This is a genomic window from Streptomyces sp. NPDC048002 (assembly GCF_040653275.1).
Classification (GTDB): domain Bacteria; phylum Actinomycetota; class Actinomycetes; order Streptomycetales; family Streptomycetaceae; genus Streptomyces.
In genome coordinates this window covers 284,860-325,806 of record NZ_JBEZNL010000005.1, presented here as the reverse complement: position 1 = coordinate 325,806, position 40,947 = coordinate 284,860, and the positions used below count along the sequence as shown (strand labels likewise).

General features: G+C 70.2%; 36 protein-coding genes and 2 pseudogenes (1 of these 38 only partly in view). 17 read left to right on the top strand and 21 right to left on the bottom strand.

Annotated elements, in window-relative coordinates:
• Positions 1-92 precede the first annotated feature (92 nt).
• From AB0E07_RS10600 to AB0E07_RS10560, 9 genes are all read right to left on the bottom strand, one after another.
• Complete coding sequence (locus AB0E07_RS10600) at positions 93-293, bottom strand: hypothetical protein (protein ID WP_362248304.1); 201 nt, start codon at positions 291-293, stop codon at positions 93-95.
• 367 nt (positions 294-660) lie between these two features.
• Positions 661-2,415 carry an ABC transporter ATP-binding protein gene (locus AB0E07_RS10595; RefSeq protein ID WP_362248302.1) on the bottom strand — a complete coding sequence of 585 codons (1,755 nt, stop codon included), beginning with the start codon at positions 2,413-2,415 and terminating at the stop codon, positions 661-663.
• On the bottom strand, positions 2,412-4,160 hold the full coding sequence (locus tag AB0E07_RS10590) for an ABC transporter ATP-binding protein (RefSeq protein ID WP_362248300.1): 1,749 nt from the start codon (positions 4,158-4,160) through the stop codon (positions 2,412-2,414). Before AB0E07_RS10590 ends, AB0E07_RS10595 begins: the two co-directional genes overlap by 4 nt.
• Before the next feature lie 8 nt (positions 4,161-4,168).
• Positions 4,169-5,365 (bottom strand): alpha/beta hydrolase-fold protein, encoded by a 1,197-nt coding sequence (locus AB0E07_RS10585; RefSeq protein ID WP_362248298.1) that lies wholly within the window; start codon positions 5,363-5,365, stop codon positions 4,169-4,171.
• Positions 5,358-6,212, bottom strand: coding sequence for an ABC transporter ATP-binding protein (locus AB0E07_RS10580; protein WP_362248296.1), 855 nt, complete (start codon positions 6,210-6,212; stop codon positions 5,358-5,360). Before AB0E07_RS10580 ends, AB0E07_RS10585 begins: the two co-directional genes overlap by 8 nt.
• Positions 6,209-7,267 (bottom strand): iron chelate uptake ABC transporter family permease subunit, encoded by a 1,059-nt coding sequence (locus AB0E07_RS10575; RefSeq protein ID WP_362248294.1) that lies wholly within the window; start codon positions 7,265-7,267, stop codon positions 6,209-6,211. The genes AB0E07_RS10580 and AB0E07_RS10575 overlap by 4 nt, the downstream gene beginning before the upstream one ends.
• Positions 7,264-8,307 carry an iron chelate uptake ABC transporter family permease subunit gene (locus AB0E07_RS10570; protein ID WP_362248292.1) on the bottom strand — a complete coding sequence of 348 codons (1,044 nt, stop codon included), beginning with the start codon at positions 8,305-8,307 and terminating at the stop codon, positions 7,264-7,266. Before AB0E07_RS10570 ends, AB0E07_RS10575 begins: the two co-directional genes overlap by 4 nt.
• Positions 8,304-9,317, bottom strand: coding sequence for an ABC transporter substrate-binding protein (locus AB0E07_RS10565; protein ID WP_362248291.1), 1,014 nt, complete (start codon positions 9,315-9,317; stop codon positions 8,304-8,306). Before AB0E07_RS10565 ends, AB0E07_RS10570 begins: the two co-directional genes overlap by 4 nt.
• Positions 9,318-9,376: 59 nt before the next feature.
• Positions 9,377-11,266 carry a siderophore-interacting protein gene (locus tag AB0E07_RS10560; protein ID WP_362248289.1) on the bottom strand — a complete coding sequence of 630 codons (1,890 nt, stop codon included), beginning with the start codon at positions 11,264-11,266 and terminating at the stop codon, positions 9,377-9,379.
• Between the two features lie 126 nt (positions 11,267-11,392).
• Between AB0E07_RS10560 and AB0E07_RS10555 the strand changes: the two genes are divergently transcribed.
• Entirely contained in the window at positions 11,393-13,000 is a 1,608-nt protein-coding gene (locus AB0E07_RS10555; protein WP_362248287.1) for an AraC family transcriptional regulator, read from the top strand.
• A 34-nt stretch (positions 13,001-13,034) separates the two neighbouring features.
• Here the strand turns inward: AB0E07_RS10555 and AB0E07_RS10550 are convergent, their stop codons facing one another.
• From AB0E07_RS10550 to AB0E07_RS10530, 5 genes are all read right to left on the bottom strand, one after another.
• Positions 13,035-14,099 carry a serine hydrolase domain-containing protein gene (locus AB0E07_RS10550; RefSeq protein WP_362248285.1) on the bottom strand — a complete coding sequence of 355 codons (1,065 nt, stop codon included), beginning with the start codon at positions 14,097-14,099 and terminating at the stop codon, positions 13,035-13,037.
• Positions 14,100-14,546: 447 nt separating this feature from the next.
• The gene (locus AB0E07_RS10545) at positions 14,547-14,747 is read right to left on the bottom strand and encodes a hypothetical protein (RefSeq protein WP_362248283.1); all 201 of its coding nucleotides are present in this window, start codon (positions 14,745-14,747) and stop codon (positions 14,547-14,549) included.
• 469 nt (positions 14,748-15,216) lie between these two features.
• A complete protein-coding gene (locus tag AB0E07_RS10540) occupies positions 15,217-15,843 on the bottom strand; it encodes an NAD(P)-binding oxidoreductase (RefSeq protein ID WP_362248282.1) in 627 nt (208 codons plus the stop codon).
• 85 nt (positions 15,844-15,928) lie between these two features.
• Entirely contained in the window at positions 15,929-17,446 is a 1,518-nt protein-coding gene (locus AB0E07_RS10535; RefSeq protein ID WP_362248331.1) for a DHA2 family efflux MFS transporter permease subunit, read from the bottom strand.
• 89 nt (positions 17,447-17,535) lie between these two features.
• Positions 17,536-18,417: an SDR family NAD(P)-dependent oxidoreductase gene (locus AB0E07_RS10530; protein WP_362248280.1), complete on the bottom strand. Its 882-nt coding sequence runs from the start codon at positions 18,415-18,417 to the stop codon at positions 17,536-17,538.
• Positions 18,418-18,606: 189 nt separating this feature from the next.
• On the opposite strand from AB0E07_RS10530, the gene AB0E07_RS10525 reads away from it, so the two are divergent.
• The 6 genes from AB0E07_RS10525 to AB0E07_RS10500 all read left to right on the top strand — a co-directional run bounded on the left by AB0E07_RS10525 (position 18,607) and on the right by AB0E07_RS10500 (position 25,503).
• Entirely contained in the window at positions 18,607-19,119 is a 513-nt protein-coding gene (locus AB0E07_RS10525) for a MarR family transcriptional regulator (RefSeq protein WP_362248279.1), read from the top strand.
• Between the two features lie 36 nt (positions 19,120-19,155).
• Positions 19,156-20,343 (top strand): histidine kinase, encoded by a 1,188-nt coding sequence (locus AB0E07_RS10520; RefSeq protein ID WP_362248277.1) that lies wholly within the window; start codon positions 19,156-19,158, stop codon positions 20,341-20,343.
• The gene (locus AB0E07_RS10515) at positions 20,340-21,008 is read left to right on the top strand and encodes a response regulator transcription factor (protein WP_362248276.1); all 669 of its coding nucleotides are present in this window, start codon (positions 20,340-20,342) and stop codon (positions 21,006-21,008) included. The genes AB0E07_RS10520 and AB0E07_RS10515 overlap by 4 nt, the downstream gene beginning before the upstream one ends.
• Positions 21,009-21,119: 111 nt before the next feature.
• On the top strand, positions 21,120-23,297 hold the full coding sequence (locus AB0E07_RS10510; RefSeq protein ID WP_362248274.1) for an MMPL family transporter: 2,178 nt from the start codon (positions 21,120-21,122) through the stop codon (positions 23,295-23,297).
• A 138-nt stretch (positions 23,298-23,435) separates the two neighbouring features.
• The gene (locus AB0E07_RS10505) at positions 23,436-24,137 is read left to right on the top strand and encodes a siderophore-interacting protein (protein WP_362248273.1); all 702 of its coding nucleotides are present in this window, start codon (positions 23,436-23,438) and stop codon (positions 24,135-24,137) included.
• An 85-nt stretch (positions 24,138-24,222) separates the two neighbouring features.
• Entirely contained in the window at positions 24,223-25,503 is a 1,281-nt protein-coding gene (locus tag AB0E07_RS10500) for a metallophosphoesterase (RefSeq protein ID WP_362248271.1), read from the top strand.
• Here AB0E07_RS10500 and AB0E07_RS10495 read toward each other — a convergent pair.
• Positions 25,489-26,499 carry an alcohol dehydrogenase catalytic domain-containing protein gene (locus tag AB0E07_RS10495; protein ID WP_362248270.1) on the bottom strand — a complete coding sequence of 337 codons (1,011 nt, stop codon included), beginning with the start codon at positions 26,497-26,499 and terminating at the stop codon, positions 25,489-25,491. The genes AB0E07_RS10500 and AB0E07_RS10495 overlap by 15 nt on opposite strands.
• Entirely contained in the window at positions 26,499-26,924 is a 426-nt protein-coding gene (locus tag AB0E07_RS10490) for a tautomerase family protein (protein WP_362248268.1), read from the bottom strand. Before AB0E07_RS10490 ends, AB0E07_RS10495 begins: the two co-directional genes overlap by 1 nt.
• A 100-nt stretch (positions 26,925-27,024) precedes the next feature.
• On the opposite strand from AB0E07_RS10490, the gene AB0E07_RS10485 reads away from it, so the two are divergent.
• The gene (locus AB0E07_RS10485) at positions 27,025-27,615 is read left to right on the top strand and encodes a TetR/AcrR family transcriptional regulator (protein WP_362248266.1); all 591 of its coding nucleotides are present in this window, start codon (positions 27,025-27,027) and stop codon (positions 27,613-27,615) included.
• 687 nt (positions 27,616-28,302) lie between these two features.
• Here AB0E07_RS10485 and AB0E07_RS10480 read toward each other — a convergent pair.
• Positions 28,303-29,487 carry an MFS transporter gene (locus AB0E07_RS10480; protein WP_362248329.1) on the bottom strand — a complete coding sequence of 395 codons (1,185 nt, stop codon included), beginning with the start codon at positions 29,485-29,487 and terminating at the stop codon, positions 28,303-28,305.
• 330 nt (positions 29,488-29,817) lie between these two features.
• On the bottom strand, positions 29,818-30,270 hold the full coding sequence (locus tag AB0E07_RS10475; RefSeq protein WP_362248264.1) for a hypothetical protein: 453 nt from the start codon (positions 30,268-30,270) through the stop codon (positions 29,818-29,820).
• 421 nt (positions 30,271-30,691) lie between these two features.
• On the opposite strand from AB0E07_RS10475, the gene AB0E07_RS10470 reads away from it, so the two are divergent.
• The 3 genes from AB0E07_RS10470 to AB0E07_RS10460 are packed head-to-tail and all read left to right on the top strand — an operon-like array spanning position 30,692 to position 34,578.
• Complete coding sequence (locus AB0E07_RS10470) at positions 30,692-31,132, top strand: Lrp/AsnC family transcriptional regulator (protein ID WP_362248262.1); 441 nt, start codon at positions 30,692-30,694, stop codon at positions 31,130-31,132.
• Positions 31,133-31,182: 50 nt separating this feature from the next.
• A complete protein-coding gene (locus AB0E07_RS10465) occupies positions 31,183-34,146 on the top strand; it encodes an aminotransferase (protein ID WP_362248260.1) in 2,964 nt (987 codons plus the stop codon).
• An 18-nt stretch (positions 34,147-34,164) separates the two neighbouring features.
• Positions 34,165-34,578: a hypothetical protein gene (locus AB0E07_RS10460; protein WP_362248258.1), complete on the top strand. Its 414-nt coding sequence runs from the start codon at positions 34,165-34,167 to the stop codon at positions 34,576-34,578.
• Positions 34,579-34,652: 74 nt separating this feature from the next.
• Here AB0E07_RS10460 and AB0E07_RS10455 read toward each other — a convergent pair.
• Positions 34,653-35,198: pseudogene (locus AB0E07_RS10455) on the bottom strand (LysR substrate-binding domain-containing protein); the annotation flags it as partial.
• Here AB0E07_RS10455 and AB0E07_RS10450 point away from each other — a divergent pair.
• Positions 35,196-35,363, top strand: a pseudogene (locus tag AB0E07_RS10450) (snapalysin family zinc-dependent metalloprotease); the annotation flags it as partial. The pseudogenes AB0E07_RS10455 and AB0E07_RS10450 sit on opposite strands and share 3 nt — an antisense overlap.
• Positions 35,364-35,673: 310 nt before the next feature.
• On the top strand, positions 35,674-36,846 hold the full coding sequence (locus tag AB0E07_RS10445; protein WP_362248256.1) for an esterase-like activity of phytase family protein: 1,173 nt from the start codon (positions 35,674-35,676) through the stop codon (positions 36,844-36,846).
• Positions 36,847-37,396: 550 nt separating this feature from the next.
• Here the strand turns inward: AB0E07_RS10445 and AB0E07_RS10440 are convergent.
• Positions 37,397-38,473: a hypothetical protein gene (locus tag AB0E07_RS10440; RefSeq protein ID WP_362248254.1), complete on the bottom strand. Its 1,077-nt coding sequence runs from the start codon at positions 38,471-38,473 to the stop codon at positions 37,397-37,399.
• A 759-nt stretch (positions 38,474-39,232) separates the two neighbouring features.
• Between AB0E07_RS10440 and AB0E07_RS10435 the strand changes: the two genes are divergently transcribed.
• Together AB0E07_RS10435 and AB0E07_RS10430 are read left to right on the top strand one after the other, a co-directional pair.
• A complete protein-coding gene (locus tag AB0E07_RS10435) occupies positions 39,233-39,589 on the top strand; it encodes an STAS domain-containing protein (protein ID WP_362248253.1) in 357 nt (118 codons plus the stop codon).
• 76 nt (positions 39,590-39,665) lie between these two features.
• Positions 39,666-39,863, top strand: coding sequence for a hypothetical protein (locus AB0E07_RS10430; RefSeq protein WP_362248251.1), 198 nt, complete (start codon positions 39,666-39,668; stop codon positions 39,861-39,863).
• An 83-nt stretch (positions 39,864-39,946) separates the two neighbouring features.
• On the opposite strand, the gene AB0E07_RS10425 is transcribed toward AB0E07_RS10430, so the two are convergent.
• Positions 39,947-40,291 carry an alpha-amylase gene (locus AB0E07_RS10425; protein WP_362248250.1) on the bottom strand — a complete coding sequence of 115 codons (345 nt, stop codon included), beginning with the start codon at positions 40,289-40,291 and terminating at the stop codon, positions 39,947-39,949.
• A 171-nt stretch (positions 40,292-40,462) separates the two neighbouring features.
• Here AB0E07_RS10425 and AB0E07_RS10420 point away from each other — a divergent pair, with 171 nt between their 5' ends.
• Both AB0E07_RS10420 and AB0E07_RS10415 read left to right on the top strand, forming a co-directional pair.
• The gene (locus AB0E07_RS10420) at positions 40,463-40,714 is read left to right on the top strand and encodes a DUF6479 family protein (protein ID WP_362248248.1); all 252 of its coding nucleotides are present in this window, start codon (positions 40,463-40,465) and stop codon (positions 40,712-40,714) included.
• 154 nt (positions 40,715-40,868) lie between these two features.
• On the top strand, positions 40,869-40,947 hold the 5' portion of the coding sequence (locus AB0E07_RS10415) for a YihY/virulence factor BrkB family protein (protein ID WP_362248246.1). The gene runs 887 nt beyond the window's last position; only the first 79 of its 966 coding nucleotides appear in the window; its start codon is at positions 40,869-40,871; the stop codon falls past the right edge of the window.

The following is a 40,947-nucleotide window of genomic DNA, read 5'->3' as shown; positions in this document are numbered from 1 at the left end:
CAACGTCAGGCGACGCTGCCAACAGCCAGGTACCCAGTTGTGCTGGGCAACTCAAGCACAGCACTCCGGGCTAGGCCGCCTCATAGCGGTCATTAAGACTCGCGCTGCGAGCGCCGCGCCGCTGGGAAAGTGACACCGAGGACCCCGCCTGCGCCACTGCCGAGCACCAGGCCGATCGCCATGTTGTCGAAGACAGCCAGCCCGAGCACGAGCCCGACTGCGATGCCGATCAGCATGCCTACAACAAGCCCTGCGCTGATGGACGGTACTCCGACACCCTCGTTGTTCGTCACACGATCATTGTGCCGAACGAGCCTTCGGAGACGAGATCCGATACGGCCAACCTTTGAAGTAGGCCAGACCTTAAAGAACAAGCTGAGTCCCCCCTGGCAGCCCTCCCGGCGGACTGCCCCGTGCGGTCGTGCTGACGCCGCAGTGGGAACACCACCAGAACAGCACGGCCTCCCATACGGGACTCACCCCGCTCCTCTCGGATGGCATGCCTGGAGTGACCGCCGAAGGTGAGGCGTGCCGTCAGGCCACCGTCTGGCTGACCCCGGTCACCCCGGCCGACTCACCCCGGCCGACACACCCCGGCCGACTCACCGCGGACGACACGCTGTTGACACTGCGGCGAGGCCTGGCCCGGTCACGCTGTTCTCACCGGGCGGTCTCCCAGGCCGTCCACAACCCCGCGTACACACCGCCGGCTTCGACCAGTTCTCCGTGCGTTCCGGTCTCGACGATCCGGCCGTGCTCCATCACCACGATCCGGTCGCAGGCGGCGGCCTGGGAGAGACGGTGCGCGACAACGACCGCGGTCCGTCCGGCGAGGATGGCATCGGCTGCGCGGTCGAGTTGTCCGGCGTAGGCGGAGCCGGCCTCGGCGGTCGCTTCGTCGAGGATCACCAGGTCGGCGTCGGTGAGGAGCAGGCGGGCCAGGGCGAGTTGCTGCGCCTGTGCGTCGGTCAGCGGGTGTCCGCCGGCACCCAGCAGGGTGTCCAATCCGTCGGGGAGGGCGTCGAGGAGAGATGCGGCACCGGTGGCTTCCAGGGCTGCGTGGAGATCGAGGTCGGTGGCGCCGGGGGCGGCGAGGGTGAGGTTGTCGCGCAGGGTGCCCGCGAAGACGTGGACCTCCTGGGTGATCATCGCGGTGCGGACGGGGCGCCTGACCCGCCCGGCCTGGGGCAGGTGGGTACCGGCGACCACACCGGCGAGCGTGGTCTTGCCCGCCCCGGACACGCCGACGACGGCCACATGCTCACCCGGCGGGATGTCGAGGGTGATGTCGTCGAGCACGCGCGGCTCTTGGCCGTAGGCGAAGGTGACCCCCTCAAGCCGTAGGGCTGCGCTGGCGGCGGCCTGCGCCGGGACGTCCGGCGGGCCGGGCGGAATCGTGACGACCCCGATCATGCGGCTCAGTGAGGCGAGGGCGGACTGGAGGGTGTCGATGACCATCAGCAGCTGGTTGACCGGCCCGAGCAGGCGCAGCACGAGGAGCATGGCGGTGGTGGCGCCGCCGACGGTCGATGCCTGGTGGTCGATGAGGACGAAGCCGACGACGAGGACGGCGGCCAGGCTCAGGCACTCCCCCAGGTTGAGGCGGGCGTTGAGCATGCTCAGCACGGTCCGTGCGCGCAGCGACTGCCGCGCGACGCGCCAGGAATCTGTCATCACGGCCCTGTGCCGTTGCTCGGCGAGGCCGAAGCCGAGGACGGTGGCGTGGCCGCGCTGGGACTCAAGGATCTGCTGGGCGCGCGCGCTCATCGCCGTGCGTTCGGCGCGGTAGACCCCCAGTCCGATGCGCAGGTACCAGCGCACGGCCAGAACGTAGACGGGCAGGACGACGGCGAAGGCGGCGGCGTAGGGCCATTCCAGGGCCGCGAGCCCGCCCAGCGACACGACGATGGTGAAGGCGCTGACGGTGAGCACCGGGATCACGGCAGGGGCGGCGTCGGCGACCGCGGTGACGTCGTCGCTGGACCGCGAGATCAGGTCGCCGGTGCCTACGCGTTCGACGAGGTGCTGCGGGAGCGTCATCGCGCGGCCCACGAGCTTCTCCCGAAGCTCGGCGAGGACGCAGTGGTAAACGCGGGTGGCGAGCACGATCGTCAACGCGGTGCCCGCAGCGCCGAGGACCGCCGAGAGCACCATGACGGCCGTGACCGCCAGCACGGTGGCGACGTCCGCGGTGCCGGCCTGCACACGGTCGACGAGCCACCCGATCGCCACGGCAACGGTCAGGTCGACTCCGGTGCTGAGGATGCCCAGCAGCCCGGTCGCGGCGAGCCTCAGCCGGTACCCGCGGCTGAGCCGCCACACCTCCCTGGCCGTCTCGCTGCCGCTCGCGACCGGCAGCCCGGCCGGCCCGGCGTCGCAAGCCGCGGTCCCGCCCGCAGCCCAAGTGTCTTTCACAGTGCAGTCCTTGAGAATGCGGGGATGTCGTCAGGCAGCTCGACGACTCGGTCGCAGGCAGCGAGCAGAGCCGGGGCCGACGTGATCAGCAGCGTCGAGCGGCCTGCCCGCACAGCACGCAGGCGGCCCGCGATCGTGTGCTCGGTGACCGAGTCGACCGCGGTGGTCGGGTCGTGCAGTACGAGCACCGGCGCGTCGCTCGCCAGGGCGCGGGCGAGCGCGACCCGCTGGCGCTGGCCGCCGGAGAGCCGGTTGCCGCCCTCTCCGAGCGGGACGTCGAGGTCGGCCGCGAAGTCGTCGCAGGCGGCGGCACGTACGGCGGCGTCCATCCGCTCGGGCGCGCACGCGTTCCCGGCGATGTTGTCGCGGAGGGTGCCGCTGAACAGGGTGGCGCGGTGCGGCGCGACGGTGACCCGGGAGCGGTAGACGACCGGAGGCAGTTCCCGCGCCGCGTTCCCGTCGAGGCGCGCCTCGACCTCTCCCCCGGCCCACGGGTCCAGCAGCGCCTCGACGACGCGGGCGGCCGTCCGGTCATCGGCGCGCACACCCACGAGTTCACCGGGCGCAACCCGGATCGTCACGTCCGGCCCGCCAAGTCCCGTCACGGCAACGGCCAGTTCAGGCAGCACGGCGATCTCCCGCCCAATCGGGTCTTCGGGCGCAGGCATCGGCGTGGTGTTGGCCTGGAGCGCGTCGAGGACCCGTACGGACGCGGCGCGGGCGCCGGCGAGGTTGGGGACGGAGGTGCTCGCGATCGCCTGGATCTGCGGCAGCAGTGCCTGGGCGAGGCCGACGGCGGTGATCAGCCCGCCGATGCTGAGCTGTCCGTCCACGGCGAACCAGCCCGCCAGCCCCACCACCACGGCGACGAACGTGCCGCTGACCACGCCCGAGCCCACCAGGAACCTGCCCAGCAGACCCGCGTTGCGCCTGGCACCGGCAAGGGATTCCTGGCTGGCCCGCCGGTATCGGCGGGTCGCCTCGGCCTCGGCGCGCATCCCCTTGACCACCCGGTAGCCGGCGACCAGGTCGGTGGCCTGTCCGACCGTGGAGGCCAGCAGTTCCTGGTACTCGCGGGTGTCCCGGGACAGCCGCTCGCTGAGCACACCCATCAACCAGACCGCGACCGGCGCCCCGAACAGCACCACGAGTCCGAGCAACCAATGCGTCGCCAGCAGGGAGACCGCGATGAATCCGATGGCCGTGACCCGCGAGACCGGGATGATGGTGAGGATCACGGCGTTGGACAGGCGGGCGACGTCGCTGGTCATCACCGAGACCACACTGCCGCCCGGCGCACGGCCGGTGCCGGCCACCGGGTGCAGCACGCCCGCGGAGAGGGTGCCGCGCAGGCGGTGTTGGAGTACCTGCACCGAGTGGGCGGTCAGCCGCAGCGACAGCCGTGCCGACGACGTCAGCGCGGCGTAGAGGGCCACCAGCACCCCGAGCCACAGGGCCAGCTGTCCCTCGTCCCCGGTCGCGACGGCCCGGTCGATCGCGAGTCCCATCACCACCGGGACCGCGGACTCACCCACCTGCCACACGATCGCCAGCAGCATCGCGGGAACGCTGACCCGCCGTACCGAGAAGATCACGCGCAGCAGGAACCGGCCCGGTGCGGTCTCCGGCCCGTGCTCGAACGGGCGGGCTGCGGGCGGCTCGGCGGGGTCGAGCAGGAGCACGGGCAGTCTGCGTGTCAGCGGCCCCCGCCCCAGTCCCGCGGGGTCGGCGCCCGGGGAACGCATGGAGGTCCTCACACGTGGCTCCGATCCGTGCCCGTGAGCGGGAAGCACCACAGCAGGGCGTCGGCGAGGAGTCCCCGCCACCACGCGTAGTCGTGCCCGCCGGCGAACTCCCGGTAGAGGGTGTCGTAGCCCTTTGCGGTGAGTACGTGGTCCAGCCAGCGGCTGTGCGTGATCGAGCTCTCCAGCTCGCCGACGTCGTGGAAGATGCGGACCGGTGCCGTTTCCGTGGCCAGGAAGTCGTCGATCAGTGTCGGTACGGGGGTGCGGCGCAACAGTTCGGCCGGCCCGGTGCCCCAGGTGAGGTCGGGGTGGTATCCGCAGGACGGGGACTGGAGGATGGCGTTGCCGAACGCCTGCGGGTGGTGGAGTGCTGTCCAGGCGGCGCACAGACCGCCGAAGCTCTCGCCGGCCAGCGCGATGTCACCGGGGTTGCGCGAGAGCGGATACCGGTCGTCGAGCCACGGCAGCAGTTCCTCCACCAGCATCCGGGAGAACGCCGGGTTGCAGAGCAGTTCAATGTCGCGCTGCGGTGCGGGCTGGTCGACGAGGACCACGACGCAGGGGCGGATCAGTCCCGCGCGGACCAGGGCGTCGCGGACGCTCGGCGCGCTGTGCTCCGGCGTCCCGTCCAGATGGATCACGACGGGCAGGGCAGCCCCTTCCGGGAACTCCCCGGGCGGCATCGAGACCCGGATGCGGCGCTCGTCGCCCAGGAGTTCGCTCGCCAGCACGGCGGTGTCCACTGCCGGGGCCGGCCCGGCTTCGGCCCGGTCGAGCCAGGGCAACGGCACCGCGTCGGGCAGCACGGCCACCGAGGCCCCCGAGAAGCGTTCCACCGAGCAGTCAGAGAACCTCGGTGGCGGGTTGAACGGGTCCGGAACCCGTTGCGCCTCACCGGTCGGCCCACGTCGTACGAATACATACGAGAAGCGCAGGTCGGACCGCATGCGCAGGGTGCGGACGCGGAACGGTGTCCCCGGCACCGGGGCGAACTCCCCCTCGATCGGGTTGAAGCCGATCCTGGGGCCCATCACCACCGCAAGGGTGACCGACGTGTCGTCGCCGGGCTCGTCGACGAACGTCACCTCCACCTCGTCCGCGGAGACCCGCTCCACCAGCGGCGCTCCCCTGTCCTGAAGGTGCCGCCTGAACTCTTCCGGGCTCCACTGACCGGTCGACAGTTTCTCGACCCAGGGATCAGCCATGTTTCGCGCACTCCACGTCGGTGTTGTCGGCGTGCCTCCGCCGGGTTCGTTCGCGGCCGAGCGGCACCACCTGGGGGCTGCCGGCCACCGGATCGGGGACCACCAGGCAGCGCAGACCGAACACTTCCTCGACCAGTTCGGCCGTGACGACCTCGTCCGGGGTGCCCTCGGCGACCACGGCGCCGTCCTTCATGGCGATCAGGTGGGTGCCGTAGCGGGCGGCGTGGTTCAGGTCGTGCAGGACGGCGACCAGGGTGTGGCCGACGTCATGCAGGTCGGTGAACAGCTCCATCAACTCGATCTGGTGGGTGATGTCGAGGAAGGTGGTCGGTTCGTCGAGCAGCAGGATGTCGGTGTGCTGCGCGAGCGCCATCGCCACCCACACACGTTGGCGCTGCCCGCCCGACAGCTCGTCCACCAGACGCCCGGCCAGATCGGCGACCGAGGTCTGGCGCATCGCCCTGAGCACGGCCTGCTCGTCGTCCTCGGTCCACTGCCGGAAAAAGCCCTGGTGAGGGTAGCGTCCTCGGGCCACGAGGTCGGCGACGGTCATCCCGTCCGGGGCGGTCGAGGTCTGCGGCAGCAGTCCGACCCGCCGCGCCACCTCCTTGGTCCGGTAGGAGTTGATGTCGGCGCCGTCGAGGACGACCTGACCGGCCGACGGCTTCCGCAGGCGGGACAGGCAGCGCAGCAGGGTGGACTTGCCGCAGGCGTTCGGGCCGACGATGACCGTGAACGACTCGTGGGGGATCTCCACCGAGAGGTGCTCGGAGATGATCCGCTTGTCGTAGCCGATCGTCGCCGACTCCACCCGCAGGCGCGCGGTCTCGGGAGGGGGTGCGCTCACAGGCGTCTCCTGGCTTCGGTGAACAGCAGGTATCCGAGGTAGCCGCCGCCGAGCACGACGGTGATGATGCCGACCGGCAGCGGGGTGGGGGCGACGTGCTGGGCCAGGTAGTCCGACGCCAGACACAGCAGCGCTCCGACGAAGGCGGCGGGGGCGAGGGTGATCCCGGCGGTGCGGGCGAGGCGGCGTCCGATCTGCGGGGACACCAGGGAGATGAACGCGATCGGTCCCGACGCGGCCGTGACCGTCGCTGTCAGAGCCACTCCCACCAGGATCAGGCCGAGGCGTACGGGCGCGACCCGTACCCCTTGTGCGGCGGCCGCGTCGTCGCCCAGTTCCATCTGCCGCATCGGCCGGCCGAGCAGCCCGGCCAGCAGCAGCAGTCCGGCGATGCAGGCGCCGCCGACGGCGACCTGGTCCCAGGTCACGCCGTTGAGGGACCCCGCACCCCAGGCCGCCGCGGACATCGCCTGGTCCAGGTCTGCCTTGAGCATCAGCCACGTGTTGAGCGACCCGAGCATCGCCGACACGGCGATACCGACGACGATCAGCCGGAACCCCTGCACCCCTCGCCGGTGGGCGAGCAGGTACACGGCCACGGCGGTGGCCATCCCGCCCAGCAGCGCCCCGCCGACCAGCTGCACGTAAGTGCCGTTGACGACCAGGATCACGATCAGGGCGCCGGTGTAGGAGCCCTGGGAGAACCCGACGACGCCGGGGTCGGCGAGAGGGTTGCGCAGCAGTGACTGGAAGACCGCCCCGCTCACCCCCAGAGCGGCGCCGAACACGACCGCCGCGGTCACCCGGGGCAGCCGCCACTCGACCACGATCTCGTGGACGATTCCGCTCTGCCCTCCGGTCAGTGCGGAGAGCACCTGCCCGGGGCTCAGCGCGTACGAGCCGGTCATCAGGGCGAGCACCGCCGTGCCGGCGATCGCAACCGCGAGCACCGCGCAGACGACGAGCGTGTGCCACTGGAGCCGTAGCGCGATCCGCCGGTGCCGCAGCACCAGCGCCCGCGGGCCGAAGTCCACCGGTGAAGTGTGCGTGTTCACAGGCCGCTCGCCTTCTTGCGTCGCACCAGCGCGACGAGAACGGGGGCGCCGACGAAGGCGGTGACGATACCGACGGGAAGCTCGCCGGGTCTCATCACGACGCGGCCGAGGATGTCGGAGACGAGCAGCAGGCTCGGGGCGAGGAGGATGCTGTAGGTGAAGATCCAGCGCTGGTGCGGGCCGACGATCCAGCGGGCCACGTGCGGGACCATGAGTCCGACGAATCCGATGGGTCCGGCGATCGCGGTGGCGCCGCCGGCCAGGAGGGTGAGTGCGAGCACCGCCAGCACCCGGGTGCGTACCAGCCGGACCCCTTGGGCGGCCGCCAACTCGTCCCCCAGCGCGAGGGCGTTCAGCGGGCCCGACACGACGAAGGCCAGGACGAGTGCCACCGCGAAGAACGGCAGGACCGGCCACACGACGTCGAGGGAGCGGCCCGAGATCGACCCGGCGTTCCAGTTCCGCATCGCGTCGAAGGCGTCCGGGTCCATCAGTTGGAGCGCTTCCCTGGCGCCGCCGAGGACGGCGCTGACGCAGACCCCGGCGAGCACCATGACCACCGGGGAGGAGCCCTGCCGTGTCGAGCCGAACACGAGCACCAGGAGCGTGACGACCAGTGCCCCCGCGAACGCGAACCACATGTAGCCCTGGACGTCGCGGACGCCGAGCAGTCCCACGGCGACCGTCACCGCGAAGGAGGCACCGGCGTGGACGCCGAGGACACCGGGGTCGGCCAGGGGGTTGCGGGTGAGTGCCTGGATCAGCGCGCCCGACAGGCCGAGGGCGACGCCGACGGCCAGACCCACCATCGTGCGCGGCAGCCGGAAGTCACGGATCGCGAACTGGTCGATGCCGGCCGAAGGGTGGAACAGGGCGTCCCACGCCACGGACGGTGCGATCGCCGTCGAACCGATCATGATGCTCAGGATCAGCAGGACCGCCAGGACCAGCAGCGCGACGATCAGGCCGAGCAGACGGCGGGCCGGTCCGGGCACCTTGTTGGTGCCCGGACCGGCCTGCCGCAGGGCGAGGGCTGTCACTGCTTGCCGGAGAGGGTCGCCAGCGCGCTGTCGAGCGAGTCCAGGTACTGGTTCACCGGGCCGTAGGAGTTGTTGCCGGGGCAGAAGAGTCCCAGCGCCCGGCCGGACTCGACGGCGGGCAGCGACTTCCAGGTGTTGGTCTTGGTCACCGCCGTGAAGGGCTCGGTCGGCTTGCCGTCGGCGTCCACGGGGTAGGTGATCGCGTCGTACTCGGACAGCTCACCGATCTGCTCGAACGGCAGGGACTCGTAGGCCAGGGGGTCCTCGCCCTCGGCCGCCTCGGGGAGGTCCAGGCCGATGTCGTCGCGGGCGATCTCGGAGCAGCCGATGTCCGCGATGTAGAACGTTCCGGGATCGCTCCAGTCTCCGCGTGAGACGTCGACGAAGGAGGTGCCGTCGATGATCTTGCTGTAGGTCTCCTTGATGTTGGTGACCTTCTCCTCGTACTCCGCCTTCTGCTGCTTGAGCGTGTCCGCGGTGTTGCCGGCCTCCGCGATCTGGTCGGCGAAGGCCTTCCACTCGGTGTCGAGGCCCCAGTACACGGTGGGGGCGATCGTTTCGAGCTGCTTGCCGACCTTGTCCCAGTCGCTGGAGTGGAACTGGACCAGGATGAGGTCGGGCTTGAGGGCGGCGAGCTTCTCGACGTCTATCTCGCCGCCGCTGCTGCCGACGATCTCGGCCGCCTCGTACACCGTCCTCTGGTCCTCGGGCAGTACGTCGAGTTCGGCCTCGGAGGCCTCGGTGACGCCCACCGGCTTGCCGCCCAGATCGATGAAGGGCAGGTTCGTGTTGCCGATGGTGACGATGCGCTGGGGGTCGGCGGGAATCTCGACGGTGCCGTTCCCGGCCTTGACGCTCTGGGTCCCGGCGGGCTTGTCGCTGCCGGTCCCGGTGGTCTTGTCGGCGGTGTCGTCGTCGCTGTCACCGCCGCAGGCAGTGAGGACGAGTGAGGCGCTCAGCAGGGCGGCGGCGAGGGTGGTGCCGCGTCTCATCAGGTGGGTCTTGCTCATGGCTGTTCTCTTTTTCTCGGGACGGAGGGGAGGGGTTCAGGGGGGTGGAGTGGAGGAGTTCAGGGGGTGGATCGGAGGGGCTCAGTCGCGGCGGTGGCGCGGATGAGCTCATGGACGGTGACGCCCAGGCCGACGGTCCGCGCGGACCTGCGCGTGAGGCCGGCCCGGTCGATGACGGCGTCCAGCTCCGCTGCGGTGCGCAGGCCGGAGCCGTGGCAGACCAGGCCGATCAGGTCTTCCTCGCCGTCGTGCTCGTCGAGTTCGTCGGTGTCGAAGACCTCTTCGATCAGCAGCACCCGTCCGCCGGGGAGGAGGTTCTCGGCCGCGCGGCGCAGTGCGTGAGCCGCGTCGGCGTCGGGCAGGGTCTTGAAGGCGCGGCTGATGAGTACGGCGTCGGCCGGCGGGCCGGGCTCGAAGACGGACTGCTCCAGTACGCCGACGCGCGCGCGTTGCCGCTCGTCGGGGATCGTGGCGGGCAGGTCGCGGCGCAGCCAGTCGGCCTGGGCGGGCAGGGCGCAGATCGTCACGCGCAGGGCTTCGTGGGCTGCGACGTACTCGCGGGCGTGGGCGCCGGCACCACCGGAGTGGATCACCAGGTGCTCGACTCCGGCGAGCAGGTCGGAGGTGGCGATCGGTTCGGCCAGTGCGGGCTGGAACTTCGCCAGGCGTTCGAGGTGTCGGTCCTCGTAGTCCTGTTCGGCCCGCACCTCGGCGAAGGTCTGGCCGGTGACCGAGGCGTAGGCGGGCCGGCCGGTGCGTACCGACTCCGTGAGGCCGTGGATCCCGAGCATCTCGCGCCCGATCACCCCGGCGGAGTGGAGCCGGTCGGCGATGAAGTCGAGTGTGAGGACGTCCCCGACGGGGGTCAGGGCGTAGTGATCCGGTTCCGTCTCGGTCACCACGTCCAGGGTGTGCAGGTAGCGCAGGAGTTTGCCCAGGGCCCGCTCGTCGGCGCCCGCCTTGGCGGCCAGTTCGCGCACGCCGGTCACGCCGCGGGAGAGCAGGTCGGGGACGTTCAGCTCGACTGCGGTGCGGATCGCGACCGGTGCGACGAGTTCGGTCAGGTCGTGGAGCCTCTGGAACGGGGTGACCGTCCGCTCCGGGTCGGGTACCGCCCCGTCGGACTCCAGGGCGACGACCTCGGAGCGCCGCCAGTAGCCGGCGAAGTCGATGTCCTCCTTGGGTACTGCGCGGTCCTCGACCAGGTGCCGGCGGATGTCCCGGACGGCCGTGTGCTCGCCGGCCAGCCACGCGAACGCCTGCCCCGGCCACCACTGGGCTGCGCGGACGGACTCGGTGAGCAGCGACACCGTTCCGGCCGCTGCGCCGGTCCGGATCAGCCAGGTCACTTCGACCCCGGGCAGCTCGCGCAGCCCCTGGCGGTGGGCGTCGTCGGCGATCTCGATGAACACCTGGGCCCGGGCGTCGGGCGGGAGTTCGTCGAGGAGGCGGCCGATGGCGGGGAGTGCGGTGTCGTCGCCTGCCACGAGCCACCAGTCGGCGCCGGTCGGGAGTGCCTTGGAGGTGCTCGGTCCGCTGAGGTGGATCCGGTCGCCCGGCCGGGTGCGGTAGGCCCATGTCGTTCCCGCACCGACTCCGTGCTTGACGAAGTCGACGTCCAGTTCGCCGGCCTCGGGGTCCCACCGGCGGACCGTGTAGGCCCTCGACAGGGGTCGCGGGTCCTTGGGCACGATCAGCTTGGCCTCGCCCTGGACCGGGAGCACCGGCTCGCTCTGGCCCGGGTACGGGAAGTAGAGCGTGAGGTCATCGTCGAAGCCCGGGGAATCGAAGGCCGGCCGCACGATGCCGTCCACGGTGGTGAACGCGCGCAGCTGTTCGCCGGTCAGGGTGACCCGCCGCATCCCGGAGGTGATGTCGTAGGTCCGGACCACCGCGGCCTGACGCAGGGTCGGCGGGCGCACGGTGAGTCGGCGCGAGGTCTTGGGCATGCGGGAACTGACCTTCCGGTCGTAGCGGGGGCAGGAGTCGCGCACCGGCCTCAGGAGGGCGCGCACTGATAAAGTTAGGGGAACCTTACCTGACGTGGTGTGCGCAGACTGCCGTAGGGTTAGGACATGACGGCCCCCTCCTCGTTCGCCGCAGGCGCCGACGAACCGCCAACGATCCCGGCCACGCGCATGGGTTCAACGGATGCACCCGTCCGGCCTCTGCTGCTCTGGGTCCGCACCGGCGCGGCGCACGTACGCCTCGACACCGGCCCCACGCTCCGCCTCACAGCCGGCGAAGGCGCCTGGATTCCCGCGGACGGCTGGGCGGAGCGGGAGATCATCACCGAACCAGGCACCGTGGCCTTCCCCCTGCGGCCCCACACCGGCGCCGGCACCCAAGGCCTGTCGGAACTGACACGGTTCGACGTGCCCCACGGCTGGCAGGACTGGCTCATCCAGCTCTTCAACCTGCAGGTGACGCCGTTCAGCGGCCACGGGTACTCCCCCATGGCGATCGAGGAACTCCTCCGGCATCCAGGCTCGCGCCCACCCGCGCACGTCGAGGCCGGTCAGCATCCGAGCCCGGAGGGGAGCGCCTCCCCCGCGATGCCGCGAGCCCTCGGCGCCAGAGCAGTCGCCGAGGAACTGACCAGCGACCCCGCGCTCGACCTCACGGTCGAGCAGTGGGCCGCCCGTGTCCTCTCCAGCGCGCGCACCCTCCGCCGTGACTTCCTCGCCGACACCGGACTCACCTTCGAACAGTGGCGCCTGCACTGCCGACTCGGCGCCGCCGTGGAGCTCCTCGCCGCCGGCTACAACGTGGACCAAGTGGCCGCCCGCGTAGGCTTCGCCAGCCGCAACGGCCTCACACGGGCCTTCAAGGGACGGTTCGGACAGACCCCCCACGAGTTCGGACGGCAGCTCTCCGCCCGGCCCCGTACCGGCGGACTGACACAACGGGCAGCAGCGGCCCGGCAGGCCGACGACCTGGTCCGGATGATGCGCGCGCCGGGCACCCCCGCCGCGCCCGAGATGCTGCCCGCGGCCAGCACACCGTCACACACCAACGACATCCACGTCCTCAGCTGGATGTACCGAGGCAGCGGGTACCTGGACATCGGCGACGAGCGCTACGAGCGCGAACGAGGCGTGGCGACCTGGATCCCCGCGGGCATGGAGCATGTCACCGGCCTCCGCGAGAACTCCGTCTCCCTCCCTCTGGGCAACGCGAGCACCGGCGACCTCCAACTGACAGCGCCGCTCCAGGTACGGTTCTCACCCGCGTGGGACGACTACCTGATGTTCTGCTCGATCAGCGCCCGGTCCTCACTGCGTCCCGACAACCACAACCACCGCCGCATCCTCGATCTCTTCGCGGAACAGGTCGCCGTACAGCGAGCGCTGTCGGTGCCGATGCCCACCGATCCGCGCGCGCGTGCCGTCGCCATGGAATGCCTGCGTCGGATCGGCGAGCCCGGCGGGACACACCCTGTCGACGTCGGTGCCGAGATCCACCGCGCATTCCGTGACGAGACCGGCATGACACTGACGCGCTGGCGCTACGCCGCCCGCATGCGCATCGCCCGCGACCTGCTCGCCGGCGGCGCCCCGCCCAGCTCCGTCGCGCGCCGGACCGGATACGCCCACCTGCCCACGTTCAGCGCCGCCTTCTCCCGCTTCCACGGGCTCTCCCCACGCGACTACCAGCAGCGCGAAGCCGAGCGGAACCCCTGACATCCTCGGCCCCGATGCGTGCGGCGCCGGATCCTTAGCCGACCGTGGGCAGCGAGCCCGGGTACAGCTCCTTGACGATCTCGCCCCAGAGCGGCGTGGAGGTGACCGCCTCCGCGTCGCTGGCGTTGGTCATGACCACGACGGTGGCCTTCTTCGAAGGCAGGTAGAAGACCATGTCGCTGTATCCGAAGATGGCACCGTCGTGACCGACCCAGTCCCCGACCCGCATGACGCCCAAGCCGTACTGGAGGCGGATGCCTTCGTTCGACAACGAGGTCCAGTCCTGGCGCAGCTTCGCCGTACGCGGCTTCAGACCGACCCCCGTGGCGAGCTGAGCGGCGTACTCGGTCATGTCGGGGACGGTGGAGACAACAGCACCCGCCGTCCACGGCACCAGAGGGTTGCTCCTGGTCACGTCCCTGCCGCACCGGGGCAGGGAGGCGCCCGTACTTCCCGGCGACGGTGTGTCGGTGGTGCACGACGGCTTGGGCGGAGTGCCCTTCGGCGGGTAGTACCAGTAGCCGTTCGCGTAGGGGCTCGGCAGGCTGGTCCGGGTGGTGGGGAACGTGGTCTCCTTGAGCCCGAGGTCCCCCGCCGTGTTGTTGATGTACGTGTCGACGGGCTGTCCGGTGACCTTCTCGACGACCAACCCGAGCAGTACGTACTCCGAGTTGGAGTAGACGGTCTTCGTGTCGGGCGTGCGGAACTCGTCGGCGTGCGCCTTCATGATGTCGACCGCGTCCTCCACCTTCCACCCGGGCCAGAGCGGGTCCTTGGCGTACTGGTCGATGAAGGCGGGGTCGTTCACGTAGTCGTACACTCCGCCGCGCATACCGAGCAGGTCGCGGATGGTGATCCGCTCTCCGTTCGGGAGACCGGGGACGTATTCCTCGATCGGGTCCTGCAAGGACAGTTCACCCTGGTCGACGAGTTGCAGCACGGCGTGGGCCGTGAACGTCTTCGTCACGCTCGCGACCCGGTAGTGCACGTCGGGAGTCATGGGAGAACCGCCGCGTTGCGCGTCGCCGTACGCCTTCAGAATGGTTCCGCGCTCCGGGTCCGAGACGCTCACGACCACACCGGAGATCTGGTCGTCCAAGGTGGCCTCGGCAGCAGAGTCGATCTTTGCGATCTGGCCGGGAGTGAACGCCGGACTTGCCGACGGAGAGCCGGATGGGCCCATCGAAACGGTGTCACCACCCGCGCAGCTCGATGCCAGCAGCGCAACACCCATCGCGAGGGCACCCGCACCCATTGCCTTGCGCGACAGGGCCTGACAAAGCGGGGTCGAACCACCGCGTCGGTGGGAGGACGTGCGCGGCATGACTGGCTCCTGTCGCTGCGGGGCGAGGCTGTGTCATCACGGTGGCCCGTCACAGGGGTCGCGGGACCCGGCCGCCGGGGACCGCGGACGGCCACAGCCCACCCTGCATGACTGGCCGCCGCCCTGCCCGGCGGCGGCCACCACACGAGGGACATCGGCGAGGCGGGCACCTGCTGGAACGCAGGCAGCCGGCTCACGCCCAAGGGCTCCTCTGCCCGCCGGCTACTCGCCCTCACTCAGAACGGCAGTGTTCGAGTTGCCGTCGGCCAGAACGTTGGCCTGCGCGATGCTCTGGCACAGAGCGGCACCGAGAACCGCCGCGCAAAGATCATTGTCTGCCGGGTTATCAGCGGCGGACGCCGCGGGGGCGCCCGCGAGGACCAGCCCCGCGGTAAGCAGGCCGGCAGCAGTGGCAAGGGTCATTCTCACAACGCCTCCAAAGTCGATCTTCCGCTCTGTCAACGTCGTCCCCCTTTGTCGGACACGGCGCCACAGCCAGAAGATCGGATGCAGACCTCGGCGGGCCCCCAGCGGGGCCCGCAGCCGAGCGGCGGCCTTCCGAACCGGCCTCAAGGGGACCGCCGACGGGGCCCTCGCGCCCACCTGAGGTGTTCGTCCGGACGGCGGACGGCGGCACCGCGGTAAGCACCTACACGCTCCGTGACATCGACACCGACCGGGGCGAACACACGGTCGCACTCGGCATCAACGTCGATGGACCTTCCGCCCTGTGGCCTCGGCGACCTGCCTCCGATCCTGCCCTGCTGGGCCCGCACCGCCCCGGATGACGACGCACCACGCACACACAGCAGGGACCGACGGGCAAGCGCTGCGTGACTTGGTGCGAGCCGGCCCCTGCCACGATGGCGGAACCCGCCGGCCCTGCCGCGTCTCAGTTGGAGACAACCGCTTCGCGGCGGCTCCACTCGCTGCCGTGAGCGGCCTGCAGCATGAACGCGGCGACGTCGGCGCGGCTGATTCTGGCGGCACCCTTCATGGGCAGGCGTTCGGCCACACGGTAGGTGCCTGTGGCCGGGCCGTTGGTGAGGGCGGTCGGGTAGACGAGAGTCCAGTCGAGGTCGCTGGCGCGGATGCGATCGTCGGCGATCTTCTTGTTGGCGTAGACGCCTTTGAGCATCGTGCGGTACATGGCCTTCTGGGTGACGTTCGCCGTTTGGAAGGTGTCGCCGACGCCGAAGGAGGACATCCACACCAAGCGGGAGACGCCTTGCTGCCGGGCTGCGCCGATCACGGCGGCTGAGGCGTGGTCGAACAGGCCACGGTGGCTGAGGGTCTTACCCTGGCCGAGGGCGGAGATGATGGCGTCCTGTCCGAGCGCGGCGGTGGCGACATCGCGTTGTGCGGTGGCGTCTCCGGCGACGACGGTGATCCGGTCCGCCATGTCGTCGAGTGCGGCAGGGGTGCGTGCGAGGGCGGTGACGGTGTCGCCGGCCTTCAGGGCGAGGTTGACGAGGTGGCGGCCGGTGGGGCCGGTCGCGCCGAGGATGAGCAGTTTCAAGGTGCTGTCGCTTCCTGGGAGTGTGTGATCCGCGTCGGGGTCCGTTCCGTTGGAACGCAGGCGCCCCGCCTTTTCTGGCCTGTTCCTACAGGGCCGCAGCGGCAGGCTCCTGTCCGGGTGTTTCGTCCACCGGGTCCGGCTCGGTGCGGCGCAGCGTGACTTCCTTCACGAAGATCGCCGCGATGAGCGCGACCACGGCGGCCGCCGCAGCGAGCAGGAACGCGGAGTGCGTGCCGGAGGAGACGGCGAACTGGTATGCCTGCCGGGCCTGTTCAGGGAGTTCGGCCAGGCCGGCGGCGTCGAGCTGCGCCGCCTGGTCGGTGGCCTGGCCGCCGAGTGCTCCCGCGCGGTCGGTCATGACGTCCTGGACGCGTCCGGTGAACAGCGCGCCCATGATCGCGACGCCGAAGGAGGAACCGAGGGTGCGGAAGAGAGTGGATGAGGCGGAGGCGACGCCCATGTCCTTCATCTCCACGCTGTTCTGCGCGACCAGCATGGTGACCTGCATGAGGCAGCCGAGCCCGAGGCCGACAACGGCCATGAACAGGCCGGAGGTGACCCGTGAGGTGTCGGTGTCCATCGTGGACAGGAGATACAGTCCGACGGTCATCAGCGCCCCGCCCGCGAGGGGGAAGACCTTGTACCGTCCGGTGTTGGTCGTCACCCGGCCGGCGACCACGGACGTCACCAGCATGGCGCCGAGCATCGGCAGGAGCAGCAGCCCGGAGTTGGTCGCGGACGCTCCTTGCACGGACTGCTGGAACAGCGGGAGGTAGAGGGTGGCGCCGAACATCACGAAGCCGGTGATGAAGCCGATGACGGCCATCAGGGTGAAGTTGCGGCTGCGGAAGATCCGCAGGGGCAGGACGGGTTCCTTGGCGCGGGTCTGCCAGTAGGTGAACGCGATCAGGGACACGACGCCGGCGGCGATGAGGCCGACGATCTGAGCGGAGTCCCAGGCGTACTGCGTGCCGCCCCAGGTGGTGACCAGAACGATCGCGGTGATGCCGACGGTGAGCAGGACGACACCGAGGTAGTCGATGCCTCCCTTGGCCCGCTGCTTGGGCAGGTGCAGGACCAAGGCGATCAGGGCCAGGGCGACGGCGCCGAGGGGGAGATTGATGTAGAAGGCCCAGCGCCAGCCCCAGTGGTCGGTGATGGTGCCGCCGACCAGTGGTCCGCCGATCATCGCGAGGGCCATGACGGCGGCGATCATGCCCTGGTATCGGCCGCGTTCCCGCGGCGGGATCAGGTCGCCGATGATGGCCATGACGCCGACCATCAGGCCGCCGGCTCCGAGGCCCTGGACGGCGCGGAAGCCGATCAGCTGTCCCATGTCCTGGGCCAGTCCGCTCAGGGCGGAGCCGATCAGGAAGATGACGATGGAGGTCATGAACGTGGCCTTGCGGCCGTACATGTCTCCGAGTTTGCCCCAGATCGGGGTGGAGGCTGCGGTGGCCAGGGTGTAGGCGGTCACGACCCAGGAGAGGTGGTCCAGGCCGCCGAGTTCCCCGACGATCGTCGGCATCGCCGTGCCGATGATCATGTTGTCGAGCATGGCGAGCATCATCGCGATCATCAGTGCGAAGAGGACGAGCCGCATCCTCGTGGGTGGCTTGCCGGTGTCCTGGCCGGTCGGCGCGGCGGTGTGGGTTTCCGTCACGGTGTGCTCCTTGCGGGGTTTGGGCGGGGTCAGGCGAGGCCGGTCATCGCTGCGCTGTCGGTCCACAGCCGGTCACGTGCGGTGCGGCTGCGGGCGAGTTCGGAGGGGTCGGGGAAGGTGGCTTCGCCCTTGACCAGGGAGACGTAGAGGCGGCCGGGCGGCGGGGCGAGGTCGCCGCTGGCGACTGCGGCAAGTTGTTCACCCGCGCGTTCGGGGGTGCCCATCACGTATTCGGGGCGGAAGCGTCCCACGATCTTGAACACGGTCCCCATCAAGGCCGTCATGACCGCTTTGCGGGCCCGCGAGGCTTCGCGGCCGAGGGAGGTTCCGCCAGTCAGGCCGGGATTGAACGCGATGACGTCGATATTGCGGTTCTTGGCCTCCTCCGACGCGGCGAAGGACTGCGCGGTCAGCAGGTTGCACAGTTTGGACGAGGAGTAGGCGCGGATTCCGGTGCCGAAGCCGCCCTTTTCGGGATGGGCCAGGGCCTTGGGATCGAGGGTCTTGGGTGCGATCGGGGTGACGGCCGGGTCGTGGGTGTCGCTGGTGGTGATCACGAGGCGGCCGTAGTCGGCCACGTACGGCATGAGCAGGCGGGCCAGCAGGTAGTGGGCGAGGTGGTTGACGGCGAAGGTCAGCTCGTAGCCGTCCGCGCTGCGCGCGCCCGTGGCTGCGCTCTGCATGCCGGCGTTGAGGACGAGGATGTCGATGCGGGCGCCGCCGAGGCGCGTGATCACGGTGTCGGCGAACCTGCGGACGTCCGTGAGGGAGGCGAGGTCGAGGGGGGCGACCTCGACGCCCTCGGGCACGGACCGTCCGCTTCCGCGCGCTCCGACGATGACGCGGGTGCCGGGCTGGGCGGCGAGGGTGCGCAGAGCGTGGGCGCCGAGACCGGCGGTGGCGCCTGTCATGACAACGGTGCGCGGCGGTGTCTGGTGATTCATGGCGAGGAGTCCGTCCGTTTCGGTCGGGGGTGACGCCGGCCACGGCTGAGCGCGGCTCCGGCCCAGGTGGGGGCTCCGTCGGTTGCCGACGGCCCTCCATCCCTGAGACCATTGATACAGTATCCAAGGAGAAATTAACAACTGATAGGACTTTCGTTGTCGAGATCACCAGGCAACCCGGACACTCCGGCCACGGCCTCAGCGACCGCAACCAGCCACCAGCTCCTCGCGGGCTTCGCGGGACTGCGCAAGGGGCTGCGGCAGTGGATGCAGACCAACATCCCCACGGACGCCGGGATGACCGTGCCACGCGCCACCCTCCTGATGGGACTGATGCTCAAGACCGAGCCCGCCGGCATGGGCGAGCTGGGCGAACCGCTGGGCATGTCGCCGCGGAACATGACCGTCCTGGTGGACGGCCTGGAGAAGGAAGGACTGGTCCGCAGAGTCGTCCATCCCAGCGACCGACGGGTCAAGCTCGTCGAACTCACCCCGGCGGGCAGGCAATTCGTCGAACTGCATCTCGGACCGTCGCACGATGCGACCGCCTCGCTCTTCGACGACTTCACCGCCGAGGAGCGCGGCGAACTGCTCCGGCTCCTGATGAAGACAGCCGACGCCCTGCGCGCCCGGGGGGTCGACATGCCCCCGCCCCCCGGCCAGAACTGATCACCGCGGTAGGGACAGCCCTGTGCGAGGTATGCGATGAGATCGACTTCTCCCTGGAGCAGGCGCCACGACGCGCTGCTGGCGGCAGCCGTGTACGGGATCTCGCTGCTCGCCCCCTTCTTCGACGGCAACGACGCCACCGACGCACCGACCCCACTCGGCGCAGCCCTGGGGGCGGCCATCTGTGCCTGCCTGGTCCTCCGGTGGCGCTGGCCGTCGGCAGTCCTGGCGATGACCGCAGCGGGGACACTGACCTCCCTGGCGGCCAGCGGGCACAAGAGCCCGCTGATGCTGGCGACGATGGTCGCGATGTTCACCTGCGCACTGCGCCTGCCACGCCGTGAAGCCGCCGTCGCCGTCACCACCGTCGCCCTCGTGCTCGCCGCAACCAGCGTGCTCTTCGGACACCGCGGATGGATGGGCCCCGAAAGCGTCGCGCTGCTGGCGCTGAGCGCCACCGCCGCGGCGGCCGGATTCGCGGTCCGCAACCGCCAGGCGTACATCGCCGAAGTGGAGGAACGGGCACGGCGAGCCGAGCAGACGCGCGAGGAAGAGGCCCGTCGGCGGGTCATCGACGAGCGGCTGCGGATCGCGCGCGAACTCCACGACGTCCTGGCCCACCACATCGCCCTGATCGCCGTCCAGGCCGCAGTCGTGGACCAGGTGATGGAGACGGAACCCCGGCAGGCCAGAGAATCCCTCAGCCACATCCGGCGGGCCGCCCAGTCCTCCCTGGAGGAGGTACGCGCCACCCTGGGGCTACTGCGTCAGCCCGACGCACCCGAAGAAGCTGCCGTCGAACCGGCACCCGGCCTGGACTCACTGCCCGACCTGATCGCAGGGTTCACCGCGGCCGGACTCATCGTCGACCAGAACACCTCCGGCACCCCCGTAGACCTGCCCGCCGCGGTGGGCCTGACCGCCTACCGGCTCGTCCAGGAGGCACTGACCAACGCCAGCCGGCACGCGTCCCACCCGCGCGCCGAACTCGCACTCGCCTATCTGCCGTCCGCACTGCGCATCCACGTCCGCAACCCCGCCCGGCCCGCTCCCCCGCCGAGCAACCCCACGGCACTCGGTCCGCTGGGGCTCGGATCGGGCGGCCACGGCCTGCTCGGCATGCGCGAACGCGCCCTCGCGCTCGGCGGAACCTTCACCGCCCACCTCGCCGACGGCCGGTTCGAAGTCCGCGCCCTGCTGCCGCACGAAGGGCAACCCTCATGACCATCAGAATCCTCCTCGCCGACGACCAGGAACTCGTCCGCACCGGGTTCAAGATCCTCGTGAACTCGACCCCGGACATGGAAGTGGTCGCCGAAGCCGGCGACGGACGGGAAGCGGTCCGCCTCGCGCCGGCCGCCGACGTCGTCCTCATGGACATCCGCATGCCCGGCTTCGACGGCCTCTCCGCCACTCAGCAGATCACCTCCGCCCTGCCCGATGTCCGCGTCCTGGTACTGACCACCTTCGAGGTCGACGAGTATGTGTTCACCGCGCTGCGCAACGGCGCCAGCGGCTTCCTCGGCAAAGGCGTCCACCCCGCCGAACTGCAGGAAGCGATCCGTCTGGTCGCCCACGGGGAACAACTGCTGTCGCCCAGTGCCACGCGCGCGCTGATCGGCCGGTTCCTGCGCGGCCCCGCCCACGACACGGACACCGCTGCCGAACAGTTGGCCACTCTCACCGGCCGCGAGCGCGAGATCCTCGTCCTGGTCGCGGCCGGCCTCAGCAACGACCAGATCGCCGCACGCCTCGGGATCAGCCCGCTGACCGCCAAGACCCACGTGAACCGCACCCAGACCAAACTCGGCGCGCACGACCGGGCCCAACTCGTCATGCTCGCCTACGAAACCGGCCTCGTCACCGCGGGCGCACGCCGGCCGCTGTAGGACGGTACTGCGAACGCGGTACCCCGCAAACCGTCCCCCGGGCGCACGTTTCACCGGCGTCGACGGACCAGATTGGTAGGCATCACATCCGGTCCTGTTCGAGGAGTCACCGTGTCCGCCCTCGCCCGCTGGTGCTACCGCCACAGGCTTGTCGTCGTCGTGCTCTGGATCGCCCTACTGGCGGGCCTGGGCCTGGCCTCGACCGCCGCCGGCACCAAAGCCAGCGACAGCTTCTCCCTGCCCGGCACCGAGTCCTCCCAGGCACTCGAACTGTTGCGGGAAACGATGCCCGCCCAGTCCGGAGCCAACGCCACCGTGGTGTGGCAGTCCGAAGGCGACGTCCGCGATCCGGCCGTGCGCGACCGCATGGCCGCCACCCTCGAGGACCTCTCCGGCCTGCCCGGCGTCAGCGGCATCACCAGCCCCTACAGCGAGCAGGGCGCACAGCAGATCAGCGAGGACGGGCACATCGCGTATGCGTCGGTGAACTTCGCCGAGCAGGCCATGGACCTGGACAAGGCCGACCTGGAGAAGGTCGTCGCCACCGCCGAGAAGGCCCGCACCGACGAACTGAAGGTGGAACTCGGCGGCGACCCGATCAGCCAGGCAGCGGAGTCGGAGGCGCCGACCAGCGAACTGGTGGCCATCCTCGCCGCCGCGATCGTGCTGTTCGTGGCGTTCGGCTCACTGTTCGCGATGCTGTTGCCGATCGCCACCGCCATCGCCGGGGTCGGCACCGGCCTGATGACCGTCACCCTGCTGACCCACGTCACCGAGGTGGGCGACCTCGGTCCCATCCTCGGCGCGCTGGTCGGTCTCGGCGTCGGTATCGACTACGCCCTGTTCATCGTCACCCGGCACCGCTCCAACCTGAAGAACGGCACCGACATCGAAGCATCCGTCGTCAAGGCCATCGACACCTCCGGCCGCGCGGTGATCTTCGCGGGCGGCACCGTGATCGTCGCCCTGTCCGGCCTGTTCGTCCTCGGAGTCGGATTCCTCAACGGCATGGCCATCGCCTCGGCCGTCACCGTCCTGTTCACCGTGATCGCCGCCGTCACCCTGCTGCCCGCACTCCTCGGCTTCATCGGCATGCGCGCCCTCAGCCGCCGCGAACGCCGCCACCACACATCGGGGGCACAGAACACGCCCGGGTTCTGGGCCCGTTGGGCGGGCATCGCCGAACGCCGCCGCGTCGTCCTGTCGGTGATCTCCCTCGCCGTGATCACCGTACTGTCCCTGCCCGTTCTCTCCCTGCGCCTGGGCTCCTCCGACGCGGGCAACCACCCCGCCTCGACCACCACCCGCCAGGCCTACGACCTGCTGGCCGACGGCTTCGGACCCGGGTTCAACGGGCCCCTCCAACTCGTCGCCGAAACCCCCACCGCCACCGACCAGCGAGCCCTCGCTGACCTGACCGACAAGATCTCCGGCACGGACGGCGTCGCCGCCGTCACCGCGTTGCCCGCCGAGCCCGGCGCGAAGGTGGGCATCGTCCAGGTCGTCCCGACCACGTCCCCCCAGTCCGAGGAGACCGCGGAGCTGATCACGACGCTGCGAGAAGACGTGATCCCGCCCGCCGAGGAAGGCACCGGCCTCAAGGTCTACGTCGGCGGCCAGACCGCCATCTTCGACGACTTCGCCGACGTCCTCACCGGCAAGCTCCCGCTGTTCCTCACCGTCATCGTCGCCCTCGGCTGCGTGCTGCTGCTCATCGCCTTCCGCAGCCTGCTCGTGCCGCTCACCGCGGCCGTGATGAACCTCCTCGCCACAGCCGCCTCCTTCGGCGTCATCGTCGCCTTCTTCCAGTACGGCTGGGGCTCGGAACCCTTCGGGCTGGGCGCCGCCGGACCGGTCGAGGCGTTCCTGCCGGTCATCATGCTCTCCGTGCTGTTCGGCCTGTCCATGGACTACCAGGTCTTCCTCGTCAGCCGGATGCACGAGGAGTGGGTCCACACCGGCGACAACAAGCGGGCCGTCTCCGTCGGCATCGCCGAAACCGGCCGGGTCATCACCGCCGCCGCCACCATCATGTTCGTCGTGTTCATCGCCTTCTCCCTCGGAGGCGAACGCATCGTCGCCGAATTCGGCATCGGACTGGCCGCCGCCGTCGCCATCGACGCGTTCATCCTGCGCACCGTCCTCGTCCCCGCCGTGATGTACCTCTTCGGCAAGGCCAACTGGTGGCTGCCCGCCTGGCTCGACAAGCGCCTGCCGCACCTCTCCGTCGAAGGCCCCTCCGGACAGACCGAGGAGGTCCGCCAACCCGACCCCGTCGCCAGCCGCTGACCTCCACCAACCACTCCCCTCTGCCGGGCCGGGCCGCCGAGCCCGCCCCGGCAGCGGCGCCTGACCGGCCTACCCCCGGGGCCGGCAGGCGCCGTCACCCGTTACCCCGACCGACCCGAGAACCGAAGGAGAAGCGCCATGCCACACGGCGAGTGGGTGCTCGAACGGCTCCTGCAACGGGCCACGGCCACCGCGGCCCAAGCCGCCGGACGCCGATGGCGACGCATCCGCCTCGAAGGGGCCGGCCCCCTCGACTGGAAGCCGGGCCACCACATCCGCGTCCAGGTCGGCCCGCTGTCCCTGCGCACGGCCCGCGACGTCCTGCGCACCTACACCGTGTGGGAGCACTACGACAACATCCTGGAACTCAGGGTGTTCGACCACGGCGTAGGCCCCGGCGCCCGCTGGGCCAACGGCCTCACTCCCGGCACCGAGGTGAGATTCAAAGCCCCCGAAGGCAGGTTCACCGTCCGAGAGAGTGCCCCGCACCACCTGTTCATCGGGGAGGAGACCGCTTCGGTGGCCATCGGCGCGATGACGCGGGCACTCAACGGACACTGCCGCTCCCTCATCGAGGTGGACGACCTCGCCGACCAGCTCCCGGTCGACGGCGACGTGCAATGGCTGCACCGTGGGGCGGCCCCCGCCCACGACTCACCTACGCTGCTGAAAGCCGTCGCCTCGCTGGAAGGCATCAAACCGGGAACGGTCGCCTACATCGCCGGCGAGGCCAAGACCTGTCAGGCCGTCAAACGCCACCTGCTGCAGGACCGCGGCTGGCCGCGCCATGACATCGTGGTCAAGCCCTTCTGGACGCCGGGCCGGCGCGGAATGGACTGACACCGTCCTCGGGGGCGGTACAGAGCGAATCCCCCCACGTCCAACACCACCCATCCTCGCAACACTTGAGAGGGCCTTCTTCGCCGTGACCATCGTTCTCGTCCTGGCCGTGCCAGTCCTGCTGGCCGTGCTGGCCGGCCTGCACTGGTATGTGTGGCGCCGCCTCGTCCGGGACACCACCGCCCCCGGCACCCGCGGGCGCCGTCTGGGCACCGCGGCGTTCCTCGTGGGGCCGGCCTTCATGCTGACGGCCTTCATCGGTTCCTGGGCCGGGCTTCCCTTCACCCTGGTCCGGATCCTCTCCTGGCCCGCCTACCTCTGGGTCGCCCTCGCCCTCTACCTCCTGCTGGGCCTCCTCGTCGGCGAGGCACTCCGCCCCGCACTGAACTGGTTCCTACGCCGCCGCGCCGGCCGGAGAGTGACGGCCGCACACCCTGAAGCGGCGGCTCCCCCGCCGGAGCGGAACACGGGCGCGGAACCGTCCGCGGCACTCCCGGCCGGCAGCAACGACAGCCTCACCCCCGATTCAGCGCCCACGGAACTGTCACGCAGGCGGTTCACGGCCCAGTTGATCGGAACCGCAACCGCCGTCGCCGCCGCGGGCACCGTCGGCTACGGAACCTACGGAGTTCTGCGGGGCCCCCACGTCAAGCGCGTGACGGTACCACTGGCCAAACTGCCGAGGTCGGCTCACGGCTTCCGTATCGCCGTCGTCAGCGATGTCCACCTCGGCCCCATCCTGGGCCGCAGCTTCTCCGAACGCGTCGTTGCCACCGTCAACGCCACCCAGCCCGACCTCATCGCCGTCGTCGGCGACCTGGTCGACGGGTCGGTCAGCGAACTGAGGTCCGCCGTCGAACCCCTCAGCAAGCTACGGGCACGCCACGGCTCCTTCTTCGTCACCGGCAACCACGAGTACATCTCCGGCGCCGAACAGTGGACGGAACACGTACAGGACCTCGGCCTGAGACTGCTGGCCAACCAGCGAGTGGAACTCGCGCCGTTCGACCTGGCCGGAGTCAACGACGTCACGGGCGAGAACCACGACGACGGCCCCGACCTCGGGGCGGCCCTGGCAGACCGCGATCCCGAACGCACCTCCGTACTCCTCGCCCACCAGCCCGTCTTCATCGACGAGGCCGTACGGCACGGCGTGGACCTGCAGCTGTCGGGCCACACCCACGGCGGGCAGCTCTGGCCCATGAACTACGTCGCCGAGCTGGCCAATCCGACGGTCGCGGGGCTCGAACGCTACGGGTACACGCAGTTGTACGTGTCCCGCGGCGCCGGCGCGTGGGGCCCACCGACCCGAGTCGGCGCACCGTCGGACGTGACCGTCGTCGAACTCGCCTCACGGCTGACGTGAGACGAAGACGGGCTTGAGGTGCTTCTCCGGCAGCGCGTCGGGCAGCTGCTCCCAGTCGAGGACGCTGGACACGACGCGGGCCGGGTCGACGCTGCCGGAAGCGGCGAGCGCGAGGGCGTCGGGGATGTGGGAGCGGACGTTGTCGCGGGCGATGCGCAGGGTGACGCCGGTGAGGTACATGTCGAGCAGGGGGAGTTCGCCGGGCCGGAAGTGGTTGCCGGCGGACTCGCAGATGCCTTCGGGGGCCAGGGATCCGACGGCGAGCGCGAGTTGGTCGACGCGTCCGGTGGCTTCGACGGCGATGTCGAATCCGTGGCGGATCGGTTCGAGTGTCTCGGTGGTGCGGGCGCCGAAGCCCTCGGCGAGTTTGCGGTGCTCGGCGTCGGGGTCGACGTAGAGGACGTCGGAGGCGCCGAGGGCGCGGGCGATGTCGCACACGTACAGGCCGATGCTGCCGCGGGCGACGACCAGGACCCTGGCGCCCGTACGGGCCTTGAGATGGGGGGCGACGAGCCGCCAGGACAGGGACCAGTTGTCGCTGGCCGAGGCCATGGCGACCGGGTCGAGGCCGGTAGGCAACGGGACGAGCATGGCGTCCGCGTACGGGACGCGGACCAGGTCGGAGAAGAGGCCGCCCCAGCTGCCGCCGATGGGCGCACCGTACATGGCCATGTGCGGGACCGAGGCGCAGTGCGCGGTGAGCCCGCTGCGGCAGGGGACGCAGGTGCCGCAGCTGATGGACCAGGGCACCACGACCAAATCGCCGGGCGCGACGGTGGTGACCTGGTCGCCGATGTCGGTGACCCGGGCGACGCATTCGTGGCCGAGGGCGAACGGGGGGTCGATGAAGCCGTGCCCGGCCAGGATCGCGGAGTCGACGTCGCAGGAGGTCGCGGCCACGGGAGCAACGATCGCCTCCAGGCCGGATGTCAGGGTCGGGTCAGGTGTCTCGCGCCACTCGACGGTGTTGCGGGCCACGTAGGTCAGTTCGCGCATCAGCCGGGCTGCCCCTTCGCTAGAGTCACCAGATCCGCGTGACGGATCACCGACCCGCCCGCGCCCCAGGTGCCCTCGGGCTGCTCGTGCACCAGCACCCACACCCGCAGGGCCTGGTCCGGGGAAAGGCCGGCGGCCGAGAGTACGGCGGCGGTGGCCTCCTCGACCAGGCCCGCTTTGCGTCGCTCCGACAGGGCCCCCTGCGGAACCGTCGCCTCCACGAGGAAGCGGGGCGCGTCGTCCTCGGCCGTCCTCTGCGCGCCCTCGGGCAGCTCGGTGAGGTAGCTCCAGGCCTGGGCCCGGAAGAAGGGGGTGTCGGGCGCGCCTTCCCATCGCAGCAGTACAGCGGCGAGATCGCGCTGGATCGTCGCGCGGCCCTGATCGGTCAGGGCTCCGGTCGGGACGGTCAACCGGATCATCGGCATGGCAGCTCCTCGGTCCTTCGGCAGCCTCTCGTTATGACAGTCGTCATAACGAGAGGCAGGCTAGACTATGACGGTCGTTATAGCCAGGGGAGATGTGCACGTGGCCACAAGCAGCAGCCCCAAGCCGTCCCGCGAGCGGATCGTGGCCGGCGCCGCCGACATGATCAGCCGACGCGGACTGAGCGCCACGAGCATCCGGGAGATGGCCAAGCACGCCCAGGCGCCGCTCGGTTCGACCTACCACTACTTCCCCGAGGGCAAGCAGCAGCTGGCCACGGAAGCCGTCCGCTACACCGGGGAGTGGGTCGCCCGCAGCCTGCGCAAGGAACTCGCGGCCGGTCCCGCCGCGGGCCTTCGCGCCTTCCTGGCCCTGTGGCGGGCCATCGTCGTCGACACCGACTTCCACGCCGGCTGCCCCGTCCTGGCCGTGGCCATCGAGGAACCCCCGGCCGACGAGGTACCGCCCGCACTGACGGCCGCAGCCGAGGTCTTCGGCCAGTGGGAGAGCCTGCTCGCCGACTCCCTGCACGAACACGGTGCCGCCCCCGAACAGGCCGCGGAAGTCGCCACACTCATCGTCGCGGCCGTCGAGGGCACCGTCGCCCTCTGCCGCGCCAAGCGCAGCACCGAACCCCTGGACCGCACCGCAGCACAGCTACAGACCCTCATCGACGCCACAATCAAGCGCTGACTGCCTGCTCCGTCGTTCCCCGGCTCAGGAAGGTGACAGGGGTGCGAGCGCCGGTGCCGCCGCACAGGGCACCGGCGCTGAGTGTCCCTGCGAGCATGCTGCAGCCGCTCCCCGAACCGGCACCACGACACAGGTGATCTGCGCACGTACGCGGTTCACGGTGACCCGGATGTCAGGCTGCCGGTCACGGCCTACCGAGCCCTGCGCCACCATGGAGGGGTCGCGACCATCGCCACAGTGCCGGAGGCCGCTGCCTCCAACGGCCGACCGAGGAACGCCCCGCGCAACACCACAGTCGCCCCTTGGTCTCCGACGACGTTCTCGGCACGCCGGCGCGACGACGCGGGCGGCGGGCGAGAGGAGGGGGACACGGTGTCCCGGCCTCGCCATCGTGCGAACCCCCGTGACAGGGGCACCCCTCGGTGGGAACAGGCCTACGCAACGGTGGACTGTCCGCCTCATCAGGCCGGCACGCGCTGGATGGCGCTGCACGGCAGGGACCGTCAGCCGCTCGTCTCAGGCCCGCAACGGCTGAGCGCCGTCCTCGGGTGCATCTCCAAGTAGGAAGTGGCGCCTGGCCACTGAGCACGCACGGAAGCCGCCGCGGAGAAGGCGACCACGGAGGCCAGCCGCCCGTGGTGCACCGCTGCGCTGCGCAGGCACCTGCGCAGCGCGGGCCCGGTGTCGTCAGCTCTCCTCGGCGTTCAGGGCCACCGTCGCGGGATCGTTCAGGGCCACTGTCGCGGAATACGGACGCGCCGGCCGCAGAAGAGCGGCACCCAGGACGGCGGTCACCGCGCCGAGTACGGCGACCGCCGAGGCGAGCCCACCGACGGCCCCCGCACCGGCCAGGAGGACAAGCGGGCACAGGAACTGGCCGAGGAAGAACGCCGCTGTCCACAGGCCCATCCCGCGACCGCGGTCGGCGAAGTCCAGCCGGGACATGGCCAGGGTCACCAGCGACGGCAGCAGGATGCCGGTGCCGACGCAGTTCAACACGGCCCCGCCGATCAGCAGGGGAACGCTGTCGGCGAAGCCCATGAGGACGAATCCTGCCGCGCACAGCGCGAGGGGCACCGGCAGCAGGCTGCGCAAGCGCCGGGACAGTCGGGTGAAGATCACCGAGCCGAGGACGGTGGCTGCGCTGGCCGCGGCGGTGACGGCCCCGATGACGCCGGTGGAGCCGACACCGAGATCGTCCAGCAGGTAGGCCATCTCCACCGGGACCGTGTAGAAGACGACGGCGCCGAAGACGGTGAGTAGGCAGAGCCCGGCCATGCGGCGCACCGGGAAGGACCGGTGAACGTCCGGTCTGCCCGTCGTCGTCTCCGGCTGCGGCTGCGGCCGAGGAGGGACGGGCAGGACGCGTGCCATGACCGGGGCGATGATGAGGCCGACGGCGTAGAGCCAGAACGGCGCCCGCCAGTTGGCCGCGCCGAGTGCGCCTCCCAGGACGAAGAAGACCGTGGCGGAGGCTGAGGCACACATGGTCTGCAGAGCGAGGTAGCGGTCGCGGAGTTCGCCGCTGTAGTAGTCGCCGATCAGCGTCGTGCAGGCAGTCATGATCGCCGCTTCGGTGACGCCGACCAGGACTCGGCTGGCAATGATCGCGGGGAGGGAGTCCAGCCAGAGCGGTGCGGTCCCGAAGACCGCGTAGAGAGCGGTGGCGGCGATCAGCAGCCGCTTTCTGCCAAGCCTGTCGACGATCATGCCGGCGAAGGGGGCCAGCAGGGCGAGGGCCAGCGCGGGCACGGTCAGCATCAGGGGGACGAGAGCGGCGCTGCCCGGCACGCCGTCGAAGTGGTCCTGCACGCGTGGCAGCACCGGAGCCATGAGTACGGCTCCGAGGACGGGCAGACAACTGCCGGCCATGAGGACGAAGGCGGGAAGACGGCTGTCGGGTTTCACTGCACTGTCGGGCTCGAGCGGGCGAGGGGCGGCAGGTGCGGACATGTCGGTGCTCCTGTGCATGGGGATGCGAAGGGAAGCGCCAGGGACACGACTTACGGCTGCGCGAGGCCATCGGTTCCCCGGGGCGAGATGCCCCCGACTATGCGGTGCCGCGGACGCTCTGCCCACCCTCCGGGCCATCCATGTTCACTATCGCCCTGATCCACAGGCTGGATACGGCCGACCGGCCACCCCCTGCCAGCAGCACATACGTCTCCGCCCCGACACGGAGCGGGAAGCTCTGCGGTGGCCTCATCGCTCATCCCGTACGGTGACGAGGGCATGGTCGGCGCATGAGACATACAGGCGCTGGTTCGGCCAGTCCGTAGCAATGGCGATCGGGCCCATACTGTGCTCGACGTGGTCCAGTTGCGTCTCGGAGATCCGCGAACCGCTGTGCGCGTCCAGCACCGCCAGCGTTCCGGCCTCCCACAACGCGACGAGGAGTCGCCTGCCGTCGCCGCTCACACCGACGGCCAAGGGATCAGGCTGTACCGCCTCCCCGTGGATCACGGCGAAGAGCCCAACGCCTCGCCGATGGGACAGTGTTGACAGCCGGATGGTCTGCACTTCCTCGAAGACCGTCGTATCGATGACTGTGATGCTCTGCGCTGTTCGGTTCGCGATGTAGAGCCGGGTACCGGACGGATCCAGGGCGGCATGGATGGGGTATGCGCGCGACCTCCGAGCGCGCGTGCGGGTCAACGACCGTCACCGTGCAGCGGGCCCGAACAGACTCCGCAGCCCACCAACGGCACCCGGATTGACCGGGTAGACGCGGTCCCCCGACGGACTCACCGCCAGCGCGCGAGGGGCTTCCGTCAGCTTCGGCAGCGAGTCGATACGCACCGGCATCCCCCTTGGCGGCACAAGCCCCGGACCGGTTCCTCCAACACCGCTTCGGACGGGCCGGAACCCGACATGGGCAGTTGGTGAATGGTACGCACCCCGGCCGGTCTGCCCTCTCTGCCGACGAACATGCGCGCGCCTGACGCCGCCCTCCATCAGACGGAAGATCGAGACGCTTGATTCCATCGCTCACACACTTGAATCAAGCATCAAGCTGAGGCAATGTTCATGAAACGAGTGCGAGGCTCGTGATTGACGCACGCGGGAAAGGTGCTCCATGGACGAGATCGACCGGGCGATTCTGCGAGAGCTGCAGCTCGACGGCCGGATCCCGTACGCCGAACTGGGGCCGAAGGTCGGGCTGTCGGCCTCGGCCGCGAGGCTGAGGTTGCAGCGGCTGATCGACAGCAGAGCGGTCCAGGTCGTGGGGGTCACCGATCCGATGACCATGGGCCAGCAGTCGATGGCACTCCTTGGCCTGCGGGTCGACGGTGATCCCAGGGCGGTGGCCGATGAGCTGTCCCGTCACGAGGAAGTGGTGTACACGGTCCTCACGGCGGGCGGCTTCGACCTGTTCGCGGAAGTGGTGTGCGGTCAGCCGCGCGCGCTCCTGGACTTCATCAACGACGTCGTGCGGCCCGTCGAGGGGGTCGCGTCCGTGGAGAACTTCCCCTACTTCGGGATCCACACGCACCGCTTCCTGTGGCACGTCGACTGAGGCATCCGAGCATCTCAGCCCTGTTCGCCCGCACCAGCCGAGGAACCCGCATGCTGCCCGACGAGTACCGTACGATCGACTTCTTCGCCGAAGGCGCCCTGCCCGCGCCCCGCGTGTCCGTGGCCGAGGCCGAGCGCATCGCCGCCGAACACCTCGGCATGAGGGCCGACGCGGAAGGGCTGGGCAGCCAGCAGGACGCCAACTTCCTGCTGCGCAACGCCGACGGGACGCCCGCGGCGGTGCTGAAGATCGCGAATACCGCCTTCAGCACCACGGAGATCGACGCACAGGACTCCGCAGCCGACCTCGTCGCAACGGCACACCCCGACCTGCGCGTCGCCACGGCCCTGCGCCGTCCTGACGGTTCCCCGCGTCGTGCGACGGTGAACACGGACAGCGGTCCGGCCGTCGCGCGCCTGCTGCGCCATCTGCCCGGTGGCACGCTCTCGGGGCCCCGGTGCCTGTCCCCGGGCACGGTGGCGGCCATGGGCACGATCGCCGCCAAGGTGAGCACCGCTCTGCATGGCTTCGAGCACCCGGGGCTCGACCGCGTGCTCCAGTGGGACCCGCAGCACGCCGACCGCGTAGTCGCCACGCTCGCCGGACACATCGAGGAGCCCGACCGGCGTGCCGCGGTCCAGGACGCGACGGCCGAGGCGTGGGCACACGTCCAGCGGCTCGCCCCGGGACTGCCGACGCAGGCCGTACACCTGGACCTGACCGACGACAACCTCATCCGCCGACCCGACAGCCGGCCGCCCCTGCCCGACGGGATCATCGACTTCGGTGACGTGACCACGAGCTGGGCCGTGGGTGAACTCGCCGTCACCCTCTCCTCGTTGCTTCACCATGACGGCATCGAGCCACACCACCTGCTGCCGGCCGTCCGCGCCTTCCATGCCGTACGGCCGCTCACGCAAGAGGAGGCGCAGGCCCTGTGGCCGTTGGTCATCCTGCGCGCCGCCGTCCTGGTGGCCAGCGGGCGCCAACAGGTCGCCATCGACGAGGACAACGGCTACGCCAAGGACGCTCTTGAGCGTGAATGGCGCATCTTCGCGCAGGCCACATCGCTGCCCCTGCCCGTGATGACGCAGCTGGTCAGGGATGCGGTCGGCATGACCGACGCGCCTGCGGCCACCTATGCGCCGGTGCGGCACCTGCTGCGCGGTCTCGCCGCCGACACCGTCACCGTCCTGGACCTGTCCCCCGACGCCGAGGGCATGGACCACGGAGCCTGGCAGGACGCAGACGCCGAGGACCGGCTGGCGGCATCGTTGCTTGCGCAGGGCGCGGCCGCGGTCACCACCCTGTACGCCCGTGCGCGGCTCACCCGGACGCGGATGCTGTCGGCGACGTCTGCCCCCACGGTGCCCACCGGAATCGACCTCTGGGTCGGCCGGGACTCCGAGGTGCAGGCGCCCGCCGACGGCGAGGTCCTGGCTGCGGCGCCGGGCAGCGTCGAGATCGGCTGCGGCCCACTCGTGCTGTCGCTGTCCTTCGACCTTGCCCTCCAGCCTCTCGTCCGGACCGGTGCCGCCGTGCAGGCGGGCGCGGACCTCGTCCGCCTCTGCGCCGGAGGCCGGGTCCACGTGGCGCTGCATGCCGCCGACGGCCCCGTCGTCCCCCGTACGGTGCGGCCGGAGTACGCCGCCGGCTGGCTCGCTCTGACTGCCCACCCCGGCCCTCTTCTCGGCTTGTCCTCCGCTTGCGACCCTGGGGACGATGGGGACCTGCTCGACCGGCGCGGCGCCGCGTTCGCCGCAGTACAAGGGCACTACTACACCGATCCTCCCCGCATCGAACGCGGCTGGCGACACCACCTGCTGTCCGCCGAAGGCCGCTCCTACCTCGACGTCGTCAACAACGTCACCCCTCTGGGCCACGCCCACCCGCGCATCGAGCAGGCGGTGTCGAGGCAGTTGCGACGGCTCAACACCAACTCCCGCTTCCACTACGCCTCCGTAGTGGAGTTCAGCGAACGCCTCGCCGCACTCCTGCCCGACCCCCTGGACACCGTGTTCCTGGTGAACTCCGGTTCCGAAGCGGTCGATCTGGGCCTGCGGCTGGCCATCGGCGCCTCGGGACAGCACGATGTCGTCGCCCTGCGCGAGGGCTACCACGGCTGGACCTACGCCTCCGACGCCGTCTCCACCTCACTCCAGGACAACCCCAACGCACTCGCGACCCGCCCCCGTTGGGTACACACCGTGGACTCCCCCAACTCCTACCGGGGCCGGCACCGCGGCCCGGACGCGGTCCGCTACGGGCCGGAGGCCGCCGCGGTGATCGACGAACTGGCCGCCTCCGGCCGCCCGGCAGGAGCTTTCATCGCCGAGACCTACTACGGCAACGCCGGAGGCGTCGCCCTCCCCAACGGCTACCTCGCCGAGGTCTACGCCGCAGTACGCCGCCACGGCGGCCTCGCCGTCGCCGACGAGGTCCAGGTCGGCTACGGCCGCCTGGGCAACTGGTTCTGGGGCTTCGAGCAGCAGGACGTCGTGCCCGACATCGTCTGCGTCGCCAAAGCCATGGGCAACGGGCACCCCCTCGGCGCCGTCATCACCTCCAAGGAGGTCGCCGACCGCTACCGGGAGCAGGGCTACTTCTTCTCCTCCACCGGCGGCAGCCCGGTCTCCAGCGTCGTCGGCCTCACCGTCCTGGACACCCTGCGCGACGAGAACCTCCAGGGCAACGCCGTGACCGTCGGCAGCTATCTCAAACAGCGACTCAAGGACCTGGGCGACCGCTACGGCATCATCGGCGCCGTCCACGGCTCGGGCCTGTACCTCGGCCTCGAACTCGTCCGCGACCGCACCACCCCGGAACCCGCCACCGAAGAGACCGCCGAACTCTGCGACCGCATGCTCGACCTCGGCGTCATCGTCCAGCCCACCGGCGACCACCTCAACATCCTCAAGATCAAACCCCCGTTGTGCATCGACGTCGCCGCGGTGGACTTCTTCACGGACATGCTCGACCTCGCCCTCGGCCAGCTGGGCCACGGCCGGGCCTGACGATCAAGGAGACCAGCGATGGATGAACAGGAAAGCCTGCGCCGCTACGGACTTCGCCCCGTCGGCACGGACCTCGACGAGATCCGTGCACTCCTCAGAGAGCACACGGCGCGTGAGCGACGGGTCCAGGGCGCCGGCGACACTGAGCTGATGAGGCTCTGCTGCTTCCAACTGTTCAACAGCGGCGACCTCGACGACGTGCTCCTGATCTGGAGTGCGAAGCAATCCAGCTTCGACGCAGCGTGCTCGATCGACATCGAATTCCTGCTCGGGCACGGGCTCGACGCGACGAAAGCCCACCTCGCAGCCAACCGTGCGCCTGCTGCGGCGGCGGCACTGGATCGACTGCGCGAGCTGGAGGCGGACGGTGAATTCGAGGACTTCTCAGTGGAGGAGCGCTCCGCAGTACACGACCGGTATTACGGCGACTGACGAATCCGCAGCGCCCGTCAGTCGTCGGCGATGAGGCCGGTGCCCGCAAGGCAGCTGTCGACCAGAACCGGGCATCACTCCCACCGACGGCCCGGCGTGCTCCGGTGGTCGGACGGGACCCGGGCACCGGGTGAGCGTGTGCGCTCCAGCCACTCCCGATAGGCGGGCGCCTGCCGAGCCACCTCCCAATAGGCTTCCTCCAAGGCCGGTAACACCTCGGACAGTTCGGCCTCCGACCGGGCGGCCGGCAGCAGGCGCACTCCGATCGGGTCGCCCTCCAGCGGGCGGATCGCCAGCTCGGGGCGGGGATGGGCGGTGGGCTGACTGACGGTGACCACTTCACCTACCGCGGCCAGCGAGTAGGCGCTGAGGTAGTCGCCGTGCAGCAGTTCGGGCTCCAGACCGGCGGCTCTGAGGACCCGGGACAGGCCGTCCCACTCGCCGTCGACCATCCACCGGTCCCCGGCCAGGTCGGCGAGCCGTACCTGACGCCGCGTCGCTGCCGGATGGGCCGCCGACAGGGTCACGAACTGCGGTTCACGCTCGACCAGTACACGTAGGGCGAGCCCCGGCGGAACGCGCAGGGGACTGCCCTCGACCTCGTGCACGAACGCCGGGTCCTGGGGCTGCCCGATCACTACAGCGGCCCGTGCAGCGAACTGATGTCGGGCGGCGGACCCGGCACGTCCTGTACCAACCGCTACCCCAACGCCGCCGAGCGTGCCCGGGTCAACCAGCTCTGGGCCAATGGGCTCGCCCAGGCCGTCGCCGAGGCGGCCCGCTGACCGGCCGCTCCCCCGGCTGACCCCACAGCGGCCGGACCCGGCCGGATCCCGCACCTGAACCGGTCCCGGTACGGACCGCGGCGCGGCAGCGGTCCGCACCGTCGTGGTCGTCCTTCGCACCGCGAAGCTGAACCGCCTTCGTGCCCGTGGCCGAGATCGTGGATCCGTCGCGCTGGAAGGTGGCGAGAGGACTTGCTCGCCCACCCAGGTCCAACAGTCGGGCGCGTCCCCGATTCCTCGGACGCAGGCACTGCTAGCCCTACCCGATTGGGTGACTGCGCCTCACGCCGACAGGGGCCAAGATCATCTGGTGAGTTCTTCTCTGACGCGCCGTGCGTGCGCCGTAGCCCTGCTCCTGACGTCGGCCCTCGCCCCCGCCGCAGCCGCGGCCGCGGCCGCCCAACCTGACGCCCCGGGGCAGCAGTCGGGACGCGCCGCGCAGGCCCGCCTGCTCGGTGAAAAGACCGTTCCGCACAAGCTCGCCTTCCAGGACACCACCGTCGGCGGCCTCTCCGGCATCGACCGCAACCCGTGCACCGGCGAGTACGTCTTCATCAGCGACGACCGCTCCTCTCTGCAGCCCGCCCGCTTCTACACGGCCAGGATGGAGGTGGACGCCGACGGCGTGCACACGGTCGACTTCACCGGTACCCGCCCCTTCCGCCAACCCGACGGGACCGTGTACCCGGCCCCGACCCTGGGCGACGGCAAGGCCGTCGACCCGGAGGAGATCCGCGTCGATCCCCGCTCCTGCAATTACTGGTGGGGACAGGAAGGCGACCGCCCTATGACGGCCGACGCGCCCGTCGTCCAGCCGTCCATCCAGTACGCCTCCCCCACCGGTCAGTACCTCGGACAGCTGAAGCTACCCCCGAACTACGAGATCACCATGGCGGAGCGCGGCCCGCGCCGGAACCAGGCGATCGAGGCGATCACCTTCGGTTCCAAGGGCAAGGTGGTGACCAGCGCGATCGAGGGCCCGCTCCTCCAGGACGGCCCGGAGCCGGACGTGCGCAACGGTGCGCTGGTCCGCGTCACGCAGCAGAACCGGGGCGGGACGGTCCTCGGGCAGTTCGCCTACCCGCTGGAGAAGATCTTCGCCCAGAACGACCCCGACAGTCCCTGGGGACCGGACACCGGCGTCCCCTCCATCCTCGCCTTCCCGGGCCAGCCCCACCGCTACCTCGTGCTCGAACGCACCTGGGTCGCCGGAGCGGGCTACAAGATCCGTCTCTTCGACGCCACCACCCGCGGGGCGACCGACGTGCAGGCGATGGAATCGCTGGCCGGACAGACGGTAGTACCGATGCGCAAGGAACTCGTCGCGGACTTCGACACCTTGGGCCTGTCCGCCATCGACAACACCGAGGGCATGACGTGGGGCCCGGACCTGCCCTCCGGCGAACGGCTGCTGATCCTCGTGAGCGACGACAACTTCACACAGGAAGCGATCACCCAGATCGTCGCCCTCGGCATCCGCTGACCCGGGTTCCGTCCGTCATCCGTGAAAGGCGCGCCAGACGGGCGAAGCCCCCGGGTCGTAGCGCGCCCGCAAGCCGCAGTCCACCGATCACGACCATGCGGCGGGCACTCGGTGCAGCGCGTGACCACGCTTGGGCGGCCGGTGAGTCCGCTGGCCGCCCAAGGTCGGCCAGGGCGCGCCTGCCGCCAGGCGAAGCTCTCGCGGCAGGGCCGGGCGATGTCGGTCAGGACCTGCTCGATGCGGGTCCATGCCCGAAGAAGGCGCGGCCCGGCGCAGGAAGGGGACCCAGGAGTGGCGGCCTTCTCCGAGGACTCCAGTGCGGTCCGAGCCCGTCGTCCATGGCACCCGCCCCAGTCACACCGGCCTTCCCGGCCGCCGGCCGGCGGGTGGCAAGCCGCTGCGCCTGGGCCGGTTCCAGGATGGGAAACCCGTCCGTGATCACGTCATGGAGGCGGTGAGGTGCTCGCTGGCGGCCAGTAGGGTGCCTCGGCTTCATGCCGACGCATTAGGGCGCAAGGCTGCCCTGACCGCACAGACCCGGGCCTTCAATTCATTGGATCAGGTCTGTGTGTGGATGTTCGGGGGAGGCCGGGCAAACGTAGATCTGCATGTTGTCCGCGCTGCCTACTTCTGTCCTTGTCGGCTGCGAGGGGTTCCGGCCGGCGCCTGAGGAGCCCGCGAGGGCTGCGGCCCGGTCCTCGCGCGGCATCCAACTGTGGCCTTCGCCGCCGTGCCACTCCCAGGAAGCAATCGTCAGAAGCGGGACCATCTCCGCCTCACACACGGTGCAGTACCGGGTGTTCGGGTCGGTACGGCCCCAGGGCGGCCAGCCGCCGACCTTCCATCCGGGTGCGTTGCTCAGGTGGATGGAGTAGAACTCCCGCGGATACGACGCGTAGGAGCTGTCCACGCCGGCGTCGGCTGCCTGCCACCTGGTCCAGTCCTCCAGCATCCGCTGCAATTCCGGGCTCAGATCCAAGCTGTTGGGGTACTCGGTGATCGCCTCCGGTGCCAGCACGCACGGCTCCGGCACATAGCCCGGGTAGTCCGCCTCGTACGGTTCCGGTGGAGCAGTGAGGATCTCGCCGACGTCCGCGGCCGAACGCCAGAACAGTGCGGTCGCAGGCTTGTAGTCCGGTTCGTGTTCGTAGGGGCACCAGAGGACCTGAAGCAGATCGGCGTGCCCGGGCGGCCGCATCAGGGGTATGTCACGCAGGAACAGTTGGGCCACGGGCAACAGGGGCACCGGGCAGTCGGCGGGCCAGGGAGGGCCCGCGTCGAGCCGTTCAGCGAGCCGTGCGGCCTCGTGCATCTTGAGCGCTTCTTCCTCGGGCGTGTACGCGGGAGGCCGCTCGTCAGGGCGCCACCGGGACTGCAAGCGTCGCCGGAGCCTTACTTCGGTCAGTGACTCACGGCATCCGGTGTCCACGTGCAGGTGCACGTCTTCGCAGTGCGGCCACGGCTCACCTGCCGGCCACAGCAGCGGCCCGCCGACCGAGCTGTCCCCGGCCACAGGCGACCCCGGACGCGGATGCAGCCGGATGGCAGATCGCGCCAACGGGGCCAGCTCGGGAAAGACTGCGGCCACCTGGACCGGCCGCGGCGGAGTAGTGCGTACGAGAACCATGCCGGTGATCCTGCCACCAGCCACCGACAGAACCCTGCCGCCCCAGCTCGCGTGACCGCTCAAGCGGCTGCAACATGAACCTCCCCGCTTCAACGGTCACCTGAGGTTGTCGCCCGGCATCTTCCCGGACCAGTGGGACCTTGAGAGCGAACGGGGCCCAGGCGTGACCTGCGGGTTCAGCACGGCCGAGTGCGTGGTGCGCGGCTCCACCCTGGCTGCGCGCGCCGCTCACTGCTTGCCTCCGACCCGCTGCCGGAGGGCTGCGAGGGCGCCGCCGGTCTCGCGCCCCGCGGTCCCAGCCGGCACACCTCGGCAAGCAAGTCGCTCCCTGTCTGTTTCAAACACCGTCACACGGGTGGCATCGTTGTCCGGACCCGGCACGGCAGACGGGTCGAATCCAGGGGCGAGGAGGTGAAGCACGCCCAGTAGGACATTCGGTCGATCATCTCGGTTCCCGGCATGCGATCCGCGCACAGCTGGCGGCAACTCCTGCCGCGGCAGCGGCCCGTACGTGCTCCCTGAGCAGACTCCCGCGCACTTCCGGACCTGTCGGGCTCCTGCGGTGGGCCCTGGTCATACGGGCGCAGGAGTGCCAGTCTGGAGGTACAACCAGCCTGGTCTGGTGAGGGACCCCGCGCTGCCGGGTGGCCACCCTGGGGTGGTCGGTGGAGGGTACGGGTGGTCTTGCTCGGCTGCGCCGACCCGTACGCCGGCGCGTGACGGCCCACTCCCCCGTGATCGCCTGCGGATGAGCTGACCGTGAGGGGCTCCGAGCCGAACGGCGGCCAGCTCATGTACGCCCATCTCGATGTCAGCGTGACGACGAACCGAAGTTGCACGGTCGTGAGCGTCGTCGGCGAACTCGACCGCCACACCCTGCACCGCATCACCGACGTGGCGGAGGCGCTCACCGGCCAGGAATACCTCGTCCTCGACCTGCGCGGCCTCACCTTCATGGACTCCAGCGGCCTGCATGTGCTGCTCCACCTGCACCGCCGGGTGCAGGCCGCCGGGGGAAGCCTCGAACTGAGTGGAGCACGCCGCCCGGTCCTCCGCGTCCTGGACCTCACGGGCACCCGCGCCCTCTTCACCTTCAGCCCCCGCAACGCCGCATAGCCATGACTGGTGGCCGGTGTCGAGGGCGCGTGCTCCGAGGAACGCGCCCGGGTGGGCCGCCGTCTCCTCTGCGGTCTTGTACGGCACTCACGGACACCCACCGCAAGGCGCTGCCACGCTCACCAACGCCAATCTGGAGATGCGGGTCGGCATCCGTCTCGGGTACACCCATGCGGCGGCCGACCACCGTGACGAGTCGGGCCTCGTCCGCGACGGCCTGAACAGCTCCCGCCACCCGTCGGACGAGCCCTCAGCAGGTCGCGACAGCAAGTGAGGCGCGGACATGCGTGGCGGCTGAGCGGCATGCCGAGGGTGTGGGCGTCGTCCTGAGTGAGCGATGGCCCGTAGGTGCAGGGTTCACGCGCCGGAGGCGCTATCGCGCGCTGGGTCGCACGTCAGCAGTCCGATGACGTGGTTGCCGTTGGTCCCGTAGCCGGGGAAGGTTGCCCAGCCGTCGGGCTCGACAACACGGCAGGGAACCTGCTGACCGTTCGCGTACTCGACCGTGACGGCGGTGCTGATGTCACAGCCGTTGTGCACATCGGTGTAGCGCCAGCTCGGGAAGTACTCCACGCAGTTCAGAGCCGGCGATCCAGTGGCCGCCGCAGCGGGCGGTGCGGTGGTCGGGGCGACCAGGATGCCTGACGCAATCACGGTGGCGAGAACGAAGGGACGCGAGAGGCGCGTCATGAGGTTTGCCATGGCCAGGATTCTGAGGTCGTGCCACAACGTGATGCAAGTTGCTGTAAGTATTTTCAGTCAAGATCATTTTAAGGACACATATTGCCAGCTCAACGACACATCTAACGGTTGAAATTTGTTGCAGATGCCGTAGGGGGAGGAGAAACCCCGCCAGCGGGGTACCCGCTCCCCATGATCACTGAATCGCTGATGCCAATGGCCGCGTCGAACGCGGGCTCGCTGTGGCTGGTCACGGCGGGAATCGTCATCGTCGCCGCGCTGCTCACCGCCTTCATCGTCGGCAGCAGAAGGGCAGCACGCCGCCGCACGCCCGCTCCCGCGGTCCGCCCCGAGCATCCGGGCACCACACAGGCTCCGCAGAGCGGGGACGGCTGGCAGACACCGGCAGCCGATCGAGAACACGGTCATCCCCGCCGCCCGTAGGGCAGCTCAATCGCCCATCGCCGCCGGAGGGCCCATGCCCACGGTGAAGACCTCGTCGCGCCTGACACCTGCCTGCACGCCCGACCGGTCAGGCGTGCACGGGTCCGGCGCGGGCAGGGAGACAGCAGACGAACAAGGTGAGGGGGACGGAATCGTGGGCACCGCCGTACCCGTGCCGCAGACCAGGGACATGCTGGGCGAGGAACTCTCCGGGGACGAGGCGTTCACCGCGC

Excerpts from the sequence above, each read along its gene's own strand:
- AB0E07_RS10495 (WP_362248270.1), bottom strand. The coding sequence starts at position 26,499 with ATGCGCGAACTGACCTACGTGGCCCGCAACACCGTCGAGTGGCGCGAG.
- AB0E07_RS10560 (WP_362248289.1), bottom strand. The coding sequence starts at position 11,266 with ATGCCCAAGACCTCGCGCCGACTCACCGTGCGCCCGCCGACCCTGCGT.
- AB0E07_RS10535 (WP_362248331.1), bottom strand. The coding sequence starts at position 17,446 with ATGCGGCTCGTCCTCTTCGCACTGATGATCGCGATGATGCTCGCCATG.
- AB0E07_RS10555 (WP_362248287.1), top strand. The coding sequence starts at position 11,393 with ATGACGGCCCCCTCCTCGTTCGCCGCAGGCGCCGACGAACCGCCAACG.
- AB0E07_RS10425 (WP_362248250.1), bottom strand. The coding sequence starts at position 40,291 with ATGGCAAACCTCATGACGCGCCTCTCGCGTCCCTTCGTTCTCGCCACC.
- AB0E07_RS10465 (WP_362248260.1), top strand. The coding sequence starts at position 31,183 with ATGCTGCCCGACGAGTACCGTACGATCGACTTCTTCGCCGAAGGCGCC.
- AB0E07_RS10515 (WP_362248276.1), top strand. The coding sequence starts at position 20,340 with ATGACCATCAGAATCCTCCTCGCCGACGACCAGGAACTCGTCCGCACC.
- AB0E07_RS10520 (WP_362248277.1), top strand. The coding sequence starts at position 19,156 with ATGAGATCGACTTCTCCCTGGAGCAGGCGCCACGACGCGCTGCTGGCG.
- AB0E07_RS10565 (WP_362248291.1), bottom strand. The coding sequence starts at position 9,317 with ATGAGCAAGACCCACCTGATGAGACGCGGCACCACCCTCGCCGCCGCC.
- AB0E07_RS10545 (WP_362248283.1), bottom strand. The coding sequence starts at position 14,747 with ATGACCCTTGCCACTGCTGCCGGCCTGCTTACCGCGGGGCTGGTCCTC.
- AB0E07_RS10490 (WP_362248268.1), bottom strand. The coding sequence starts at position 26,924 with ATGCCGATGATCCGGTTGACCGTCCCGACCGGAGCCCTGACCGATCAG.
- AB0E07_RS10585 (WP_362248298.1), bottom strand. The coding sequence starts at position 5,365 with ATGGCTGATCCCTGGGTCGAGAAACTGTCGACCGGTCAGTGGAGCCCG.
- AB0E07_RS10440 (WP_362248254.1), bottom strand. The coding sequence starts at position 38,473 with ATGGTTCTCGTACGCACTACTCCGCCGCGGCCGGTCCAGGTGGCCGCA.
- AB0E07_RS10470 (WP_362248262.1), top strand. The coding sequence starts at position 30,692 with ATGGACGAGATCGACCGGGCGATTCTGCGAGAGCTGCAGCTCGACGGC.
- AB0E07_RS10530 (WP_362248280.1), bottom strand. The coding sequence starts at position 18,417 with ATGACAGGCGCCACCGCCGGTCTCGGCGCCCACGCTCTGCGCACCCTC.
- AB0E07_RS10505 (WP_362248273.1), top strand. The coding sequence starts at position 23,436 with ATGCCACACGGCGAGTGGGTGCTCGAACGGCTCCTGCAACGGGCCACG.
- AB0E07_RS10420 (WP_362248248.1), top strand. The coding sequence starts at position 40,463 with ATGATCACTGAATCGCTGATGCCAATGGCCGCGTCGAACGCGGGCTCG.
- AB0E07_RS10460 (WP_362248258.1), top strand. The coding sequence starts at position 34,165 with ATGGATGAACAGGAAAGCCTGCGCCGCTACGGACTTCGCCCCGTCGGC.
- AB0E07_RS10590 (WP_362248300.1), bottom strand. The coding sequence starts at position 4,160 with ATGCGTTCCCCGGGCGCCGACCCCGCGGGACTGGGGCGGGGGCCGCTG.
- AB0E07_RS10480 (WP_362248329.1), bottom strand. The coding sequence starts at position 29,487 with ATGGCCGGCAGTTGTCTGCCCGTCCTCGGAGCCGTACTCATGGCTCCG.